This window comes from Streptomyces albidoflavus, assembly GCF_000719955.1.
Lineage (GTDB): Bacteria > Actinomycetota > Actinomycetes > Streptomycetales > Streptomycetaceae > Streptomyces > Streptomyces albidoflavus.
Window position 1 is genome coordinate 57672 of sequence record NZ_JOII01000022.1, and the last position, 57103, is coordinate 114774.

The 57103-nt window shown below is 73.1% G+C and carries 48 protein-coding genes and 1 pseudogene (1 of these 49 running past the window's edge); 12 read left to right on the forward strand and 37 right to left on the reverse strand.

What is annotated here, in order from left to right; translation table 11 throughout:
• The first annotated feature begins 29 nt into the window (after positions 1-29).
• Positions 30-803, forward strand: coding sequence for an O-methyltransferase (locus IF45_RS0121310; protein ID WP_370443958.1), 774 nt, complete (start codon positions 30-32; stop codon positions 801-803).
• A 101-nt stretch (positions 804-904) separates the two neighbouring features.
• Here the strand turns inward: IF45_RS0121310 and IF45_RS32505 are convergent, their stop codons facing one another.
• Complete coding sequence (locus IF45_RS32505; RefSeq protein WP_003966491.1) at positions 905-1072, reverse strand: DUF3117 domain-containing protein; 168 nt, start codon at positions 1070-1072, stop codon at positions 905-907.
• Between the two features lie 342 nt (positions 1073-1414).
• On the opposite strand from IF45_RS32505, the gene chcB reads away from it, so the two are divergent.
• Positions 1415-2215 carry a 2-cyclohexenylcarbonyl CoA isomerase gene (chcB, locus tag IF45_RS0121320; RefSeq protein WP_008408452.1) on the forward strand — a complete coding sequence of 267 codons (801 nt, stop codon included), beginning with the start codon at positions 1415-1417 and terminating at the stop codon, positions 2213-2215.
• A gap of 86 nt (positions 2216-2301) precedes the next feature.
• On the opposite strand, the gene aac(6') is transcribed toward chcB, so the two are convergent.
• Genes aac(6') through IF45_RS0121335 form a run of 3 tightly spaced genes read right to left on the reverse strand, consistent with a single transcriptional unit; the run spans position 2302 to position 3793 of the window.
• Entirely contained in the window at positions 2302-2775 is a 474-nt protein-coding gene (aac(6'), locus tag IF45_RS0121325) for an aminoglycoside 6'-N-acetyltransferase (RefSeq protein WP_093560236.1), read from the reverse strand.
• Positions 2776-2780: 5 nt separating this feature from the next.
• The gene (locus IF45_RS0121330) at positions 2781-3395 is read right to left on the reverse strand and encodes a DNA-3-methyladenine glycosylase I (RefSeq protein WP_008408450.1); all 615 of its coding nucleotides are present in this window, start codon (positions 3393-3395) and stop codon (positions 2781-2783) included.
• Positions 3392-3793 (reverse strand): DivIVA domain-containing protein, encoded by a 402-nt coding sequence (locus IF45_RS0121335; RefSeq protein WP_008408447.1) that lies wholly within the window; start codon positions 3791-3793, stop codon positions 3392-3394. Before IF45_RS0121335 ends, IF45_RS0121330 begins: the two co-directional genes overlap by 4 nt.
• 137 nt (positions 3794-3930) lie before the next feature.
• Here IF45_RS0121335 and folP point away from each other — a divergent pair, with 137 nt between their 5' ends.
• Together folP and IF45_RS0121345 are read left to right on the forward strand one after the other, a co-directional pair.
• On the forward strand, positions 3931-4791 hold the full coding sequence (folP, locus tag IF45_RS0121340; RefSeq protein WP_003950679.1) for a dihydropteroate synthase: 861 nt from the start codon (positions 3931-3933) through the stop codon (positions 4789-4791).
• Positions 4792-4842: 51 nt separating this feature from the next.
• Positions 4843-5721, forward strand: a complete 879-nt coding sequence (locus IF45_RS0121345; RefSeq protein WP_008408445.1) for an arylamine N-acetyltransferase family protein — start codon at positions 4843-4845, stop codon at positions 5719-5721.
• Between the two features lie 15 nt (positions 5722-5736).
• On the opposite strand, the gene IF45_RS0121350 is transcribed toward IF45_RS0121345, so the two are convergent.
• Positions 5737-6177: a DUF2000 domain-containing protein gene (locus IF45_RS0121350; RefSeq protein ID WP_003950677.1), complete on the reverse strand. Its 441-nt coding sequence runs from the start codon at positions 6175-6177 to the stop codon at positions 5737-5739.
• 50 nt (positions 6178-6227) lie between these two features.
• On the opposite strand from IF45_RS0121350, the gene IF45_RS0121355 reads away from it, so the two are divergent.
• The gene (locus tag IF45_RS0121355; RefSeq protein ID WP_008408443.1) at positions 6228-7034 is read left to right on the forward strand and encodes an AraC family transcriptional regulator; all 807 of its coding nucleotides are present in this window, start codon (positions 6228-6230) and stop codon (positions 7032-7034) included.
• A gap of 66 nt (positions 7035-7100) precedes the next feature.
• Here the strand turns inward: IF45_RS0121355 and IF45_RS0121360 are convergent, their stop codons facing one another.
• Both IF45_RS0121360 and dapE read right to left on the reverse strand, forming a co-directional pair.
• Positions 7101-7892 (reverse strand): LOG family protein, encoded by a 792-nt coding sequence (locus IF45_RS0121360; protein ID WP_008408441.1) that lies wholly within the window; start codon positions 7890-7892, stop codon positions 7101-7103.
• A 155-nt stretch (positions 7893-8047) separates the two neighbouring features.
• Positions 8048-9127 (reverse strand): succinyl-diaminopimelate desuccinylase, encoded by a 1080-nt coding sequence (gene dapE / locus IF45_RS0121365; protein ID WP_008408439.1) that lies wholly within the window; start codon positions 9125-9127, stop codon positions 8048-8050.
• Positions 9128-9189: 62 nt separating this feature from the next.
• On the opposite strand from dapE, the gene IF45_RS0121370 reads away from it, so the two are divergent.
• Together IF45_RS0121370 and IF45_RS0121380 are read left to right on the forward strand one after the other, a co-directional pair.
• Entirely contained in the window at positions 9190-10110 is a 921-nt protein-coding gene (locus IF45_RS0121370) for a VldE C-terminal domain-containing protein (protein WP_251141208.1), read from the forward strand.
• A 636-nt stretch (positions 10111-10746) separates the two neighbouring features.
• Positions 10747-11172, forward strand: a complete 426-nt coding sequence (locus IF45_RS0121380) for an ATP-binding protein (RefSeq protein ID WP_008408433.1) — start codon at positions 10747-10749, stop codon at positions 11170-11172.
• Between the two features lie 68 nt (positions 11173-11240).
• Here IF45_RS0121380 and dapC read toward each other — a convergent pair whose 3' ends face one another.
• Together dapC and fdxA are read right to left on the reverse strand one after the other, a co-directional pair.
• Positions 11241-12362: a succinyldiaminopimelate transaminase gene (gene dapC / locus IF45_RS0121385; protein WP_008408431.1), complete on the reverse strand. Its 1122-nt coding sequence runs from the start codon at positions 12360-12362 to the stop codon at positions 11241-11243.
• 118 nt (positions 12363-12480) lie between these two features.
• Positions 12481-12801 carry a ferredoxin gene (gene fdxA, locus IF45_RS0121390; protein ID WP_003950669.1) on the reverse strand — a complete coding sequence of 107 codons (321 nt, stop codon included), beginning with the start codon at positions 12799-12801 and terminating at the stop codon, positions 12481-12483.
• Between the two features lie 143 nt (positions 12802-12944).
• Between fdxA and IF45_RS0121395 the strand changes: the two genes are divergently transcribed.
• Positions 12945-13952 carry a GNAT family N-acetyltransferase gene (locus IF45_RS0121395; RefSeq protein WP_422938796.1) on the forward strand — a complete coding sequence of 336 codons (1008 nt, stop codon included), beginning with the start codon at positions 12945-12947 and terminating at the stop codon, positions 13950-13952.
• On the forward strand, positions 13952-14785 hold the full coding sequence (locus tag IF45_RS0121400; protein WP_008408427.1) for a transglutaminase family protein: 834 nt from the start codon (positions 13952-13954) through the stop codon (positions 14783-14785). Before IF45_RS0121395 ends, IF45_RS0121400 begins: the two co-directional genes overlap by 1 nt.
• 57 nt (positions 14786-14842) lie before the next feature.
• On the opposite strand, the gene IF45_RS0121405 is transcribed toward IF45_RS0121400, so the two are convergent.
• The 6 genes from IF45_RS0121405 to IF45_RS0121430 form a co-directional block, all read right to left on the reverse strand.
• Positions 14843-15946, reverse strand: a complete 1104-nt coding sequence (locus IF45_RS0121405) for an aldose epimerase family protein (protein ID WP_030308966.1) — start codon at positions 15944-15946, stop codon at positions 14843-14845.
• Entirely contained in the window at positions 15943-16974 is a 1032-nt protein-coding gene (locus IF45_RS0121410) for a LacI family DNA-binding transcriptional regulator (RefSeq protein ID WP_003950665.1), read from the reverse strand. The genes IF45_RS0121405 and IF45_RS0121410 overlap by 4 nt, the downstream gene beginning before the upstream one ends.
• Positions 16975-17043: 69 nt before the next feature.
• Complete coding sequence (locus tag IF45_RS0121415) at positions 17044-18114, reverse strand: ABC transporter permease (RefSeq protein WP_030308967.1); 1071 nt, start codon at positions 18112-18114, stop codon at positions 17044-17046.
• On the reverse strand, positions 18111-19124 hold the full coding sequence (locus IF45_RS0121420) for an ABC transporter permease (protein WP_010642555.1): 1014 nt from the start codon (positions 19122-19124) through the stop codon (positions 18111-18113). Before IF45_RS0121420 ends, IF45_RS0121415 begins: the two co-directional genes overlap by 4 nt.
• Entirely contained in the window at positions 19121-20701 is a 1581-nt protein-coding gene (locus tag IF45_RS0121425) for a sugar ABC transporter ATP-binding protein (RefSeq protein WP_030308969.1), read from the reverse strand. The genes IF45_RS0121420 and IF45_RS0121425 overlap by 4 nt, the downstream gene beginning before the upstream one ends.
• Positions 20702-20815: 114 nt before the next feature.
• A complete protein-coding gene (locus IF45_RS0121430) occupies positions 20816-21898 on the reverse strand; it encodes an ABC transporter substrate-binding protein (protein ID WP_003950661.1) in 1083 nt (360 codons plus the stop codon).
• 936 nt (positions 21899-22834) lie between these two features.
• Between IF45_RS0121430 and IF45_RS0121435 the strand changes: the two genes are divergently transcribed.
• On the forward strand, positions 22835-25213 hold the full coding sequence (locus IF45_RS0121435; RefSeq protein WP_030308970.1) for a glycoside hydrolase family 2: 2379 nt from the start codon (positions 22835-22837) through the stop codon (positions 25211-25213).
• Positions 25214-25283: 70 nt separating this feature from the next.
• On the opposite strand, the gene IF45_RS0121440 is transcribed toward IF45_RS0121435, so the two are convergent.
• The 5 genes from IF45_RS0121440 to IF45_RS0121460 form a co-directional block, all read right to left on the reverse strand.
• Positions 25284-26147 carry a TroA family protein gene (locus IF45_RS0121440; protein WP_015507145.1) on the reverse strand — a complete coding sequence of 288 codons (864 nt, stop codon included), beginning with the start codon at positions 26145-26147 and terminating at the stop codon, positions 25284-25286.
• A 195-nt stretch (positions 26148-26342) separates the two neighbouring features.
• Positions 26343-28382, reverse strand: coding sequence for a peptidoglycan binding domain-containing protein (locus IF45_RS33565; RefSeq protein ID WP_030308973.1), 2040 nt, complete (start codon positions 28380-28382; stop codon positions 26343-26345).
• A 222-nt stretch (positions 28383-28604) separates the two neighbouring features.
• Entirely contained in the window at positions 28605-29063 is a 459-nt protein-coding gene (locus IF45_RS0121450; RefSeq protein ID WP_003950658.1) for a DUF6113 family protein, read from the reverse strand.
• A complete protein-coding gene (mshB, locus tag IF45_RS0121455) occupies positions 29060-29977 on the reverse strand; it encodes an N-acetyl-1-D-myo-inositol-2-amino-2-deoxy-alpha-D-glucopyranoside deacetylase (RefSeq protein ID WP_008406177.1) in 918 nt (305 codons plus the stop codon). Before mshB ends, IF45_RS0121450 begins: the two co-directional genes overlap by 4 nt.
• A 122-nt stretch (positions 29978-30099) precedes the next feature.
• Entirely contained in the window at positions 30100-30294 is a 195-nt protein-coding gene (locus IF45_RS0121460) for a hypothetical protein (RefSeq protein ID WP_003950656.1), read from the reverse strand.
• Positions 30295-30508: 214 nt separating this feature from the next.
• On the opposite strand from IF45_RS0121460, the gene IF45_RS0121465 reads away from it, so the two are divergent.
• The gene (locus tag IF45_RS0121465; protein WP_030308975.1) at positions 30509-32650 is read left to right on the forward strand and encodes a S9 family peptidase; all 2142 of its coding nucleotides are present in this window, start codon (positions 30509-30511) and stop codon (positions 32648-32650) included.
• On the opposite strand, the gene IF45_RS0121470 is transcribed toward IF45_RS0121465, so the two are convergent.
• The 15 genes and pseudogenes from IF45_RS0121470 to IF45_RS0121540 all read right to left on the reverse strand — a co-directional run bounded on the left by IF45_RS0121470 (position 32647) and on the right by IF45_RS0121540 (position 52369).
• Complete coding sequence (locus IF45_RS0121470) at positions 32647-33645, reverse strand: hypothetical protein (RefSeq protein WP_030308976.1); 999 nt, start codon at positions 33643-33645, stop codon at positions 32647-32649. The two genes, IF45_RS0121465 and IF45_RS0121470, sit on opposite strands and share 4 nt — an antisense overlap.
• Before the next feature lie 97 nt (positions 33646-33742).
• A complete protein-coding gene (locus IF45_RS0121475) occupies positions 33743-34615 on the reverse strand; it encodes an aminoglycoside phosphotransferase family protein (RefSeq protein WP_037638336.1) in 873 nt (290 codons plus the stop codon).
• Between the two features lie 200 nt (positions 34616-34815).
• Positions 34816-36042, reverse strand: coding sequence for an ABC transporter ATP-binding protein (locus IF45_RS0121480; protein WP_003950653.1), 1227 nt, complete (start codon positions 36040-36042; stop codon positions 34816-34818).
• A pseudogene (locus IF45_RS31520) lies at positions 36029-36911 on the reverse strand (ABC transporter ATP-binding protein). The gene IF45_RS0121480 and the pseudogene IF45_RS31520 overlap by 14 nt, the downstream one beginning before the upstream one ends.
• 13 nt (positions 36912-36924) lie before the next feature.
• A complete protein-coding gene (locus IF45_RS0121490; protein ID WP_003950651.1) occupies positions 36925-37911 on the reverse strand; it encodes an ABC transporter permease in 987 nt (328 codons plus the stop codon).
• Positions 37904-38827, reverse strand: a complete 924-nt coding sequence (locus IF45_RS0121495) for an ABC transporter permease (RefSeq protein ID WP_003950650.1) — start codon at positions 38825-38827, stop codon at positions 37904-37906. The genes IF45_RS0121490 and IF45_RS0121495 overlap by 8 nt, the downstream gene beginning before the upstream one ends.
• Positions 38828-38917: 90 nt before the next feature.
• Entirely contained in the window at positions 38918-40549 is a 1632-nt protein-coding gene (locus IF45_RS0121500; RefSeq protein ID WP_003950649.1) for a peptide ABC transporter substrate-binding protein, read from the reverse strand.
• Positions 40550-40756: 207 nt separating this feature from the next.
• Positions 40757-41905: an ABC transporter ATP-binding protein gene (locus IF45_RS0121505; RefSeq protein WP_018469336.1), complete on the reverse strand. Its 1149-nt coding sequence runs from the start codon at positions 41903-41905 to the stop codon at positions 40757-40759.
• Positions 41898-42821 (reverse strand): ABC transporter ATP-binding protein, encoded by a 924-nt coding sequence (locus IF45_RS0121510; RefSeq protein ID WP_030308979.1) that lies wholly within the window; start codon positions 42819-42821, stop codon positions 41898-41900. The genes IF45_RS0121505 and IF45_RS0121510 overlap by 8 nt, the downstream gene beginning before the upstream one ends.
• An 11-nt stretch (positions 42822-42832) precedes the next feature.
• Positions 42833-43801 (reverse strand): ABC transporter permease, encoded by a 969-nt coding sequence (locus tag IF45_RS0121515; RefSeq protein ID WP_030308981.1) that lies wholly within the window; start codon positions 43799-43801, stop codon positions 42833-42835.
• A complete protein-coding gene (locus IF45_RS0121520) occupies positions 43794-44723 on the reverse strand; it encodes an ABC transporter permease (protein ID WP_030308986.1) in 930 nt (309 codons plus the stop codon). The genes IF45_RS0121515 and IF45_RS0121520 overlap by 8 nt, the downstream gene beginning before the upstream one ends.
• 138 nt (positions 44724-44861) lie before the next feature.
• On the reverse strand, positions 44862-46484 hold the full coding sequence (locus IF45_RS0121525) for a peptide ABC transporter substrate-binding protein (protein WP_018893640.1): 1623 nt from the start codon (positions 46482-46484) through the stop codon (positions 44862-44864).
• 520 nt (positions 46485-47004) lie between these two features.
• Complete coding sequence (gene typA / locus IF45_RS0121530; RefSeq protein WP_003950643.1) at positions 47005-48912, reverse strand: translational GTPase TypA; 1908 nt, start codon at positions 48910-48912, stop codon at positions 47005-47007.
• A 183-nt stretch (positions 48913-49095) separates the two neighbouring features.
• Positions 49096-49821, reverse strand: coding sequence for a hypothetical protein (locus IF45_RS0121535; protein WP_030308988.1), 726 nt, complete (start codon positions 49819-49821; stop codon positions 49096-49098).
• A gap of 268 nt (positions 49822-50089) precedes the next feature.
• Positions 50090-52369 carry an ABC transporter family substrate-binding protein gene (locus IF45_RS0121540; RefSeq protein WP_030308990.1) on the reverse strand — a complete coding sequence of 760 codons (2280 nt, stop codon included), beginning with the start codon at positions 52367-52369 and terminating at the stop codon, positions 50090-50092.
• Positions 52370-53313: 944 nt separating this feature from the next.
• Here IF45_RS0121540 and IF45_RS0121545 point away from each other — a divergent pair.
• Positions 53314-53733 (forward strand): hypothetical protein, encoded by a 420-nt coding sequence (locus IF45_RS0121545; protein ID WP_030308993.1) that lies wholly within the window; start codon positions 53314-53316, stop codon positions 53731-53733.
• Here IF45_RS0121545 and IF45_RS0121550 read toward each other — a convergent pair.
• Positions 53720-56413: a SpoIIE family protein phosphatase gene (locus tag IF45_RS0121550; RefSeq protein WP_030308995.1), complete on the reverse strand. Its 2694-nt coding sequence runs from the start codon at positions 56411-56413 to the stop codon at positions 53720-53722. The genes IF45_RS0121545 and IF45_RS0121550 overlap by 14 nt on opposite strands.
• A gap of 340 nt (positions 56414-56753) precedes the next feature.
• A protein-coding gene (locus tag IF45_RS0121555; protein ID WP_030308997.1) for an ATP-binding protein crosses the window boundary here: on the reverse strand, positions 56754-57103 show its 3' portion. It continues 58 nt past the right edge of the window; only the last 350 of its 408 coding nucleotides appear in the window; the start codon falls outside the window, past its right edge; its stop codon occupies positions 56754-56756.

The window sequence follows — 57103 nt, forward strand, 5'->3', positions numbered from 1 at the left end:
CCGTCGTCACCGCCTCCGCAACCACCGTCATGGGCCGCTCCTCGTCGCCGTCCGCCGGGGCGCCTGGCGCGCCCCGCTCTCTGCCCTCCCCAACGCCCGGTCCCATCTGCGGGTTCCCGGCCCCAACGGATACAGTCACCGCCAGGCAACTTTGGGGACAGGAGAGGGCCATTACCGGCAACCGGCAGACGGGCTGGACGTTCGCCGACGCCTTCGTAGCCGAGGACGAGCCGCTCCTGTGGGCCCGGGACCAGGCACACGCGGCGGGGCTGCGGCCGGTGTCCCCCGCCACCGGCGCCGTGCTGCGGATGCTCTCCGCGACGGTCGACGCCAAAGCGGTGGCGGAGATCGGCACCGGCACCGGGGTCTCCGGCATCCACCTGCTCAGCGGGATGCGCCCGGACGGGGTCCTCACCACCGTCGACACCGAGCCGGAGTGCCAGCAGTTCGCCCGGGAGGCGTTCCGCGCGGCCGGCTTCGCCGCCAACCGGGCCCGTTTCATCCCCGGCCGCGCCCTGGACGTCCTGCCCCGCCTCGCCGACGGCGGGTACGACCTGGTGTTCTGCGACGGGGACCGGACGGAGGGGCTGGAGTACCTCGCTGAATCGTTGCGCCTGCTGCGCCCCGGGGGCCTCGTCTGCTTCGAGGGGGTGCTGGCCGACGGCCGGACGGTGGAGTCGGGGCCGCAGCCGGTCGAGGTGGTGCGGCTGCGCGAGCTGGTCCGTGAGGTGCGGGAGAGCCCGGCGCTGATCCCCTCGCTGGTGCCGGTCGGGGACGGCCTGCTCTGCGGCGTCAAGCGCTGAGGAGACCCCGTCAAGGCGGCGGACCGGACCCCGGGCACGACGCCGCCCCCGGTACCGCGTACGGTGCCGGGGGCGGCGTCACAGGTTCATCGCTATGTGTGTCAGCCGACGACCTTCTTGAGGGCATCGCCCAATGCGTCCGCCTCGTCCGGGGTCAGCTCGACCACGAGTCGCCCGCCACCTTCGAGCGGAACCCGCATGACGATGCCCCGCCCCTCCTTGGTCACCTCGAGCGGGCCGTCACCCGTCCGCGGCTTCATGGCCGCCATGCTCGTTCCCCTTCCTGAAACCAGCTCGTCGCAGCCGGCGGCCCCATGACAGGCGCTGTGTCACCGGCATCGAACACATTGCTTCCCGGCCATTATCCCGCATCCCCGGACCCGATGACCAACATCGGTCGGCATCGCTTGCGCAACGCGCTTGAGCAAAACCACCCAATTCGGCGATGCGGCTGCGATACTGCGCCGCCGCATACACCCTGGCGGCACGTTTTTCTTTGACGCAGGTCACACACCCCCGCGCCGCACCGGCCCGGCCGCCCTGGGGGATGCTTGGCCGGGGCCCCGGTGCCGCGCCGGGCCACGGACGCACAACTTGTGAGGAGCAGGCTCATGGCCGACGCCGTGCTGTACGAGGTCAGTGACGGACTCGCGACGATCACGCTGAACCGACCCGAGGCCATGAACGCGCTCAACACCGAGGCCAAGGTCGCCCTGCGCGAGGCGCTGCTGGCCGCCGAGGCCGACGACGCGGTGCGCGCCGTGCTGCTGACCGCCAACGGGCGGGCGTTCTGCGTGGGCCAGGACCTCAAGGAGCACGTCGGCAACCTCATGTCGGACAAGGAGTCCGGCACCGAGCTGACCATGACCACGGTCCGGGAGCACTACAACCCGATCACGCTGGCGATCACCCGGATGCGCAAGCCGGTCGTGGCCGCCGTCAACGGTGCCGCCGCCGGGGCCGGTTTCGGCTTCGCGCTCGCCGCCGACTACCGGATCGCCGCGGACACCGCCAAGTTCAACACCTCGTTCGCCGGGGTGGCGCTCTCCTCCGACTCGGGCCTGTCCTGGACGCTGCCCCGGGTGGTCGGCACCACCCGCGCCACGGAGCTGCTCTTCTTCCCGCAGAACATCACCGCCGAGCGCGCCCTGGAGCTGGGCATCCTGCACCGCGTGGTCCCCGCCGACGAGCTGGCCGCCACCGCGCTGGAGCTGGCCCGGCGCCTGGCGGCCGGGCCGACGGTGGCGCTCTCCGCGATCAAGGAGGCGGTGGCCTTCGGCGCCGGGCACACCCTGGAGGAGTCCCTGGCGAAGGAGGACGAGCTGCAGACCCGCGCCGGGACCTCCGAGGACCACGTCATCGCGGTCCGCGCCTTCCTCGCCAAGGAGGAGCCGCAGTACCTGGGCCGCTGACCCGGGCCGCTCCGGCACGACGGACACCTACGGCCGCCCTTCCCGGAAGCGGAGGGGCGGCCGTCCATGTCACCCGGGCCCGTCCCTCAGGTCAGTTCGGCCGCCAGCAGGTCCATGAGCAGGCCGTCCTCCCACTCCCCAGTGCGGTGGTTGCGCCAGTAGGCGCGCATGATCCCGACCGGGGCGAAGCCGACCTTGCGGTAGCTGCGCACGGCGTACGTGTTGGCGGCGGCCGGGTCGATGACCAGGCGGTGGTGGCCGCGCTCGGCGATCAGCCAGCGGGCCAAGGTGCGGACGGCGTCGGGGCCCAGGCCCTGCCCGTGCCACCGGGCCGACAGGAAGAGGTCGATGCCGGCGTGGCGGAACTCCGGGTCGGTCTCCTCGCTGAACTGGATCGCGCCGATCACCTCGCCGTCCACGACGACGGCGAGCATCCGTTCGTACCCCTCGGGCGGCGGCCACCACAGCGCGACCTCCGGCTCGCGGACGATCCGGTCGAGCGCGGCGGTGTCGGCGGGGGTGGTGGAGCGGAGCAGGACCCGCTCGCCGCGCAGCTCCAGGTCGCTCACCGGGCGCCTCCCCCGCGCGCCACGCAGTCGGCCAGGTGGTCGTCGACCAGGCCGCACGCCTGCATGAGGGCGTAGGCGGTGGTGGGGCCGACGAAGCGGACGCCGCGCTTCTTCAGCTCCTTGGCCAGCGCCGTCGAGGCGTCGGTGACGGCGGGCACGTCGGCGACGGTGCGCGGCGCCGGGCGGCCCGCGGACTCGGGGGCGTACGACCAGATCAGCGCGTCGAGTTCGCCCTCGGGCCAGTCGGCGAGCAGGCGGGCGTTGGCGAGGGTGGCGTCGACCTTGGCGCGGTTGCGGATGATGCCGGGGTCGGCGAGCAGCCGGGTGCGGTCGGCCTCGGTGAACTCGGCGACGGCGGCGATCTCGAAGCCCGCGAACGCGGCCCGGAAGGTCTCCCGGCGGCGCAGGATGGTGAGCCAGGAGAGGCCGGACTGGAAGGCTTCCAGGCAGAGCCGTTCGAAGAGGGCGTCGTCGCCGTGGACGGGGCGGCCCCACTCGGTGTCGTGGTAGGCCAGGTAGTCCTCGGTGGACAGGCCCCAGGGGCAGCGCGGGGCGCCGTCGGGGCCGGGCAGGACGCCCTTGGCGGGGGCGGTGGTGGTCGTCTCGCTCATCGCTGCTCCCCCTCGCCCCGCGTGTCCGCCGGGCCTTCCTCGGTGGCGCCCGGTTCGGGGGGCGGGGCGAGGAGCCCGGGGCCGCCCACGGCGTGCGCCTGGTCGCCCGCGCGGGCGCTCTCCAGCTCGGCGATGCGGGCGTCCCGTTCGGCGAGTTCGGCGCCGAGGCGGCTGAGCGCGTCGTCGACCTCGGTCATCCGGTAGCCGCGCAGCACCACGGGGAAGCGCAGCGCGTCGACGTCGGCGCGGGCCAGCGGCCGGTCCTCGGGGAAGGCGTCGGCGACGGTCTCCGGCCCGGCCTCGGGCAGCACGGCCCGCGAGCCGCCGCCCACCACGGCCAGCGTCACCGCCGCCACCACCACGACCAGCGCGATGACCAGGAACACGAACATGACCATCTCGGGGACTCCACCGCTCGTACGTCGTGAGATCACACGCGCGGGTCCGTGGCCCGCCACGCGTCGGACCCCGATCGTGCCATGCGCGGCCGACAGTTAAGGTCGCAGGCGACCACCAGCGAGAAGGAGTACGACGGATGCTGCGTCTGGGACGCCGTGAGTTCGGGCCGCACGAGCCGGTGATCATGGCGATCGTCAACCGGACCCCCGACTCCTTCTACGACCAGGGGGCGACCTTCGACGACCTGCCCGCACTGGAGCGGGTCGACCGGGCGGTCGCCGAGGGCGCGGCCATCGTGGACATCGGCGGGGTCAAGGCCGGCCCCGGCGACGAGGTGGACGCCGCCGAGGAGGCGCGCCGCACCGTCGGCTTCGTCGCCCGGGTCCGCGAGCGCCACCCCGACGTGGTGATCAGCGTCGACACCTGGCGCCACGAGGTCGGCGAGGCGGTCTGCGAGGCCGGGGCCGACGTGCTCAACGACGCCTGGGGCGGGGTCGACCCTAAGCTGGCGGAGGTCGCCGCCCGCCACGACGCCGGGCTGGTCTGCACCCACGCGGGCGGGGCGCGCCCGCGCACCCGGCCGCACCGGGTCGCGTACGAGGACGTGGTGGCCGACATCCTCGACGTGACGGTGGGCCTGGCCGAGCGGGCGGTGGCGCTCGGGGTGCGCCGGGACCGGATCATGATCGACCCGGGCCACGACTTCGGGAAGAACACCCGGCACAGCCTGGAGGCCACCCGCCGCCTCGGCGAACTGGCCGCCACCGGCTGGCCGGTGCTGGTCTCCCTCTCCAACAAGGACTTCGTCGGCGAAACCCTGGACCGCCCGGTCAAGGAGCGGCTGCTCGGCACCCTGGCGACCACGGCCGTCTCGGCGTGGCTCGGCGCCCAGGTGTACCGCGTCCACGAGGTGGCCGAGACCCGCCAGGTCCTCGACATGGTCGCCTCGATCGCAGGACACCGGGAACCGGCGGTGGCGCGGCGGGGGCTGGCGTAGCCGGAGGAACCAGCTTGACCTCCACCGTGGTCGAGGTTGGAGGCTGGGGCCATGACCATCCCGACAGCCGCCTTCCCGACCGACCACCGGCCCGACCGCTGGTCCGGTGAACTGCTCGACCTCGACGCCTACCTGGCGCGGGTCGGGTACGACGGGCCGCGTGAGCCCACGCTCGCGGTCCTGCGTGACCTCCAGCGCGCCCACACCACGGGCATCCCCTTCGAGAACGTCCACGCCGTCCTCGGGCGGGAGCTGCCGCTCGACCTGCCGTCCGTGCAGGCCCGGCTCGTCCACGGGCGGCGCGGCGGCTACTGCTTCGAGCACGTGGGGCTCTTCGCCGCCGTGCTGGAACGGTTCGGGTTCCACGTCACCGGCCTGGCGGGACGGGTCAGCCTCGGCGCCGACAAGGTGCTGCCCGCCACCCACGGCCTGCTCGCGGTGACCGCCCGCGACGACGAGCGCCGGTGGCTCTGCGACGTCGGCTTCGGCGCCGGTCCGCTCGGGCCCGTCGAGCTGGCCGACGGAGCCGAGGCGGCGTACGACGGCTGGCGGTACCGGCTGGAGCGGCACCCCGGCGCCCACGGGATCGACCAGTGGTGGCTGTACCAGTCGGCGCCCGGCACCGGGGACTCCCCGGGCTCGTGGATCGACCGGCACACCTTCACGCTCACCGCGCAGTACCCGATCGACTACGTCGTGGCCAGCCACTTCGTGGGCACCCACCCGCGCTCCCCCTTCGTGCGGCGGCTCTTCGCCCAGCGCATGACCGCCGACGCCCACCACAGCCTGGACGGGCTCACCCACGTCACCACGCTCCCCGACGGGAAGACCACCACCGAGGAGATCGCGCCCGAGGCTCTGGACGCGACCCTGCGCGAGGTCTTCGGGCTCGCCCTCACCGAGGAGGAGCTGGGCGCGCTGGCGGGCTGAGCGCGCTCCCGCTGGTCAGGGGTGCATACGGGCGCCCTTGAGCACCTTGTCGACCGCGTTGCGCGGGCCGTACACGGCGAGGCCCACCAGGTCCAGGGAGTCCCTGCCGACGGCCCGCACGGCGGCGCGGTTGTCGCGGTCGTTGCCGGTGGCGAAGAGGTCGGAGGTGAAGACGGCCCGGGGCAGCGCCCGGGCCAGCGCCTTGCCGTGGGCGGCGGTCAGCGTCTCCTTGCTCCCCTCGAAGACCAGCACGGGCTGGCGGAGCATCGGCAGGTAGGCGGTGGAGTCGGCGTCCTCGTAGGGTTCGCCGATCACCTCGGGGTGCCGCGTCCCGAGCCCGCTGACCAGGAACGCGGTCACGTTGAGCCGCTGCCAGCCGGCCAGGTCGTCCCGGAGCAGCACGGCGATCTTGGTGTCGAAGCGGACGGGTGCGGTGTCGTTGGCGTTGGTCGTCATGGCCCCGAGCCTGCCGACCGGCCCGCCGCCCGGTCTTGTACGTTTTTCGCGTGACGGCCGGCCAGCAGATCCACGCGTGGCGCCCCCGGGTCCCGGGGGTGGCGGAGGTCTTCCACGCCCGCTTCACCGAGCACGCCTACCCGATGCACGTCCACGACGTGTGGACGCTGCTCCTCGTCGACGACGGCGCCGTCCGCTACGACCTGGACCGGCACCCGCACGGCACCCCCGCCGACACGGTCACCCTGCTGCCGCCGCACGTCCCGCACAACGGCTCCCCGGCCACCGCGCACGGCTTCCGCAAACGCGTCCTGTACCTGGACCTGACCCAGCTCGGCCCCGAACTCGTCGGCCCGGCCGTGGACCGGCCCGAACTGGCCGACGCCCTGCTGTGCCGCCGGGTCGGCCGGCTGCACACGGCACTGGCGGCGCCCGGGGACGAGCTGGAGGCGGAGAGCAGGCTCGCGCTGATCCGCGAACGGCTCCACGCCCACCTGCGGCCCCGCCTCGCCGCGACGGGCCCGGTGCCGGACCCGGGCCTCGCCCACCGGCTGCGGGACCTCCTGGACGCCCGGCTGCGCCAGGGGCTCACCCTCGACGAGGCGGCCGCGCTGCTGCACGCCCACCCCGCCCACCTGGTCCGCGCCTTCAGCGGCGCCTTCGGCATCGCGCCGCACCGGTACCTGACGACGCTCCGGGTGGGCCGCGCCCGGCGGCTGCTGCTCGACGGGCTGCCGCCCGGTGAGGTGGCGGCGGCCGCCGGGTTCTACGACCAGTCGCACCTGAACCGGCACTTCAAGAAGGTGGTGGGCACCACTCCGGGCAGGTACGCCCGTACCGGCGCCCCGGGCCGCTGACCGGCGCTGTGCCCCCGTCGGCCCCCCGCCGGCCCCGGCCGGTGCCGGGGCGGCGGGCCGGGGCGGTCAGGAGCCGATGGCGACGGCCGGGCCGGAGCCGGGGTGGCGGCGCGGCTCGGTCTCCTTGGTGACCAGGGCGACGGCCTCCTCCACGTCGTCGGTGACGTGGAAGAGCAGGAGGTCCTTGGCGGCGCACTTGCCCTGCGCCACCACCGTGTCCCGCAGCCAGTCGACCAGCCCGCTCCAGTACTCCCGGCCGAACAGCACGATCGGGAACCGGGTGACCTTGCGGGTCTGCACCAGCGTCAGCGCCTCGAACAGCTCGTCCAGCGTGCCGAGGCCCCCGGGGAGGACCACGAACCCTTGCGCGTACTTCACGAACATTGTCTTTCTGACAAAGAAGTAGCGGAAGTTCACGCCGATGTCGACGTGCCGGTTGAGCCCCTGCTCGAACGGCAGCTCGATGCCGAGGCCGACGGAGACGCCGCCGGCCTCGCGGGCGCCCTTGTTGGCCGCCTCCATGGCGCCGGGCCCGCCGCCGGTGATGACCGCGAACCCGGCCTCCACCAGCGCCTTGCCCAGCTCGACGCCGGTCTGGTACTCGAAGGACTCCGGGCCGGTGCGGGCCGAGCCGAAGACACTGATGGCGCTCCCGAGTTCGGCGAGCGCCCCGAACCCTTCGACGAACTCCGACTGGATGCGCATGACCCGCCACGGGTCGGTGTGCACCCAGCTGGAGTCGCTCTTGGTGTCCAGCAGCCGCTGGTCGGTGGTGCCGGGCTGGATCTGCTCGCGCCGCCGCACGACGGGGCCGAGCCGCTGCTCCTCGGGCACATCCGCTGCTTGTGGAGTGGCCATGTACTCCCCTTCCCTTCCGGTACTGCGGCACCGTCCGCCGGGGGTCCCGGTGGACGTCTTGCCATGTCAGCCTAGGCGGAGCGCTGTTACGGCGGGCGGAAGCGGACATGGCCGCCCGGAAGCGGTGAACGGGCGGCCGGGAGTGAGGGCCCGGCTCAGGCGGTCAGCCAGGCCGCCAGGCGCTTCTCGGCGTCCAGGATCTTGGCGGTGTCGACCCGCTCGTCGCGCCGGTGGGCGAGGTGCGGATTGCCCGGGCCGTAGTTGACGGCGGGGACGCCGAGCGCGCTGAAGCGGGCCACGTCGGTCCAGCCGTACTTGGGCATCGGGGTGCCGCCCACGGCCTCGGCGAAGGCGGCGGCGGCCGGGTGGGAGAGGCCGGGCAGGGCGCCGCCGCTGTGGTCGTCGACCACGAACTCGGTCACGCCGCAGCCGTCGAAGACCTCCTTGACGTGGGCGAGGGCCTCCTCGGGGGTGCGGTCGGGGGCGTAGCGGAAGTTGACGGTGACGGTGCAGGCGTCGGGGATGACGTTGCCCGCGACGCCGCCCTCGATGCCGACCGCGTTGAGCCCCTCGCGGTACTCCAGGCTGTCGATGAGCGGGTAGCGCGGCTGGTAGGCGGCGAGCCGGTCCAGGATGGGGGCGGCGGCGTGGATGGCGTTCGCGCCCATCCAGGAGCGGGCCGAGTGGGCGCGCTCGCCGGTGGTGCGCAGCAGCACGCGCAGGGTGCCCTGGCAGCCGCCCTCGACCTGCCCGTCGGAGGGCTCCAGGAGGACGGCGAAGTCCCCTTCGAGCCAGTCGGGGTGGGCGTCGGCGACGTGGCCGAGGCCGTTGAGGTCGGCGGCGACCTCCTCGTTGTCGTAGAAGACGAAGGTGAGGTCGCGGTTGGGCTCGGGGACGGTGGCGGCGATGCGCAGCTGGACGGCGACCCCGGACTTCATGTCGCAGGTGCCGCAGCCCCACAGGACGCCGTCCTCGTCGAGCCGGGAGGGGACGTTCTCCGCGATCGGCACGGTGTCGATGTGCCCGGCGAGCAGGACGCGCTCGGCGTGGCCGAGGCGGGTGCGGGCGACGACGTTGTTGCCGTACCGGTCGACCGTCAGGTGCGGCAGCGGGCGCAGGGCCGCCTCGATCGCGTCGGCGAGGGCGCGCTCGTCACCGCTCTCGGAGGGGAGGTCGACGAGGGCGGCGGTGAGGGCGGCGGCGTCGAGCGTGAGGTCAAGGGAGGTCGGAGCCATGACCGCGACCCTAACGCGGCCCCGCCGGGCGGCCCGGCACGCCCTGGGCCCCCTCCAGTACCTTGGGCAGCGTGTCTGAGCCCTCCTTCTTCCGGCGCGGCCGTGTGCTGCGCGTCGGCGCGGCCCTGGTCGTGCTGCTGGCGCTCGCCGGGTACTTCGCGGCGCAGCAGCGCGGCGGTGCCCCGGCCGGCTCCCGGTGCGTGGTCCGCTCCGCCGACGACCCCGCCGAGAGGTACGAGCTGAGCGCGGTGATGGCGGTCAACGCGGCGACCATCTCCGCGGTCGGCACCGGCAAGGGGATGCCCGAACGGGCGGTGACGATCGCCCTGGCCACCGCGATCCAGGAGTCCTCGCTGCGCAACATCGACTACGGCGACCGCGACTCGCTCGGCCTCTTCCAGCAGCGGCCCTCGCAGGGCTGGGGCGAGCCGGAGCAGATCATGGACCCGGTCTACTCCTCGGAGAAGTTCTACGAGCACCTCGCCGAGGTCCCCGGCTACTCCCGGCTGCCGCTGACGGTCGCGGCCCAGCGCGTCCAGAAGAGCGGCTTCCCGCAGGCGTACGCCAAGCACGAGCGGGACGCCTCGCTGCTGGCCGCGGCCCTCACCGGCCGCGCCGCCACCACGCTGACCTGCGGCGGAGCCACCGAGGAGCCCGGCGACGAGAAGGAACTCCGGGCGGCGCTGGCCCGCGACTTCGGCAAGGACGTCCTCCCGGCCACGGGCGCGGCCGGCTCCGGCGCGGACACGGACGGCAAGGCGGACGGCCCGCGCACCGTCGAGCTCCCCGTCCCCTCGGCGGAGGGCAAGCGCCGGGGCTGGGAGCTGGCCCACTGGGCGGTGGCCAACGCCACCCGGCTCGGCGTCGCGGAGGTCACCTACGCGGGCCGCACCTGGCGCACCGGGGGCGACTGGGAGACCTCGGCGGAGGAGACCCGGGGCGGCGGCACGGGCGCGGTGCGGATCGTGGTCTCCGAGGGCTGAGCCGGAGGGCCCCTCTCCCGCATGCTCTCGGTCACCTGCCGGGGCGCCGCCGAGGTGGTCCCGCTGGACCGAGCGCGGGCGGTGCGGAAACTGACCCGCTACCTCGGGCCGGAGGAAGGGTGGCCGGTGCGGTTCTCGGCCTCGCCGGCCGATCCGGCGGCCCGGCTGGTGCGATGCGTTCCCGAACGCCCGCCGGTGGTGCGTGACTTGTCGTGGTGAGGGTGGGGCATGGCTGAGCGTGCGGTGGGTTTCGGGGCGGCGGCTGGAAGCCCGTCACCTCCGCCGGAGACGGCGTCGGGCCGCCCCCGTGGCCGCTGCACGCCCGTGCGAGGGGTCACCCGGACGGTGGCGTGTGCGGGCCGGGGCGCCTGGGGTGCGCGGGGTCCCGGAGGCCGGGGTGGCGGGTGGAGGAACGCCTAGTTCAGAGGCTGCGGAAAGCATTCGGCTGATGAGCCGCTGGGCCGCTTGTCGGGGAGGCCGACAATGTGACGCGTTATCGATTCGTGATCCGGCGGTGCCGCAACCTTCGCCGCTCTGGCGCGGTAGTCACGGCGTCGCAGGGCCGGGCTCACCGGCCCGGACGGCGCGTCGGCCGCCTCACCGGCCCGCGCCCCACGTCCCCCCAGAAGGAGCAACATGTCCCTCCCCCTGAGCCGCCGGATCGCCCGTGCCGCCCTGCTGGTCGCCGCCGCGGCCGCCCCCGTGGCCGGTGCGGCCGGCGCGGCCAACGCCGCCGAGCTGCCCGTCGGGTCGACCCTGCCCGGGCTGACCGCCCTGGACGGCGAGGGCCTCGGCAACACCCTCGACGGTGCCGCGCGGGGTGCCACCGGTGCGGCCGGGAAGACCGGCTCCGAGGCCGTCGGCACCGCGGTGCCCGCCGCGGGCAAGACGGTCGGCCAGATGGGCAAGACCGTCGCCCCGGCCGCCCAGGACGCCGTCGGCACCCTCGCGGGCTCCGCGGGCAAGGCGGTCGGCGACACGGCCGGCTCCGCCGCCCAGAGCGGCCTGCCCGGCAAGGGCCTGCCCACCGGCGGCCTGACCGGCGGCCTGCCGCTCGGCTGACCCACCGGCACACAGGGCCCCGGGGAGCGCGGACTCCCCGGGGCCCTGTGGCGTGTCCGGACCGGCCGTCAGGCGGTGGCGGTGAGGCGGGCGACGGCCGCCGCGACGCGCTCGTCCGTGGCGGTGAAGGCGATCCGGACGAAGCGGTCCCCGGCGGGGCCGTAGAAGTCGCCCGGGGCGACGGCGATGCCGAGCGAGGCGAGGTGGGCGACCGTGTCCCAGCAGGGCTCGTCCCGGGTGGCCCACAGGTAGAGGCTGGCCTCGCTGTGCTCCACGCGGAAGCCGTGGGCCAGCAGGGCCTCGCGCAGGGCGGTGCGGCGGGCCGCGTACCGCTCGCGCTGCTCGGCCACGTGGGCGTCGTCGCCGAGGGCGGCGACGGTGGCGGCCTGGACGGGGGCGGGCGTCATCATCCCGCCGTGCTTGCGGATCTGGAGCAGCTCGCCGAGGACGGCCGCGTCGCCGAGGATGAACGCCGAGCGGTAACCGGCCAGGTTGGAACGCTTGGAGAGCGAGTGCACGGCGACCAGCCCCTCGTGGCTCCCGCCGCACACCTCGGGGTGGAGCACCGAGACCGGGTCGGCCTCCCAGCCCAGTTCGAGGTAGCACTCGTCGCTGACGACCAGCACGTCGTGCTCCCGGGCCCAGGCCACGATCCGGGCCAGTTCGTCCTTGCCGAGGACGCGGCCGGTCGGGTTGGAGGGCGAGTTGAGCCAGAGCAGCTTGAGCGGGCCCGGGTCGAGGTCGGTGACCGGGTCGTCGTAGACAACCGGTTCGGCGCGGGCCAGGCGGGCGCCGACCTCGTACGTCGGGTAGGCCAGGCGGGGGAAGGCCACGGTGTCGCCGGGGCCCAGGCCCAGCTGGGTGGGGAGCCAGGCGACGAGTTCCTTGGAGCCGACCACCGGCAGGACGTTCTCCTCGGTCAGCCCTTCGGCGCCCAGGCGGCGGCCGGCCCAGCCGAGGATGGCGGCGCGCAGCGCGGCGGTGCCCCACACGGTCGGGTAGCCGGGCGAGTCGGCGGCGGCCGTCAGCGCCTCGCGCACCAGCGGCGGGACCGGGTCGACGGGGGTGCCGACGGAGAGGTCGACGAGGCCGTCCGGGTGGGCGGCGGCGGTCTCCTTGTACGGCTGGAGCCTGTCCCACGGGAAGGCGGGGAGGAGCGCGGAGACGGGTGAGGGCGCGGCTGCGGACACGGCTGCTCTTTTCGGGTCCTGGTGGGGTGGGTTCGGGTCTCGAAAACGACGAGGTCCCGCCGGCGCGGAACCGGCGGGACCTCGTACGAACTGTCTCGGCAGAGCCGGGGCCTGGGCCCTACTGGTTCTGCGGCGGCAGTTCGGCGATGAAGGGGTGGTCACGCTCGATGAGACCGAGCTTGCTGGCCCCGCCGGGCGAACCCAGCTCGTCGAAGAACTCGACGTTCGCCTTGTAGTAGTCCTTCCACTCCTCAGGAGTGTCGTCCTCGTAGAAGATCGCCTCGACCGGGCAGACCGGCTCACAGGCTCCACAGTCGACGCATTCGTCCGGGTGGATGTACAAGGACCGCTGGCCCTCGTAGATGCAGTCGACCGGGCACTCCTCGATGCACGCCTTGTCCTTCACGTCGACACAAGGCTGCGCGATGACGTAGGTCACGCTGTCGTTCCTCCTCGATAGGGCGCTGGCGGGCCGTCTTTACAGGCTCCGCCGCCTGGCGCGCGGGAGCGCGGCGTCGTCGATGCCCGCCCCTAGTATCTCCGTTCCGGGAGATGATCCGAACAGGAGGGGCGGCCGAAGCTGTGGAATTCACTGCCGGCGGACAGCTGGAAGTCCGCATCACCCCCGATGACGTGGGAAAACGCGTCTCGGTGCGTGCATTCACGGATACCGGAACGGGGGACGCGCGGTTCACCGACACGGTGGGTGTTCTCACATCATGGACCGGTGGAGTGCTGAGCATCACACGTCGCTCCGGCGAGTCGGTGCGCGTCGCCGAGGCGGCGCTGGCCGCCGCCAAGACGGTCCCGGCGGCCCCCGCCCGCCGCCGCGGCCCCGCCGCCTCCTACGCCGAACTGGCCCGGGTGGCGGCGCGCGGCTGGCCGCCCGTGGAGAGCGAGCGGCTCGGCGAGTGGGAGCTGCGCGCGGCCGCCGGGTTCACCCGGCGCGCCAACTCCGTGCTGCCGCTGGGCGACCCGGGTACCGACCTGCCCGAGGCACTGGCGGCGGTCGTCCGCTGGTACGCCGCCCGCGGCCTCCCCGCCTACGTCCAGACCGCCACCGGCGGCGAGGGGACGCAGGAGCGGCTGGCGGCCCGTCTGGAGGAGCTGGGCTGGGCCCGCGAGGTCTCGGCCGAGCTGCGTACCGGCGCGCTGGCGCCGCTGGCCGACCGGGCGCCCGGCGCCGGAGTCCGGCTGGTCCGCGAGCCGGACGCGGCGTGGCTGAGCCGCTATCAGCGGGTGGGCGAGGTACGGCCCGAGGTCACGGCGGTGCTTACCGGCGGGCCCTCGGTCTGGTTCGCGGTGGTCGACGGCGAGCCGGGCTCCCCGGCGCGGGCGATCGGGCGGTGCGTGGTGGACGGGCGGTGGGCCGGGTTCGCCGCGGTCGAGGTCGACCCGGAGCACCGGCGCCGCGGGCTCGCCTCCGACGTGATGGCGGCGCTGGCGGCCCGCGCGCTGGACGAGGGCGCCTCGGCGGCCTGGCTCCAGGTCGAGCGGGAGAACACGGCGGCCCGCGCCATGTACGAGCGGTCCGGGTTCACCGTGCACCACCACTACCACCACCACCGCGCCCCGGGGGACGGAGCCTGATGGAGCTGCCCGACCCGCTGCGGCTGCGGACCGAGTTCGCCGAGGAGGCCCGCTCCGAGCGGCCGGGGCTCGCCCGGCTCTGCCTGCTCGTCGGGGCGGTCGCCGACCCCGCCCGGGGCGAGCCGGGCATCGACGCCGCCGAGGTGGAGCTGGACCGGCTGGCCGGGGAACTCCCCCACCGGCCCGCCACCCCGCGCGACTGGGCGCTGGCCCTCGCCGAGCTGCTCGGCACCCGGTACGGCTTCCACGGCACCGAGTCCGACTACCGGCGGCTGGAGTCCTCGCTCCTCCAGGAGGTGCTGCGGCGCCGCAGGGGCCTGCCGATCCTGCTGTCGGTGGTGTGGCTGGAGGTGGCGCGCCGGGCGGGCGCCCCGGTCCACGGGGTGGCGCTGCCCGGCCATTTCACGGTCGGCTTCGGCCCGCCGGACGACCTGGTGCTGGCCGACCCCTTCGACGGCGGCACGCTGCTCTCCCCGGCCGACGCCTCCCTCCTGGTGACCGGGGTGACGGGCGCCCCGCTCGACCCGTCCCTGCTGCGCCCGGCCGATCCGCTGGAGGTGATCCGCCGGGTCCTCAACAACATCCGTGCGTGGGCGGCGGCCCGCCCCGAACGCACCGACGTGGCACTGTGGGCGGTCGAGCTGTCGCTGCTGCTGCCCTCCCACCCGGCGGACCTGCGGTACGAGCACGCGCAACTCCTGGTGAAGTGCGGCGACTTCGTACGCGGCGCCCGCGAACTGGAGTCGTACGCCGAGGTGGTGGCCGCCGTCGACCCGGAGGCGGCCGAGCTGGTGCGCGGCCAGGCTCGGGCGGCGCGGGCGCGGCTGAACTGAGGCACGCGGCTGCCCGGGCGGGACCGCCCCCTGTGCGGTCCCGGCCGGGCAGCCGGGTCAGCCGGCGCCCAGGTGCGGGAACCGGTAGGCGGTGCGGCTGCGGAACTCCTGGCCGGGGCGGAGGACGGTGGTGGGGTACTCCGGGTGGTTGGGCGAGTCGGGCAGGTGCTGGGTCTCCAGGCAGACGGCGCGGTGGCGGGTGAGCGGGCGGCCGTCGCTGCCGGTGAGGGAGGCGTCGAGCTGGTTGCCGGTGTAGACCTGCACGGCGGGTTCGGTGGTCCACACCTCCATGGCGCGGCTGCCGTCCAGGGCGGTGAGGGCGGCGGCGGGGCGCAGGCCGTCGGGCCCCGGGCCGGTGTCCAGGAGCCAGGTGTGGTCGTAGCCGCCGGCCGCGGCCAACTGGGGCTCGGCGGCGACCGCTTCGGGGGCCAGGCGCGGGCCGAGCGGGGTGGGCTCGCGCAGGTCGAAGGGGGTGGCTTCGACGGGGGCGGGCGGGCCGACCGGGATGGCGCCCGCGTCGACGGGGAGGTAGTGGGCCCCGACGACGCGCAGGGTGTGGCCGGCCAGGCCGTGCCTGCCGGCCGTCAGGTCGAAGTAGGCGTGGTGGGTGAGGTTGACGACGGTGGGGCGGTCGGTGCGGGCCTCGTAGTCGAGGGTCAGGGTGTGGTCGGCGGCGAGGCGATAGGTGACGGCCACGTCGAGGGTGCCGGGGAAGCCCATGTCGCCGTCGGGGCTGAGCAGGGTCAGGCGGACGGCGGCGGCGTCGGGGTCGGGGACCGGGGTGGCCCGCCAGACGCGCCGGTCGAAGCCGTCGGGGCCGCCGTGCAGGGCGTGGCCCCGGTCGTTGGCGGGGACGGTGTGGTCGGCGCCGTCGAGCGGGAAGCGGCCGTGGGCGAGGCGGTTGGCGTACCGGCCGACCAGCGCGCCGAGGTAGGGGCCGCGGGCGGCGGCGTACGCCTCGGCGGTGGGCAGGCCCAGCACGACGGAGGCGCGGGTGCCGTCGGTGGCGGGGACGGTGAGGTGCTGGAGGATGCCGCCGTAGGTGAGGACGGCGGCGGTGGTGCCGGTGCCGGAGTCGAGGTGCCAGCGCTGGACGGGGGTGCCGTCGGGGGCGTAGCCGTGCGGTTCGTAGCGGACGGCGGGGGCCGTCGGGGCGTTCACCGGTCGCCGCCGGGGCGGGCGGCGGGGGCGGACTCGCGGACGGCGAGGTGGTGGCCGGGGCGGGGGCGGCGCGGCGCGGAGGGCGGGGCGCCGTCCTTGAGCTGGGCGACGAGGCTGTCCACGGCGAGGCGGGCGATGGCCTCCTTGTCGGGGGAGACGGTGGTGAGGGAGACGGTGCCGTAGCGGGCCTCCTCGATGTCGTCGAAGCCGACCACCGCCACGTCGCCGGGGACCGAGAGGCCGCGTTCGGCGAGGGTGCGCATGGCGCCGATGGCGATGAGGTCGTTGTAGGCGAAGACGGCGTCGGGGGCGGCGCCCCGGTCCAGCAGTGCGGCCATGGCGTGGGCGCCGTCGGCCCGTCCGTACCCGTCGGTGACGACCACCAGTGAGTCGTCGGCGGGCAGGCCGTGCGCCTCCAGTTCCTGGCGCCAGCCGCGCAGCCGCAGGTGGGCGGGCTGGCGTTCGCGGCCGGTGCGGGAGCCGAGGAAGGCGATCCGGCGTCGGCCGAGGGCGACGAGGTGGCCCACGGCCTCGCGGGCGGCGGCGACGTTGTCGATGGCGATGTGGTCGTAGGGCGCCTCGTACTCGCGCTCGCCCAGCAGGACCAGGGGCCCGGCGCCGGTGCGGCCGGTGAGGTCCTCGGTCTCCAGGTGGATGGGGCTGAGGATCAGGCCGTCGATGACGTGCGCGCGGAAGCCCTGGCTGACCAGGAGTTCGTTCTCCCGCAGCCCCGCGGTGTGGTCGACCAGGACGGTGTAGTCGTGGCGGGCGGCGGCGTCGATGACGGCCCCGGCCAGTTCGGCGAAGTACGGGTTGCCGAACTCGGGGACGGCCAGCGCGATGATGCCGGTACGGCCCTTGCGCAGGTGGCGGGCGGTGAGGTTCGGGCGGTAGCCGAGTTCGTCGATGGCCTGCTGGACCCTGGCCCGCATGCCGGGTGTGACGTGCTGGTAGTTGTTGACGACGTTCGACACGGTCTTGACGGACACGCCCGCCCGCTGCGCAACGTCCTTGAGACTGACGCCCACGGCACTCCTAGCTTCGTAACGCTTCTCGGCTGCTTCTGGAACTCCCCGGTGCGGGCGGAGGTGCCCCGCCTAGGTCGATCTGCGGCCCCGGGCGAGGTAGCGCTGGGCGACCACGACCACGACGAGGAAGCCGCCGCTGACCACCGACTGGTACGAGGAGTTGAGCGAGCCGATCTGGTTGATGAGGTTCTGGATGACGGCGAGCAGCAGGACGCCCCACAGGGTGCCGCTGACCGACCCGGCGCCGCCGATCAGCAGGGTGCCGCCGATGACGACGGCCGAGATGGCGTCGAGTTCCATGCCCACTCCGAGGATGGTGACACCGGAGGTGAGGCGGGCCGCGTTGAGGGCCCCCGCCAGTCCGGCGAGCAGCCCGCTGAGCGTGTAGACGAGCACCTTGGTGCGGGCGACGGGCAGCCCCATCAGGGTGGCGGCGTCGCTGGAGCCGCCGACCGCGAAGAGGCCCTGCCCGAAGGAGGTCCGCTGGAGCAGCAGCCCGCCGAGGCCGAAGAGGGTCAGCGCGATCAGCAGCGGGATGCCGAACCCCCAGACGGTGCCCCCGCCGAGCCAGGCGAAGGCGGAGCCCTTCGGGACGAGGTACGTGGTGGCGCCCTCGTCGGTGAAGGCGAGGAGCAGGCCGCGGGCGCCGAGCAGGGTGGCGAGGGTGACGATGAACGGGGCGAGGCCGGCCCGGCCGATGAGCAGGCCGTTGACCAGGCCGATGGCGCCGCAGACCAGCAGCGGGACGAGCAGCGCGGGGAGCAGGCCCCACTGGGAGGCCCAGGCGGCGAGGACCCCGCCGAGGGCGAAGACCGAGCCGACCGAGAGGTCGATGCCGCCGGTGATGATGACCAGCGTCATGCCGAGGGCGACGATCGCCAGGAAGCTGGCCTGCACGGTGACGCCACGCGCGTTGTCGAGGCTGGCGAAGGAGGGGTAGAGCAGCGAGGCGACCAGGATCACCGCGAGCAGCACGGCGAGGACGCCCTGGCGCTGGACGAGGCCGAGGAGGCGTTCGCGGCCGCTGGGCTCCTCGGTCTCGGCACGGACCGAGGGGGTCGCGGAGAGCGGCGCGGGGGCCGCCTTCGGGTCGGCGGTGGCGGAGGCGGCGGTGGGGTCCGCCGGGCGGGGTGCGTTCATCGGGACCGGCGCTCCCGGGCGACGTAGACGGCGGCGACGATGATGGCCGCCTGGGCGATCTGGGCGGTGGAGTCGGGCAGGTCGTGTTTGACGAGGGTGGCCCGCAGCAGCTGCATCAGCACGGCTCCGGCGACGGTGCCCAGCACCCGGACCGAGCCGCCGCTGAGCGGGGTGCCGCCGACGACGACGGCGGTGATGGCGGAGAGCTCCATCAGGGTGCCGAGCGAGGACGGGTCGCTGGCGGTGAGCCGGGCGGTGGCGAGGATGCCGGCCAGCGCCGCGAAGGTGCCGCAGAGGACGTAGACGCCGGTCAGGACGCGTTTGACGGGGAGCCCGGCGAGGACGGCGGCCTTGCGGTTGCCGCCGATGGCGACGATCTGGCGGCCGAAGGTGGTGCGGGCGACCAGGAAGGCGACGGCCAGGGCGAGTCCGGCGGCGATCAGCACCACCACGGGCACGCCGAGCAGGCTCGCGGTGCCGAGTGAGAGCAGGTCGGGGTTGATGATCTGCTTGAGCTGGCCGTCGGCGAGGACCAGGGCCAGGCCCCGGCCGCCGACGAAGAGGGCGAGGGTGGCGACGATCGGCTGGAGCCCGACCACCGACACCAGTACGCCGTTGACCAGCCCGGTGACGGCTCCGGCGAGCAGGGCCAGGACGAGGGCGGGGACCAGCCCGTAGCCGAGGTAGAGCGGGAGCAGGGCGGCGGCCAGGGCCATCGCGGAGCCCACCGACAGGTCGACGCCCTCGGTGCCGATGACCAGGGCCATGCCGAGCGCCACGATGACGATCGGGGCGACCTGGACCAGCTGGGTGGTGAGGTTGTCGGTGGTCAGGAAGCGGTCGGTGAACAGGGCGTTGAAGAGCAGCAGCGCGCCGACGGCGACGTAGACCCCGTACGCCTGGTACCAGGCGGGGTCGCGGTACCAGGGCCGGGCGGAGCGCGCGGCGGGGGCGGGCGGTGCGGGTGCGGGCGCGGCGGCGCCGGGCGCGGTGGCGGGGGCCTGGGTCATCGGGGCGCGGCCTCCTCGGCGGGGCGGGGGGTGGGGGCGCTGTCGGCGAGGACCTCCAGCAGGGCGGGTTCGGTCACGGCGTCGCCGGCCAGTTCCCCGGCCGGGGCGCCGGAGCGCAGGACGACGATGCGGTCGGCGCCCTCGATCAGCTCCTCGATGTCGGAGGAGATGAGCAGCACGGCGAGCCCCTCCCCCGCCAGTTCGTCGATGAGCCCCTGGACCTCGGCCTTGGCGCCGACGTCGATGCCGCGGGTCGGCTCGTCGAGCAGCAGCACGCGCGGCTCCAGACAGAGCCAGCGGGCGAGGAGCACCTTCTGCTGGTTGCCACCCGAGAGTTCGCCGACCTTCTGCTCGGGGCTGGACGCCTTGATCCGCAGCCGCTTCATGAAGATCTCGACCACCCGGTCCTGCCGGGCGCGGGAGACGATTCCGGCGCGGGAGAGCCGGGGCAGGGCGGCCAGCACGATGTTCTCGCGGACCGAGAGGCCGGGCACGATCCCCTCGGCCTTGCGGTCCTCGGGGAGCATGCTGATCCCGGCGTCGATGGCGGCGGCCGGGGTGATCCGGCGCAGCACCTTGCCGGCCACGGTGACCTCGCCGGAGTCGAGGGCGAGGCCCCCGGCCAGTGCCTTGGCGGTCTCGCTGCGGCCGGAGCCGAGCAGTCCGCCGAGCCCCAGCACCTCCCCGGCGTGCAGGGCGAGCGAGACCCCGTCGAGCTGGTGGCGGCGGGTGAGGCCGTCGGCGGTGAGGACCGGGGTGCGGGCGGCGTCGTGGCCGTCGGCGGCGAAGCCGGTGACGCCGTCCCGGCGGACCTCGGCCATGTCCCGGCCGAGCATCATCGAGACCAGCCGCATCCGCTCCAGTCCTTCGAGCGGCCCGGTGTGGATGTGGCGGCCGTCGCGCAGCACGGTGACCCGGTCGCAGATCCGGTACAGCTCGTCCATCCGGTGGCTGACGTAGACCACGGCCACGTCGCGGGCGCGCAGTTCCTCGATGACCCGGAAGAGGGTCTCGACCTCGCGGGGCTCCAGCGAGGAGGTCGGCTCGTCCATGACGACGACCCGGGCCTGGACGGAGACGGCCCGGGCCAGTGCCACCATCTGCTGGGTGCCGAGCCCGAGCGTGTGCAGCGGGCGGCGCGGGTCGACGCGGACGCCGAAGCCGTCGAGAAGGGCGGCGGCCTCGCGGTTCATCCGGGGGAAGTCGATGAGCCTGAGGCGGTTGCGGGGTTCGCGGCCCAGGAAGATGTTACGGGCCACGCTCATCAGCGGGACGAGGTTGACCTCCTGGTAGATCGTGGAGATCCCGGCCTGCTGGGCCTCGAAGGGCCGCTGGAAGCGCACCGGCTCCCCGGCCAGCCGCAGTTCGCCCGCGTCCGGCCGGTGGACACCGGTCAGCACCTTGATCAGGGTGGACTTGCCCGCCCCGTTCTCGCCGACCAGCGCGTGCACCTCAGCGGCCCGCAGGCCGAAGGAGACGTCGTCGAGCGCGACGACCCCGGGGAACCGCTTGCCGACCCCGAGGGCCTGAAGGACCGGCGGCCCGGCGCCGGGCGTCGCTGCTTCGGGTGGTGCCATGGGCTGCTGAACCTTCCGGTGTACGTGGGGGGACGCGGGTCGGGGTGCGGGTTGCGGGGTACGGGAGTTGGGGTCGGCGGGCGCGCGCCGGGTCGGTTCCCGGCGCGCACCCCCCTAGTAGGCGCCGCCGAGGGACTTCTCGGCGTTGTCCTGGTCGTACTCGCGGTCGGTGATCAGCACGTTCTCGGGGATCGACTCGCCGGCGTAGAACTTCTTCGCCGTGGCGAAGGCGAGCGGGCCGAAGCGCGGGTTGGACTCGATGACGGCGTTCATCTCGCCCTTGGCGAGGGCCTGGACGGCGTTGCGGGTGCCGTCGACGGAGACGATCTTGACGTCGTCGCCGGGCTTCTTGCCGTTGGCCTTGAGGGCGGTGATGGCGCCGAGGCCCATCTCGTCGTTCTCGGCGTAGACGCCGGTGATGCCGGGCTTGGACTGGATGAGCTGCTCCATGACCTGCTGGCCCTTGTCGCGGGCGAACTCGCCGGTCTGCTGGGCGACGATCTTCAGGTCGGGGGCCTTCTCCTTGACCCGGTCGACGAAGCCCTTGGTGCGGTCGGTGGTGACGTTGTTGCCGGAGGCGCCGAGGAGGATCGCGACCTGGCCCTTGCCGCCGGTCGCCTCGATCATCGCGTCGGCGGCGCGCTTGCCCTGCTCCACGAAGTCCGAGCCGAGGAAGGAGAGGTAGTCCTTGCACGCCTCGGCGTTGACCTTGCGGTCGACGGTGAGGACCGGGACCTTCTTGGCGGCGGCGGCCTTGAACGCGGGCTCCAGGCCGTCGGAGTTGAGCGGCGCCACGATGAGGAAGTCGGCGCCCTGCGCCAGCATGTCCTGGATGTCGCTGATCTGCTTGGGCAGCTGCGACTGGGCGTTGGTGGTGAGCAGCTTCTTGACGCCGGCCTTGGCCGCCTCGTCCTTGATCGACTGGGTCTCGGCGATCCGGAACGGGTTGGCCTCCTTCTCCGACTGGGAGAAGCCGACCACGGCGTTCTTCAGGTCGAGCTTCGGCGCACCGTACGTCTCCAGGGTGCAGCCCTTGCCCGAGGTGTCGGCGGGCTGGGTGGCCTGGGCGCCCGCGGCCGCGTCGCCCTTCGAGGTGTCGGCGGTCTCCGACTTCGAGCAGCCGGAGGCGGCCAGCGTGGCCGTGGCGGCGAGCAGGCAGGCCACGGCGAGGGTGCGGGTGCGGCGCTGGGTGGTCATGCGCGAACGCTCCTTGGCGGACGATCGGCCGGCACGGTCGTCGGGCGGGCCGAGAGGGCGGGGCGGGACAGGCGTACGGGGCGCGGGCCCGGACAGGACCTGGGCGGACGCGGCTAGGGGTACGGGGTGGTGCGGCGGTACGGGCGGTGCGCGTGCCGGGCGCCGCGGGGCGGCGGACGGCAGCTGGTGCGGGCGGTGCGGTCGTACGCGGTGCGGCGTGGAGTTCCGGCCGGGGACGGGTACGTCCGGACACCGGGCAGCCACGCACCACCTGAGGCGTGTCCGCGAAGTCCTGTGCGGTGTCCGCGGTGTCCGGTGCGTGCTCTCGGCACGCCGGGCGGAAGCTCTCGTACTGGACGTACTCGGGCTTTCGCCCGGTGGGGCGAGAGTGCGTGCCGGGCGCCGTGGACGCCGTGCGGGACTTTGCGGACATGCCCTAGGCCCTTGTCGCCGAAATCCTCGGTCCCATCGGCGAGTTCGGGCCGTCCGGCGGCTCGATTTACAACGTTATACAGGCGGCCGGTCAGGGCGGCAAGACCGTTGCCGGGAGATTTCCCGGAGGGCGCCCCGGCCCCTTCGGGGCCCCTGCCCTGCGGGGTGACGGTGGCTCGCACCGGCCTCTGCCGGATCTCTGGACAGCCGTCGCACGCCGTGCTGTCATACCGCCGAGCGCCGGATTTCCAACGTTGCACAACCGTCCGGCCCCGCCGCCGCACCGGCACGGGGCACGGCCGGCCCTGCCCGGCGCCGTGAGCCGCACCACCCAGAGCCGCACCACCGTGCCCTGCCCACCCCCACCCGTCCGGGCCGCCCCGCGCCCCGGACCGGCCCGACCCGTGTCCGGCGCACGGGCCGCCGCCCTCCCGTACCTCCTCAACCGGACCGCCACGGCCCCCGGCCGGGGCGACCCCCACCGCCCGAGAAGGAGACCGACCGGTGACCGACACCCGCACCCCCGCACCCGGCCGGGGCGCCCGCCCGCGCTCACGGCCCTGGCGGCGGCTGACCACCGCGCTCGCCGCCTGCGCCCTGGCCGCGACCGGCCTGGCCGCCTCCCCCGCCGGCGCCGCAGGCCAGGCCGCCTGGGAGCCGAAGCCCGCCCCGATGACCACCCCGTGGACCGACCAGGTCTCCGTGGACAACCCGCTGCCGGAGTACCCGCGCCCGCAGCTGACCCGCCCCGACTGGGCCAACCTCAACGGCATCTGGGACTTCGCGGTCACCGACGCCGACGCGGGCGTCCCCGACTCCTTCGACGAGCAGATCCGCGTCCCGTTCGTCGCCGAGTCGGCGCTCTCCGGCATCCAGCGGAAGATCACCCCGGGCGACAAGCTCTGGTACCAGCGCGAGTTCACCGTCCCCGAGGACTGGGACGGCCGGGAGGTGAAGCTCAACTTCGGCGCCTCGGACTGGGAGACCACGGTCTGGGTCAACGGCGAGAAGGCCGGTGAGCACCAGGGCGGCTTCGACGCCTTCGACTTCACCATCACCGACCATCTGAAGGCGGGCGCCAACACCGTCACCGTCTCGGTCTGGGACCCGACCCAGCACGGCGGCGGCGCCGTCGGCAAGCAGCGCCAGGACGACGAGCACGACATCGAGCCGCATCCGGGCGGCGGCATCTGGTACACCGCCGCCTCCGGCATCTGGCAGACGGTGTGGCTGGAGCCGGTCGCCCCCGCCCACATCACCCGCCTCGACCTCACCCCCGAGCTGGGCGACGACACCCTGCGCGCCACCGTGCACGCCGAGGGCGCCGCCGGACGCGAGGTCAAGGTCACCGTCCTGGACGACGGCGAGGAGGTCGGCACCGCCACCGGCGCGGCCGGCGAGGAGCTGTCGGTCTCCGTGCCCGACCCGCACCTGTGGTCCCCGGACGACCCGTTCCTGTACGACGTGAAGGCCGAGCTGCTCCCGGCGGACGGGGCCGCCGGCGACGAGGTCGACAGTTACGCGGGGATGCGCTCGATCGGCCTGAAGAAGATCGACGGCGTCCAGCGCCCGGTCCTCAACGGCGAGTTCGTCTTCCAGACCGGCACCCTGGACCAGGGCTACTGGCCGGACGGCCTCTACACCGCGCCGACCGACGAGGCCCTCAAGTACGACCTCCAGGCCCACAAGGACCTCGGCTTCAACATGGTCCGCAAGCACATCAAGGTCGAGCCGCAGCGCTGGTTCCACTGGGCCGACAAGCTGGGCCTGCTGGTCTGGCAGGACATGCCGTCGATGGACACCGGCAAGGTCCCGGACGCGCCCGCCCGCGAGCAGTGGGAGAAGGAGTACCACCGGATCATCGACCAGCACCGCTCCTCGCCGTCGGTGGTCATGTGGGTCAACCAGAACGAGGGCTGGGGCCAGTACGACCAGGCCCGCATCGCCGACGAGGTCAAGGAGGCCGACCCCTCCCGCCTGGTCAACAACATGAGCGGGGTCAACTGCTGCGGCTCGGTCGACGGCGGCAACGGCGACGTGGTCGACAACCACGTCTACGTCGGCCCCGGCAACACCGCCCCCGAGCCGGACCGGGCCGCCGTCCTCGGCGAGTTCGGCGGCCTGGGCCTGCGCACCGAGGGCCACGAGTGGTACCCGGGCGGCGGCTTCAGCTACGAGGACCAGGCCGACACGGCCGCCCTGAACGACCGGTTCGTCGGGCTCCTGGACGGCATCCGCGAGGGCCAGATGCCGGCCGGTCTCTCCGCCTCCGTCTACACCGAGATCACCGACGTGGAGAACGAGGTCAACGGCCTGCTCACCTACGACCGCCAGGTCGTCAAGGTCGACCAGGACCGGGTCGCCACCGCCAACCAGGCGCTGATCGACGCCTCCCGCTCCCTGCCCGGCGCGGTCACCCTGCCCACCGGCGAGAACCGCTCCCTGCGGGTCACCACCGAGGGCCACACCGAGAAGTTCCTCCGCCACCAGGACGGCCTCGCCTGGACCGCCCCGGTCTCCCAGGAGAGCGACGCCACCCTCAAGGCCGACGCCACCTACAAGGTGGTCCCCGGCCTCGGTGACGAGAACTGCTACTCGCTCGAATCCCGGAACTACCCGGGCGAGTACCTGCGCCACCGCGAGTCCCGGGTCCGCCGCGACGCCGACGACGGCACCCAGCTCTTCAAGGACGACGCCACCTGGTGCGCCGTCCCCGGCGAGAACGGCGTCCGCCTCTCCAGCCTCAACATGTCCGGCAGCTACCTGCGCCACTACGACTCCGAGGTCTGGCTCTCCACCCCCGGCGGCAAGCAGCCCTACGACACCCTGAGCCACTTCACCGCCGACACCACCTGGGCCCTGGAAGCCCCCTGGGCCCCCTGACCGGCCCCGCACCACGAACCGCCCCGCCCCCGGTACCGGTCCTGGTACCGGGGGCGGGGCACCTGCGCGCTCAGGCCGTCCCGGCCAGCCCCTCCAGCGCCCCGGCCACCTGCTCCAGGAAGGCCGCCGTCGCCCGGCGGCTGCAGGGCAGTTCGGGGTTCCACGGCAGCACCGGCGCCGCGGCGGTCAGGGCGCGCCAGGCGGGCAGCTCCGCGAGGGCGGCCGGCTGGTCGGCGTTGCCCCGGGCGTCGCTGAGGACCAGGTCGGGGGTGAGCCCGACGGCCCTGTCCCAGCCCGCCGTACGCCAGTTGACGCCGCCCTCCTCGCCGGGGTCGGTGAGCCCCACCCCGAGGTCGACCAGGCGCCGCAGCTCCGGCCAGGCCAGCGGGCGGGCCAGGTGGACCTTCTCCGGCCCGGCCGGGGAGAGCGCCAGCACCCGGACGCCGGGGGCGCGCAGCGCGGCCGTCCGCAGCCGCGCCTCGGCCGCCGCCAGCCGCTCCGCGCCCTCCCCGTCCCGCCCGCCGAGGGCCACCGCCAGCTCCGCGAACCGCTCCAGCAGCCGCGCCTGCGGGACCTCGCCCGCCACCGACAGGGCGAGGACCGGCAGGCGCGCCCGCTCGGCCGCCCCGTCGTCCACGGCGTAGGCGTGCTTCCCGTCGTAGGTCACGTCCACGATCAGGTCGGGCCGCTCGCTCAGCAGCCGCTCCTCGTCGAGCGCGCCGGACGCCCCGAGGTAGGGGATTCCGGCGGGTGCCTCGGGTCCCCACTTGGCCGGATCAGGACGGTCCCCGTCGTGCCCGGAACCGAACACGGCGACGGGCAGCACCCCGAGGTCCGCCAGTCCCGCACCCGCCCTGAGATAGGCCGCCACCCGCTCCGGCCTGCGTTCCGACCGCACCGTGACACCCCGGTCGTCGGTGAACTCCCACGCCATACGGCACCCGCCCCTTCGCGCACTCGCCCGGTTGTTACCGGTCTCCACCATCCGCCCGCCGATGGCTCCGCACAACCCCGGCCCGGCGCCCAACCCCCTTGTCCGGCCATCCAGTTGGCACATGCCCCGGGGGCAGGAAAACGCGACGGCCGCCCGCCCCGGTGAGGGGCGGGCGGCCGTCTTGGACGTGGCGGGTCAGCTCGCGTCGGTCTCGATGACCCCGACGCGCTCGGCGGGCGTCGTGCCGAGCAGCGCCTGGCGCATCGCGCCGATGACGTCCTCCGGGGTGACCGGCGTCTTGTCGCCGGTGCCACGGGTGATCAGGACGCCGTCGAAGGTGTTGCCGTACAGCTTCTTCAGCGCGGCCTGGTCGTACTTCTCGACCAGCTTGCCGTCGACCGCCTGCACGCTGAGGATCTGCGGCAGCGAACGCTCCGGGCCGAAGGGGATGGAGGCGTTCCCGGCCTTGACCGTGACGATGCCGGACATCGCCGGGACGGCGAACTCCTTCATCATGCGGTCCACCTCGGCCTTGGAGACCGTGGGCTCCCGGGTCGCCATCGGCACCGCCACCGGCCCGGCCTTCCCGGTCGCCACCTGCGTCCGGTACGCCTGCTCGACGGCGTTGACCGAGCCCTTGACGTCGAGGGTCTTGCCGGCCTTGCCGTAGACCGGGACGGGCTTGCCGGAGTCGAAGGAGATCGAGCCCTCCACCGCCGACCCGGCGGTGCCCGCGAGCCGGTCGAGGGCGTCGGCCAGCTTCTCCTGGTCGACCGGCATCGACGGTTCGACCTCGCGCTGCTGACCGAAGAGCGAGCCGATGACGGTGACCGGGTTGTAGTCGCTGGCGGCGGCGGTCCGGGCGGTCTCCTCGCTGTCCAGCGAGAGACCGGCCTGAGCGGGCTTCAGCTCGGCCTGCTTGCCGTCCACGTCGAGGGCGAGGGGCAGGGCGGTGCGCTCGCCGAAGGCGGCGTCGAGCTTCTTGACCGCCTCGTCGTGGGTGGAGCCGCCGATGTCCACCCCGAGGACGGTGGTGCCCTTCGGCACGTCGGCGTGGCCCATGAGCAGCCCCGCGCCGTACAGCCCGGCGCCGGCCACGACCACGGCCACCCCGAGCAGCACCAGCTTGCTACGGCCCTTCTTCTTCGCCGGGGTGGACGAGGCCGGCTCGGGCTCGCCGAGCGGTTCGGGCAGCCGGGGCGGGGTGTGTGGCAGCGGCCCGTCCCGGTGGGCGCCGGGCCCGCCGGGACCACCGGGGCCGAACGGTCCGCCGGGGCCGCCCGTGGCGGGCGGGACGACGGGCAGGCCGCTGGTGAGCGTGTCACCGGAAACGTGCTCGCGCTCGCCGGGCCGCTCGGGTGCGGGCTTCTGCGGGGTGAGCACGGCGGTGTCGTCGCTCATCGGTCCGGCGGGCGGGCGAGGTCCGCCCGGGCGCGGGGTGTTCCCGGTGTCGCCGGGCGGGCGGCCGCCGTCGGAGAGGACGGGGCGGACCGTCGAGTCGCCGCTGACCGGGCCGCCGGTGGGGCCGTCGGGCCGTCCGGGGCCGGGGCCCAGCGGTCCCTGGGCGACGGCCCGGGAGACATCGAAGGAGCCGGTGGTGCCGTTGCGGCCCGGGGTGCCGGTCGGGCCGGTGTCGCCGGTGGCGCCCGAGCCGTAGGGCGCCTGCCCGGAGCCGCCCGGGCGCGGACCGGGGCCGCCGGTGGCGGGGCCGGTCGGGGTGCCGGAGGCGGGCGTACCGCCGCTCGGGCCGGTTCCGCCGCGCGGGGCGGAGCCCGCGCCCGCGGCGCCGCCCGCGGCCGGACGGGCGCCGCCCTTGCGTGGCGCGAACCAGTCGCTGGTGGGCTTGTCGGCCGGGCGCGGGGCCTCCTCGGCGGGGGCCTCGGCACCGGCGTGGCCGCCGGGACGCTCCTGGCCGCCCGGGGCGGGCGGTCCGGGCCGCTCGGCGGCGGGCTCGGGCGCCGCCGTCTCCCCTGTCTCGGCGTCGCCGTCCTTGTCGGCGACGGGGGTACGCATGACGACCGGCGGGATGGGCCGCGATCCGGGGATGTTGATCCGGATACGCGTCGTCAGCGTGGTCTCGGTCTTCCGCTCGGCGTCGCCTCGGCCGTCCGCGGCCGGGCCGCGCTCGTCGGCGCCGCCCGCGGCGGACGCCCCGTACGGCGGTGTCCCCGAGGGGTAGGCGGTGTTGTCGCGGCCCTGGGGTCCGGACGACGAACTGTCAGTTTCACGACTCAAGGCAGGTTCTCCCGATCGGCTCCACCGCCCCTGTCGGCCTTGCTCGGGGTTCTTCAGACACCCCCTGGGGCGGTTCGGCGGCGCGCACCACCATACTGTCCGCCACCGGTCCGTATCGTGCGCCCGGTGTTCAAACCATCCGTGGGGCTCATGGTGCCCGTGTGCCGGAAGTGGTAAGTCCGGTCCCAACTGGGACGCCTCGGGCGCCCGGAGGCCGTACGGTCACCCCTCGCCCGGACCCGGACGCCAGAGGGTGGCGCAGATCACAGCCAACGCCATCCCTCCGAGGAGGAAGAGGTACGATCCGCCGCCCGCCGCGAAGACGAAGTCGCCCTCGGGCCGCGTGGTGGTGAGCAGGATGACGGCGGCCATCCACCCGGCGACCGCGGCGACGGCCCCGCCGCGCGCCCGGGCCACCCACCCCGACCCCAGGAAGACCCCCACGGCGGCGACGAGCGCGAGCAGCAGCCCGCCGGGGAACCAGGCGGCCTGGAGCAGGCTGCCCGCCACCCCGGTCACCGCGCCGAGCAGGAACAGCGGGACGTAGAGCGCCAGTCGGCGCGGGGAGAAGCCGCCGCCGGAGAAGCCGAGGAGCTGCGCCGTGGAGGGCGGCCGCTCCCCCGCCCGGGCGCGGGCACGGGTGGCTCCGGAGGGACGCGGGGCGTCCTGGGCGGGGCTCATCGCGCGCTCCCGGCGTCCGCCACGGCGTCGAGTCCGGCGAAGAGGCCGGTCTCCCGCTCGCCCTCCGGCGCCCCCGGCGGACCGGCCACCCGTTCGTAGTACTCGACGGTGAAGAGCGGCTGGGCCTGTTCGTTGGAGAGGACGAAGAGGGGTTCGGCGACGGTGATCTGGGTGGCGTGGGCGCGCATCGCGGCGGCCTTCGCCCCGGCGTACGCGGTGCCGTCCACCACGGTGGTGACCTGCTCGTCCGCGACCACGCCCGGCAGGTCGGCGACGTCGGCGACCTGGGTGAACGGGGTGCCGGCCAGCGCCTCGGGGAGCGCGGCGAACGCCTCCTCGGCGACCGAGCGGGGCAGGCGGTTCCAGTAGATCCGGGTGATGCGGTGGGCCGGGCCGAGGTCGGGGCGGAGCGCCGGGTCGGCGGCGAGTTCGGCGGCGCGGTGGGCGACCCGGTGGGCCTGGATGTGGTCGGGGTGGCCGTAGCCGCCGTCGGGGTCGTAGGTGACCAGGACCTGCGGGCGGACCTCGCGGATCACCTCGACGAGGTGGAGCGCGGCCTCGTCCACGTCGGCGCTCCAGAAGGCGCGACCGGCGGTGTTCTGGGGCAGGCCCATCATGCCGGAGTCGCGGTAGCGTCCGGCGCCGCCGAGGAAGCGGTGGTCCTGGACGCCCAGTTCGCGCATGGCGGCGGACAGCTCGCCGACCCGGTGCGGGCCGAGCGCGTCGTCCCGGTCGGCGGCGAGCCGCGCCAGTTCGGGCGGGATGATCTCGCCCTCCTCGCCGAGGGTGCAGGTCACCAGGGTGACGTGGACGCCCTCGGCGGCGTAGCGGGCCATGGTGGCGCCGTTGTTGATGGACTCGTCGTCCGGGTGCGCGTGGACGAGCAGGAGTCGGCGGGCGGGCAGATCCGTCATGCGCCCACCCTACGAGGCGGCCGGGCGCACGACGGAGCAGGCCACGGCGGACGGCACCGCCGGCGGCCCAGGCCCTGTCCGCCGGACAGGGCCTCACCCGGGCCGGCCTGGCCCGGGCGGGGTCAGAACTTGATACCGCCGATCATGCCCGCCACGTTCGAGGTGAAGTCCCCGATCATGGGGCCCACGGACGAGCTGGCCAGATAGAAGCCCAGCAGGACGCAGACCAGGGCGTGCGCGCTCTTGAGACCCGATTTACGGATCAGCAGGACGACGACGATCAGCAGCAGCACCACCGCCGAAATCGAGAGTGCCACGGCGGATCACCTCCGGTTTCCTCGGTGGACCGATCTCTTGGATCTGTGGCGCCGTCCCGGGCGGGGCGACGCGGTCAACTCGTGTGCGGGCAGGGCGGAACAGCCCGGTCGGGAGAGGGATACCCACCAGGCGCTACGGATCATAACTATCCGTACACGCGCATGGATCGGCGCACGGCAGCACAAGGGGGCGCTTGAGCCATAGTCTCCTGGCATGCCTACCGAACACCTCAGCTTCCCGCGGCAGCACGCGCGGACCCAGCGGTTCACCCTCGGGGCGCCCCGGGCGTTCACCGTCGCCCCGGACGGCTCCCGGGTCGTCTTCCTCCGCTCGGCCTCCGGCACCGAACGGGCCCAGGCCCTCTGGGTGCTGGACCTGGAGGGCGAGCCGCACGAGCGTCCCGTCGCCGATCCGGCGGCCCTGCTGGCCGGCGCCGGCGAGCAGCTGTCGGCCGCCGAGCGGGCCCGCCGCGAGCGCAGCCGGGAGGGCGGCGCGGGCATCGTCGGGTACGCCGTGGACGAGGCGGTGGAGACGGCCGCGTTCACCCTCTCGGGGCGGCTCTACGTGGCGGACCTGCGCCCCGGCGGGACCTCCCCGGCGCCGGTGCGCCAACTGGACGTGCCGGGGCCGGTGATCGACCCGCGCCCCTCGCCCGACGGCCGGTACGTCGCGTACACGGTGCGGGGCGCGCTCCGGGTGGTGGCGGCCGACGGCGGCGGCGACCGGGCGGTGGCCGAGCCGGAGGCGGAGTCGGTGACGTACGGCCTCGCGGAGTTCGCGGCGGCCGAGGAGATGGACCGCTCGCGCGGCTTCTGGTGGGCGCCGGACAGCTCGGCGCTGCTGGTGGAGCGGGCCGACGACGCGCCCGTGGCCCGTTGGTGGATCGCCGACCCGGCCCGCCCGGCGGCCGAACCGGCCCGGGTGGCCTACCCCTCGGCGGGCACCCCCAACGCCGAGGTGCGGCTCTTCGCCTACCCGCTGGACGGGGCCGGGCGCACCGAGATCGGCTGGGACCGGAAGCGTTACCCGTACCTGGCGCGGGTGGGCTGGGACGCGCACGGCCCGCTGCTGCTGGTCCAGTCCCGCGACCAGCGCGGCCAGCTCTACCTGGCCGCCGACCCTGCCACCGGCGAGACCCGGATGGTCCACGCCGACGAGGACCCGCGCTGGCTCGACCTGCACGCGGGCGCCCCCGCGCGGACCCCCGACGGGCGGCTGGTGCGGATCGCCGACGAGGGCGGCGCGCGGGTGCTGGCCGTCGGCGACCGGCCGCTGACCTCGGACGCCTTCCACGTGCGCGGCCTGCTGGACGTGGGCGCCGACGACCTGCTGGTCCAGGTCTCGGCGGGGCCCGGCGCCGAGGAGCCGGAGACCGGCGAGATCCACGTGCTGCGCGTCAACGAACTGGGCACGGAGCGGCTGAGCACCGGAGCCGGTGTGCACGGCGCGGTGCGCGGCGGACCGGTCACCGTCCTCGTCTCCTCGACCCTGGAGCGGCCGGGGCAGCGGGCCCGCGTCCTGCGCGAGGGCGAGGAGATCGCCGTCGTCGCCTCGCACGCAGAAAGTCCGGTAATCGCCCCTCGGCCGACGCTCACCCGGGCCGGGAAGAGCAAGATCCCCGCCGCCGTGCTGCTCCCCTCCGGCTACCGCGAAGGGGACGGTCCGCTCCCGGTCCTCCTCGACCCGTACGGCGGCCCGCACGGCCAGCGGGTGCTCGCCGCCCACAACGCCCACCTGACCTCGCAGTGGTTCGCCGACCAGGGGTTCGCGGTGATCGTCGCGGACGGCCGGGGCAGCCCGGGTCACTCCCCCGCCTGGGAGAAGGCGATCCGCCACGAGTTCACCGCCACCCTGGACGACCAGGTGGAGGCGGTCCACGCGCTCGCCGAGGAGTTCCCGCTCGACCTCTCCCGGGTCTCCATCCGCGGCTGGTCGTACGGCGGCTACCTCTCGGCCCTCGCCGTGCTGCGCCGCCCCGACGTCTTCCACGCGGGCATCGCCGGGGCCCCGGTGACCGACTGGCGGCTCTACGACACGCACTACACCGAGCGGTACCTCGGCGACCCGGCCGAGGCCGACGGCGAGGTCTACGCCCGCAACTCGCTCGTCACCGACGAGGGCCTCTCGGCCGCCGCCGCGCAGCACCGGCCGCTGATGATCGTGCACGGCCTCGCCGACGACAACGTGGTGGCCGCCCACACCCTGCGCCTCTCCAGCGCCCTGCTGGCCGCGGGCCGCCCGCACGAGGTGCTGCCGCTCTCCGGCGTCACCCACATGACCCCGCAGGAACAGGTCGCGGAGAACCTGCTCCTCCTCCAGGTCGACTTCCTGAAGCGGTCCCTGGGCATGGCCTAACGGCCGCTGTAGGGGCCGGGGTTGTTGTACGGGCCCGGCGCGGTCGCCTGCCAGGGCGCCGGGCCGGGCCCGTACGGTCCGGGCTGCCCGGGGGCGGGGCGCGGCACCAGCAGGGCGAGCACGACGAGGCCGAGCAGGCAGAGCACCGGCGGCGTCACCAGGGCGAGCTGGGAGGAGGTGTCGAGGAGCGGGAGCTGCTCGTACACCGAGCCCTGGAGGTAGGCGCTGAGGATCAGGGCCTGGGCGCCGGCGAGCAGGAGGGCGGCGGGCACGCCGAGGGCCCGCGCGCCGGGGCCCCGTCGCAGGCAGACCACTCCGGCGGCGAGCGTGAGGCAGGCCAGGGCGGCGGTCTGCCAGCCGGGCGCGCCGAGCAGTACCGAGCTCTGGGGGTGGCCGGTGCCGAAGAAGATCGCCGCGTACCGCTCCCAGCCGAGGTTCCCGCCCGCGTACACCTGCCAGGCCACCACCACGGCCCCGCCGAGCAGCAGCAGCGCCCCGGCCCAGCCGGCGACCGCGCGCCCCGGCGGGACGGCCGCCTCCCGCGGTCCGGCGGGACGGCGTCCGGCGGCGGCGAGGACGATCAGGACGAGGCCGCCGAGGACGGAACCGGCCGTGGTCGCGAGGGCCCCCGGGTGCGGACCGCCGAACAGGTCGCCCCCGTCAGCCGCCTGGACGAGGCCGACCGTCGCGGGCAGCCGCAGGGCCACGGTGAGCGCGCCGGTGGCGGCCAGCAGCACGGCCGCCGACGCCGACCGCATCACCTTGACCGCCACCACGGCGTACAGGACGAGCAGCAGCACGTCCTCACCGGTGGTGTAGGCGCTCCGCCGCAGGCCGTACCCCGCCGCCTGGCCCGCCCAGTGCCACCAGAGGCCCTCCGGCCCGCCGACCGTCAGGTCGCGGATCACCCACCCCAGCACCACGGCGGCCAGCAAGGAACTGACGACGGAACCGGCGACACGCCCGCCCCGCCCGAGTATCTGTGTCTCCCCCATGCCCGCGATCCTTCCGGCAACGCCAGCCACCCACAAGGGGGCGCGCCTCGGCGGGAGTTACGGCCCACCGGGTCGGCGCGGGCCGGCCCCCGGGGGCTCAGCGGGTCAGCGCGAGCAGTTCCTCGACCGCCGGGCCCTCGTCGCCCGCGCCGAGGCGGGCGACGGCCGCGAAGGCGGCGTCCACCCGGCTCCAGGCGTGCAGGCGGTCCGGGTCGAGCCCGTAGGCGGCGGCGACCCCGGCGCACCGGGCCTCGACGCCCTCCCGCCCCGCGCCCGCCACGACGAAGTCCACGGCGTCGAAGCAGGGGTCACCGGCGCAGGCTTTCGGGTCGATGGCCACCAGGCCGCGCCCGGCGCCGCCGTCGAGCACGTTGCCGGGGTGCAGGTCGCCGTGGAGCAGCACGGTGGTCGTCTCCGTGTCCAGCAGCCGTTCGCACCGCCCGAGGGCCCGGTCCCACGCGGCGGCGTCCAGCCGCGCCCCGACGGCGGGCTCGGCCAGCCGCCGCCCGACCCGGGCGAAGGCTTCCTCCATCCGCCCGCGCAGGAGCCGTGGGGTCGTCGCGGCCGGGGCGGCGCCGTGCAGGGCCGCCATCAGCTCCGCCCACGGCCCGGGGCCCGGCGGGGGCAGCTCCGCCACCGGCGTGCCGGGCACGACCTCCTCCAGCACCATGGCCCCCTCCGCCGCGTCGAGGGCGAGCACGGCCGGCACCCGGCCCGAGGGGGCGAACCACCCCAGCATCACGGCCTGTTCGGCCAGCAGTTCCCGTTCCGGGCCGATCTTCAGCACGGCGGGCGTCCCGTCCGGCCACCGGCACCGCAGCGTGACCGAGGAGGCGCCGTCCGGGAGGGGGCCGCCGAGCACCAGTCCCCACCGGGAGGCCAGCCGGGCGAGGAGTTCCGGCACGGCGGCGCACCACTGCGCGACTTGCGGCCCGAAGCGCCCCACCAGCCTCGCGGTCAGGCTCTCCACATCCACCGGCGGTCGCTCCATGCGGGCCAGTGTGGCAGCACGGGCCGCACAGGCGACCGGCCGGAGCGCAGAAGCGCTCCGGCCGGTCTACGGCACCCGCACGGCCGTACGCTGTCGACTCTGACGCGTCCGTATATCGGAACCGCGTCTGCCAAGTTGCCGTCGTGTTAACGCAGTTGATCCCGGTTTGTCGTCTTGAATCAGGATTCGGCCGAACCGGTGCCCCGCCCGTCCCCGGTGTCGTCCCCCGGCCGCTCCTCCTCGGCCTGGACCACGATCTGCTTCTCCTCGGCGAAGTGGCAGGCGGAGGGGTGCGCCTCGGGCCCGTCGAGCCCCCGGAAGACCGCGGGGACGGCGAGCAGCGGTTCCTCCAGGGCGCACCGGTCCTGCGCCTTCCAGCAGCGGGTGCGGAAGTGGCAGCCCGAGGGCGGGTTGGCCGGCGAGGGCACATCCCCGGTGAGGATGATCCGCTCCCGGCGTTCGCGGGCGCCGGGGTCGGGGACGGGGACGGCGGAGAGCAGGGCCTGGGTGTAGGGGTGGGTGGGGTGCTGGTAGATCTCCTCGTCGGTGCCGGTCTCGACGATCTTGCCGAGGTACATGACGGCGACCCGGTCGGAGATGTGCCGCACGATGGAGAGGTCGTGCGCGATGAAGACGTAGGAGAGGTCGAACTGGTCCTGGAGGTGTTCCAGGAGGTTGACGACCTGGGCCTGGACGGAGACGTCGAGGGCGGAGACCGGCTCGTCGGCGACGATGATCTCGGGGCGCAGGGCGAGGCCCCGGGCGATGCCGATGCGCTGGCGCTGACCGCCGGAGAACTGGTGCGGGTACCGGTTGATGTACTCCGGGTTGAGCCCCACCACGTCGAGGAGTTCCTGCACCCGCTTGCGGCGCGAGCCCTTGGGCGCGACCTCGGGGTGGATCTCGTACGGCTCGCCGATGATGTCGCCGACCGTCATGCGCGGGTTGAGCGAGGTGTACGGGTCCTGGAAGACCATCTGGATGTTGCGGCGGACCGCCTTCAGGGCGCGGCCCGAGAGGCGGGAGACGTCCTCGCCCTTGTAGCGGATCTCCCCGCCGGTGGGGCGCTCCAGGTGGACGAGCATCCGGGCCACCGTCGACTTGCCGCAGCCGGACTCGCCGACGATGCCGAGGGTCTCGCCCTGGTGCAGGTCGAAGGAGACCCCGTCGACCGCCTTGACCGCGCCGACCTGGCGGCGGAAGACGATGCCCTGGGTCAGGGGGAAGTGCTTGACCAGGTGGTGGACCTCCAGGATGGGTTCGCCCGCCGCGCGGGTGGACTCCAGGCGGGAGCGGGTCAGCAGGTCCTCGGTGGACGGCGGCTGGTTGCCGGGGGTCTGGTCGTCGCGGGTGGCGCCGGTGTTCCCCTCGCCCTCACCGGGGCCGGGCCGCTCATCGGGCTCCATCGAGCGTCTCCTTCCAGAAGTGGCAGGCGCTCCGGCGGCGCGGGTCGACCTCGTAGAGCGGCGGCTCGTCGGTGGTGCAGACCGGCTGGGCCAGCGGGCAGCGCGGGTGGAAGGCGCAGCCGGGCGGGATGGCCAGCAGGTTGGGCGGCAGCCCCTTGATCGCGTACAGCTCCTGGCCCTTCTGGTCCAGGCGCGGGATGGAGTCGAGCAGTCCGCGGGTGTACGGGTGGGCGGGGGCCCGGTAGATGTCGTGGACGGGGGCGGTCTCGACGATCCGGCCCGCGTACATCACCGCGATCTTGTCGGCGACGTCGGCGACGACACCGAGGTCGTGGGTGATGAGGATGAGCCCCATGCTCCAGCGCCATCGCCATGGCGATCATGATGCGCTGGCGCATGCCGCCGGAGAACTGGTGCGGGTACTGGTCGACGCGTGCGGTGGCGGCCGGGATGCGGACCCGGTCCATCAGCTCGACCGCCCGCGCCTTGGCGTCCTTGCGGGACATGCCGCGGTGGACGGTGAACATCTCGCCGAGCTGCTCGCCGACGGTGAGCACCGGGTTGAGCGAGGAGAGCGCGTCCTGGAAGATCATCGCCATCTCCGCGCCGCGCACCTTGCGCCGCCGGTCCTCCTTGAGGGTCAGCAGGTCGCGCCCCTCGAAGATGATCTCCCCGCCCGTGATGTGCCCGGGCGGGGTGTCGAGGATGCCCATGATCGCCTGGGCGGTGACGGACTTGCCGGAGCCGGATTCGCCGAGCACCGCCAGGGTCTCCCCCGCGTCGACGGAGTAGGAGACGCCGTTGACGGCCTTGGCGACGCCTTCCCTGGTGTGGAACTCCACCTGGAGGTCGCGCACGTCGAGCAACATCGGCAGCAGCTCCTCAGCGCAGCTTGGGGTCGAGGGCGTCGCGGACGGCGTCGCCGAGCATGATGAAGGCCAGCACGGTGATGGCGAGCGCCCCGGCCGGCCAGAGCAGCATGTGCGGGGCGTTGCGGACGTTGGCGGAGGCGTCCGAGATGTCGATGCCCCAGGAGACCGTGGGCGGCCTGAGCCCGACGCCGAGGAAGGAGAGCGTCGCCTCCAGCGCGATGTACGTCCCCAGCGCGATGGTGGCGACGACGATGACCGGGGCGACGGCGTTCGGGGTGATGTGGCGCAGCAGCATCCGGGTGTTGGAGGCGCCCAGGGCCCGTGCCGCCTGCACGTAGTCGTTCTGCTTGGCGGTGATGACCGAGCCGCGGGCGATGCGGGAGATCTGCGGCCAGCCCAGCAGCACCATGAAGCCGATGACCGGCCAGATGGTGGTGGAGGTGACCACGGAGAGCAGGACGAGCCCGCCGAGGACCACCGGGATGGCGAAGAACATGTCGGTGACCCGGGAGAGGATCGCGTCCCAGACCCCGCCGAAGAACCCGGCCAGCCCGCCGAGGACGCTGCCGAGGACGGCGACACCGAGGGTGGCGAGGACACCGACCGCCACCGAGGTGCGGGCGCCGTAGACGGTACGGGTGTACACGTCGCAGCCCTGCTGGTTGAAGCCGAAGGGGTGGCCCGGCTGGGAGCCCTGCTGGGACTTGGCCAGGTCGCAGGAGAGCGGGTTGCCGGAGGCGATCAGCGAGGGCCAGATCGAGATGACCACCAGGAAGAGGATGATCAGCGAGGAGATCAGGAAGACCGGGTTGCGGCGCAGGTCGCGCCAGGCGTCCGACCACAGGGAGCGGGGCTTGGTGTCGGGCCCGCCGCCCTGCGGGTCCTGTCCCTCCAGGCTGATGCCCTCGCTCATCGCCATGTCGGTGGCGGCGCCCGCCCCGGCCGCCGAGATGGCCGACTTGTCGTCCGGGAGGCCCGGCTGCTGCGGGTCAGGCATAGCGAATCCTCGGGTCGAGTACGGCGTAGAGGAGGTCGACGATGAGGTTGGCGACGAGGAAGACCAGGACCAGCACGGTGACGAAGCCGACCACCGTCTGCGTGTTCTGCCGCAGGATGCCCTGGTAGAGCTGGAAGCCGACGCCGTGGATGTTGAAGATCCGCTCGGTCACGATGGCGCCGCCCATCAGCGCCCCGATGTCGGTCCCGATGAAGGTGACGACGGGGATCAGCGAGTTGCGCAGCAGGTGCCGGGTGATGACACGGCGCCGGGGCAGCCCCTTGGCGATCGCGGTACGGACGTAGTCGGCGCGCCGGTTCTCGGCGATGGAGGTCCGGGTGAGCCGGGTGACGTACGCCAGCGAGACCGAGGCGAGGACGAGGCCGGGGACGAAGAGTTCGCCGAAGGTGGCCTCGGAGGAGACGGCCGGCTTGATCCAGCCCCACTTGACGCCGAGGAGCAGCTGCACGAGCAGGCCGGTGACGAAGGTGGGGACGGAGATCACCACGAGGGTGAGGATGAGGACACCGGTGTCGACGGGCCGGCCGCGGCGCAGCCCGGTGACGACGCCGAGGGTGATCCCGATGACGATCTCCAGGACGATCGCCACGATGGTCAGCCGGATCGTCACGGGGAAGGCCGAGCCCATGAGTTCGGTGACCTTCTGGCCGTTGAACGCCGTCCCGAAGTCCCCGGTGAAGACGTTCCCCATGTACGTCAGGTACTGCTGCCACACGGGCTTGTCGAGGCCGAGGTCGGTGCGGAGCCGCTGGGCGGTGGCGGGGTCGCACTGCCGGTCGCCGCAGAGTCCGGCGACCGGGTCGCCCATCACGTTGACCATCAGGAAGATCAGCAGCGTGGCGCCGATGAAGACGGGGATCATCTGCAGCAGGCGCCGGATCACATAACGTCCCATGGACGGCTCCGGGTTCGGATCGGGCGGCGGGCGGATACGGGGCGCCCGGCCCGGTGCCGCGCGGGGCGGCGGCCGGGCCGGGCGGGGGGCTCAGCCGACCTTGATCTCGTTGTAGACGGGGACGCTGAAGGGGTTCAGCTCGACGTTGGAGATGCGGTCGGAGTAGCCCGCGCTGCCGTTCTGGTACCAGAGCGGGATGGCGCCCATCTCGTCCCGCAGCACCTCCTCGGCCTGCTGGAACTTCTCCACCGCCTTGGCCGTGTCCGACTCGGCGTTGGCGTCGTCGACCAGCTTGTCGAACTTCTCGTTGGACCACTCGCCGTCGTTGGAGGAGGCGTCGGTGTAGTAGAGCGGCTGGAGGAAGTTCTGGATCAGCGGGTAGTCCATCTGCCAGCCGGCGCGGAACGGGCCGGGCATCTTCCGCTCGCCGATCTTGTTGCGGAAGTCGGCGAAGGTGCCGGTGGGGTCGCCGACGCAGGCGCGGTCCTGGCCCAGCGCGTTGTTGATGCTGTTGCAGACCGCGTCGACCCACTCCTTGTGGCTCCCGGTGTCGGCGTTGTAGCCGAGCCGCATGGTGCCGCCGGGGATGCCGCCGCCCTCCTCGACCAGCCGCTTGGCCTCCGCCGGGTCGTACTCGCAGGCGTCGCCGCAGAGCCCCGCCTTGTATCCGCCGTCCTCGCCGAGGACCGGGGAGGTCCAGTCGGTGGCCGGGGTGCGGGTGTTCTGGAAGATGGTCTTGGTGATCTGCTCGCGGTTGATCGCCCGGGAGATGCCGGTCCGCAGCTTGGCGCCGTCGGGGGTGTTCCACTCCTTGTCGTAGAAGGGGAACGACAGGGTCTGGATGATGCCGGCGGGGGTGTTGAGGTACCGGTCGCCGAGGTCGCTCTGGGCGTTCTTGATCTGGTTGGCCGGGATGTCGTCGACCAGGTCGAGGTTGCCCGCGGTCAGGTCGGTGTAGGCGGTGTTGTTGTCGGTGTAGACCTTGAGGTCGACGCCGCCGTTCTGCGCCTTGTCGTCGCCCGGGTAGTCGTTCCAGGTCCGCAGGGACATCTGGGAGCCCTTGGCGTAGTTGTCCACCTGGTAGGGGCCGTTGCCGACCGGCTTGGCGAGCCAGCTGTCGTGGTCCTCGAAGAAGGCGGTGGGCAGCGGGGCGAAGGCGGCGTAGCCGAGCGTCTCGGGCCAGGTGGAGAACTTCTGGTTGAGCTTGACGGTGAAGGTGCGCTCGCCGGTGACCTTCAGCCCGGAGAGGGTGCGCGCGGTGGCGTCGCCCTCCTCGGGGTGCACCTCGTCGTAGCCGTCGATGTAGCCGAAGAAGTAGGCGTTCTTCTGGTTGTTGTCCAGGTGGGCGCCGTAGTTCCAGGCGTCGACGAAGGACTTGGCGGTCACCTTCTCGCCGTTGGAGAAGGTCCAGCCATCCTTGACGGTGATCCGGTAGTTGACCGAGTCGTCGGTCTCGATCTTCTCGGCGAGGGCGTCCTCGGCGGCACCGGTCTTGGGGTTGTACCGCTTGAGGCCCCGGAAGATCATGTCGAGGACCTTGCCGCCCTGGACCTCGTTGGTGTTGGCCGGCTCCAGCGGGTTCTGCGGGTCCCCCCAGGAGGAACTCACGATCCCGGAACCGTCTCCTCCACCGCCCCCGTTCCCGCCCCCGCCGCACCCCGTCGCGGCGAGCGTGACGGCGACGGCGACAGCGGTCCACCTGGCGTGTGTGGCTCCGCGCATGAGGTGCCTCCCTGTGGGTTCCCGTGCCTGATGCACTCCGGCCCCCATACCACCGCGAACCCGCCCGTACCGCACGCGCACCGCGACCGTCCGGGGGAGGCCGGGCGGTCCGGGCTCCCCCGGACGGCGCACGACGAGGGGCGCCCCCGGCCGCGTAATACGGCCGGGGGCGCCCCTCGGTTCTGCCAGGAGACCTGGTCCGCCGCCTCAGGCGGCGTGGACCACGTCCTTCTCCTCGGCGAAGTGGCACGCCGACTCGTGCGCGGCCGGGGTGTCCTTGCCGGTGAAGCGCTGCGGCACGGCCAGCAGCGGCTCCTCGGTGGCGCACCGCTCCTCGGCCTTCCAGCAGCGGGTGCGGAAGCGGCAGCCCGACGGCGGGTTGGCCGGCGAGGGCACGTCCCCGGTGAGGATGATCCGCTCGCGCCCCTCGCGGGAGGCGGGGTCCGGCACCGGCACCGCGGAGAGCAGCGCCTGCGTGTACGGGTGGGTGGGGTGGTCGTAGATCTGCTCGTCGGAGCCGATCTCGGCCATCTTGCCCAGGTACATCACGCCGACCCGGTCGGAGATGTGCCGCACGATGGAGAGGTCGTGCGCGATGAAGAGGTAGGAGAGGTTGAACTCGTCCTGGAGCTTCTCCATCAGGTTGACGACCTGCGCCTGCACCGACACGTCGAGCGCGGAGACCGGCTCGTCGCAAACGATGATCTCCGGGTTGAGCGCGAGGCCGCGGGCGATGCCGATGCGCTGGCGCTGACCGCCGGAGAACTGGTGCGGGTACCGGTTGATGTACTCCGGGTTGAGCCCGACCACGTCGAGCAGTTCCTGCACCCGGCGCCGGCGGTCGCCCTTCGGTGCCACCTCGGGGTGGATCTCGAAGGGCTCGCCGATGATGTCGCCGACCGTCATGCGCGGGTTGAGCGAGGTGTAGGGGTCCTGGAACACCATCTGGATGTTCCGGCGGACCGCCTTCAGCGCCCGGCCCGACAGCTTGGTGATGTCGGTGCCCTTGTAGAAGACCTCACCGGAGGTGGCGGTCTCCAGGGTCATCAGCAGCTTGGCGACGGTGGACTTGCCACAGCCGGACTCGCCGACGATGCCGAGGGTCTCGCCCTGGTACAGGTCGAAGGAGATCCCGTCGACGGCCTTGACCGCGCCGATCTGCTTCTTGAAGAGGATGCCCTGGGTCAGCGGGAAGTGCTTGACCAGGTTCCGCACCTGGAGGATGGGCTCGCCGCGCTCCACCGGGGCGGTGATGGCCGCGATGGCCTCGTCCTTGGTGGGGTCGGCGACCACGTCCACGTCGGAGACGTTCGGGGTGGCCTCGGCGGCCGGCTCGTTCTTGGCCAGGTCAGCCATGGATCGTCTCCTTCCAGAAGTGGCAGGCGCTGCCGCGGCCGGGCAGGTCCGTACCGTCCTGCTCGGTGACGGGGGCCAGGGTGGGCACCTCGGTGCGGCAGATGTCCTGCGCCATCGGGCAGCGCGGGTTGAAGGCGCAGCCGGAGGGGATACGCGTCAGGTTGGGCGGCAGGCCCTTGATCGCGTACAGCTCCTGGCCCTTCTGGTCCAGGCGCGGGATGGAGTCGAGCAGACCCCGGGTGTAGGGGTGCGCCGGGCGGGCGTACAGCTCGTGGACCGGGGCGGTCTCGACGATCCGGCCCGCGTACATCACCGCGATCTTGTCGGCGACGTCGGCGACGACACCGAGGTCGTGGGTGATGAGGATGAGCCCCATGCGCATACCGCCGGAGAACTGGTGCGGGTAGTCGTTGACCCGCTCCTTGGCGGCGGGGATCTTCACCCGCTCCATCAGCTCGATGGCCTTGGCCTTGGCCTCCTTCTTGGAGAGGCCCTGGTGGACGCGGAACATCTCGCCGAGCTGGTAGCCGACGGAGAGCACCGGGTTGAGCGAGGAGAGCGCGTCCTGGAAGATCATGGCGATCTTCTGGCCGCGGATCTTCCGCCGCTCCTCCTTGCCCATGGTGAGCATGTCCTGGCCGCGGAAGAGCACCTCGCCCTGCGGGATGCGGCCGGGCGGCATGTCGAGGATGCCCATGATGGCCTGGGCGGTCACGGACTTGCCGGAGCCGGACTCGCCGAGGACGGCGAGGGTCTCGCCGGCGTCGACGGTGTAGTTGACCCCGTTGACGGCCTTGGCGACGCCGTCCCGGGTGTGGAACTCCACGTGCAGGTCACGGACTTCGAGCAGGTGGCCGTCGTAGTCGGCGGCCGCTCGCGGTCCGGGGACCGTCGCGGTCTTGGCGGTGGTGGTCACGTACGCCTCCCTCAGCGCATCTTGGGATCGAGGGCGTTGCGGACCGCATCGCCGAACATGAGGAACGACAGCACCGTGATCGCGACCATGACGGACGGGATCATCAGGACGAACGGCGCGTTACGCAGCTGGTCCTTGCCGGAGGCGACGTCGATACCCCACGAGACCGTCGGCTCGGCGAGGCCGATACCGAGGTACGAGAGGGTGGCCTCGGCACCGATGTAGCCACCGAGCGCGATGGTGGCGACCACGATGATCGGGGCCATGGCGTTGGGCAGGATGTGCTTGAACATGATCCGGCTGGTGGAGGCACCCAGAGCCCGGGCCGCCACCACGTAGTCGGACTGCTTGATCGTGATCACCGCGCCACGGGCGACACGGGCGATCTGCGTCCAGCCGAGGAAGGCCAGGGCCAGGATGACCACCCAGACCGCGCGCTCCTCGAAGGTGGTCAGGATGACCATGGCGCCGACGATGAACGGCACACCGAAGAAGACGTCGGTGAGGCGGGAGAGCAGGCTGTCCACCCAGCCGCCGAAGTAGCCGGCGACCATGCCGACGATGGTGCCGATGATCGTCACCGCGAGGGTGACGACGACGCCGACGGCGATCGAGGCGCGGGCCCCGTGGACCACCCGGGCGTAGATGGAGCGGCCCTGGAGGTCGTAGCCGAACCAGTCGGCCTGGAAGAAGTGCGTCCAGTTCGGATGCTGGAGGAAGTGGTTCTTCAAGTCCGAGTCGCGAGGCGAGGCGCCGGTGAACAGCCCCGGCCAGATCGCCATGACGATCAGGAAGAGGATCATCAGGGCGGAGACCACGAAGAGCGGGCTGCGCCGCAGGTCGTGCCAGGCGTCCGACCAGAGCGAACGCGGCTTGCCGGGCGCGGGACCGGCGTCCAGCGTCAGCGGGACCTCGGTGGAGGAAGGCATCACGGCCTTCTCCTCGGTCTTCTTTTCCATGTCTGCGGTCTTGTCAGGCATACCGGATCCTCGGGTCCAGGACCGCGTAAAGCAGGTCGACGATCAGGCTGGCGAGGAGGTAGACGATCACGATGATGGTGACGACACCGACGACGGTCGCGCCCTCGCGGCGGCCCAGGGCTTCGTAGATGAGTCCGCCGACGCCCTTGATGTTGAAGATGCCCTCGGTGACGATCGCGCCGCCCATCAGGGAGCCGATGTCGGTGCCGAGGAAGGTGACCACCGGGATGAGCGAGTTGCGCATCAGGTGGATGCCCACGATCCGGCGCCTCGGCAGGCCCTTGGCGGTCGCCGTCCGCATGTAGTCGGCCCGCAGGTTCTCCGCGATGGAGGTCCGGGTGAGCCGCGCGACGTAGGCGAGGGAGAGCGAGGCCAGCACCATGGCGGGCATCAGCATCTCGTTCCAGGAGGGTTCGAGGCCGACGTTGGGCGGCACCAGACCCATCTTGAACGAGAAGACGAACTGCGCCGTGTAACCGGTCACGAAGGACGGGACGGCGATGAGCAGCAGGGTGAGCCCGAGCAGGCCGCGGTCGCGGATCGAGTTGGGCTTCAGGCCGGCAATGACGCCGAGCAGGATGCCGGCGACCACGATGAAGGTGAACGCGAAGAGCGCCAGCTGGATCGTGACCGGGTAGGCGTCGAGGATGACCTCGGAGATGGGGCGCTGGCTCGCGATCTGCGTGCCGAAGTCGCCCTGGAAGACGTTCCCGATGTAGGAGACGTACTGCACCAGGATCGGCCTGTCGAGGCCGAGTTCGGCCTTGAGCGCGGCGATCTGTGCCTGGTCGACGGCCTGCTCTCCGGCCAGCGCTCTCACGGGGTCGCCGGGCAGCGCGAACATCATCAGGAAGATCAGCAAGGTTGACCCGATGAAGACCGGGATCATCTGGAGCAGTCGTCGTGCGACATAACGCCCCATGGGGTGCCTCCGTGTGGATAACTGCGGGCCGGGGGCCGTCCCCGCCTGTGCGGGAACGGCCCCCGGTCCCCCCGGCGCCGGGTCAGCGGCCCGGTGCCGGGGTGATGGCCGAAGTGGGGAATTGGCCCGTGGGCGCGCTTACTTGACCGTGACCTCGGTGACCTCGAAGTCACCGTGGAAGTCGACCTTGACGTTGTCGACGTCCTTGCCGTGGCCACCGTTGATCTGGTACGTCCAGAGCGGGATGGCGGGCATCTTCTCGACCAGGACCTTCTCGGCCTCCTGGTAGAGCTTGATGGACTCCTCCAGCGTCTTGGCGTTGTCGCCCTTCTTGAACAGCTCGTCGACCTCCTTGTCGGAGAATCGTCCGTTGTTCGCCTCGGCCGTGGTGCCGTACAGCTCACGCATGAAGTTGACGTTCAGCGGGTAGTCGGCGACCCAGCCACCGCGGTAGAACGACTTGACCTCGTCGTTGTCGCGGGCCTCGAGGTCGGTGGCGAAGTCAGGCTTGGCGTCGCCGAGGCACTCGACCCCGGTGGCGTTGCGGATGGACTCGCAGACCGCGGTCACCCACTCCTTGTGCCCACCGTCGGTGTTGTACTGGATGAAGATCTTGTTGTCCGGCACACCACCGCCTTCCTTGATGAGCTTCTTCGCCTCGTCCGGGTTGTAGTCGAACACCTCGGTGTCGAGGTCCTGGTTGCCCTTGACCTGCGGCGGGGTGAAGCTCTTCGCCGGCTTGCGGGTGTTGTTCAGGACGGTCTTGGTGATCGTCTCGCGGTCGATCGCCATCGACAGGCCCTGCATGACCTTGGGGTCGACGTCCTTCCACTGCTTGGTGTAGAAGGCGGGGACGATCGACTGGACGGCCGCGTACTCCTGCTCGACGGCGCCGTCACCGAGGTCCGACTTGTACTTCGGCAGGTCCTTCGGGCCGACCTGGCGGATCATGTCCAGGTTGCCGGAGAGGACGTCCTGGTAGGCGGCCTCGACGGTGGCGTAGTTCTTGAACTGCACACCCTTGTTCTTGGCCTTGTTCGGACCGGTGTAGTCCTCGTTGGCCTTGACCTGGATGAGCTTCTTGTGGGTCCACTTCTCGAAGGAGTAGGGACCGTTGCCGATGGGCTTCTGGCCGAAGGCCTTCGGGTCGTCGAAGAAGGCCTTGGGCAGCGGGGCCCAGGTGGCGTAGCCGAGCTTGTACTCGAAGTACGGGACCGACTTGTCGAGCTCGATGGTGAAGGTGGTGTCGTCCACGGCCTTCAGGCCGGACATCTCCTTGGCCTTCGCCTTGGCGCCCTCACCCTCGGGGTGGACGTCCTCGTAGCCCTTGATGTCCTCGAACCAGAACGCGTTCTGCATCTTGTTGTCGATGTTCGCGGACCAGTTCCACGCATCGATGTAGGACTGGGAGGTGACGGGGGTGCCGTCGTGGAACTTCCAGCCCTTCTTCAGCTTCACCGTCCAGGTCTTCGAGTCCTTGGTCTCGATCGACTCGGCGTTGGTGTAGACGATGTTGCCGTCGGCGTCGAAGTCCAGGAGCTGGGTGAAGAGCGACTGGATGACGTACGAGCCGAGGCTCTCGTTGGTGTCGGCCGGGATCAGGGCCTTCTGCGGCTCGCCGACGTCGATCGAGACGTAGCCGGCGGGCTTGCCGGACGCCTTCGGCTTGTCGCCACCGTCGTCGTTGCCACCGCAGGCGGTCGCGGCCAGGGCGACGACTATCGCACCCGCGACCCACTTGGCGCTCTTGGCACCACGCATGGGTTCCTCCTCATGAGTCCACTTGTTCACTGCAAGAGAGGGCACAGGACGATCCGCCGACACCCCTGACGGCGAAGATCGAGTGCCCCAGTGTGCTCGTGAGTCGGCGCTCCCCACAGCGCGTGACCCATTGACCCGAGCTCTACGCGCTCAACTATTAGCCATGGTGTTCGGCCCGACCACACCCTTTTGGTCTCGGTTCGATCACACCTGACACTCACATCTTCCAAAATCCGGACAAACCGATCCGAGATAGATGGTTGCGAAACGGACTCGTTACACATCTATCGGGCGCGGCCGTCCGTATACCGGACACTCCGCCCCCGAAAACCGGTTGCCCGGCCTCCCCTCCCGGACCGCCGCGGAAAGGGGCTGTGAGCATCTTTCAGCCCCCGGGCGCCGAGCGCATCCGGTTCGGCCAACTTCCGTCAACTCCGCAGCGCCAAAAGGCCGGTGCCCGGCCCCGCACCACCCGTGAGGGGGGGTACGGGGCCGGGCACCGTCGGGCCGGCGGCGCGGATCAGCCGTGCTTGGCCTTGGAGGCGGCGCGGGCGCGGGTGCGCGCGTCCAGGTTGACCTTGCGGATGCGGACGGACTCCGGGGTCACCTCGACGCACTCGTCGTCGCGGCAGAACTCCAGGGACTGCTCCAGGGAGAGCTTGCGCGGCGGCACCAGCGACTCGGAGACGTCGGCGGTGGAGGAGCGCATGTTGGTGAGCTTCTTCTCCTTGGTGATGTTGACGTCCATGTCGTCGGCGCGGGAGTTCTCGCCGACGATCATGCCCTCGTACACCTCGGTGCCGGGCTCGACGAAGAGGACGCCGCGCTCCTGCAGGTTGGTCATCGCGAAGGCGGTGACCGAGCCGGCGCGGTCGGCGACCAGCGAGCCGTTGTTGCGGGTCTTCAGCTCGCCGAACCACGGCTCGTGGCCCTCGTGGATGGAGTGGGCGATGCCGGTGCCGCGGGTGTTGGTGAGGAACTCCGTGCGGAAGCCGATGAGGCCGCGGGAGGGAACGATGAACTCCATGCGGACCCAGCCGGAGCCGTGGTTCGACATGTTGTCCATGCGGCCCTTGCGGGTGCCCATGAGCTGCGTGACGGCGCCCATGTGCTCCTCGGGCACGTCGATGGTGATGCGCTCGATCGGCTCGTGGACCTTGCCGTCCACGTCCTTGGTGACCACCTGCGGCTTGCCGACGGTCAGCTCGTACCCCTCGCGGCGCATCTGCTCGACCAGGATGGCCAGCGCCAGCTCACCGCGGCCCTGCACCTCCCAGGCGTCGGGGCGCTCGGTGTCCAGGACGCGGAGCGAGACGTTGCCGATCAGCTCGCGCTCCAGGCGGTCCTTGACCTGGCGGGCGGTGACCTTGCGGTCCTTGACGGCCGCCTTGTTGTCGGCGCCCTTGCCGGTGCCGCCCCGGCCGACCAGCGGCGAGGTGTTGGTGCCGACGGTCATCGAGATCGCGGGCTCGTCGACCGTGATGAGCGGCAGCGCGACCGGGTTCTCCGGGTCGGCCAGCGTCTCGCCGATCATGATCTCCGGGATGCCGGCGACGGCGCAGATGTCACCGGGGCCCGCCTTCTCGGCCGGCTTGCGGGTGAGCGCCTCGGTCATCATCAGCTCGGAGATGCGGACGCTGGAGATGGAGCCGTCGCGCTTGATCCAGGCGACCGTCTGGCCCTTCTTCAGCTCGCCCTGCTCGACGCGGAGCAGCGCGATACGGCCGAGGAAGTTGTCGGCGTCCAGGTTGGTGACGTGCGCCTGGAGCGGGGCGGCCTCGTCGTACTGGGGGGCCGGGACCGTCTCCAGCAGGGTGGTGAAGAACGGCTCCAAGCTGTCGCTGTCGGCCGGGACGGTGCCGTCCTCCGGCTTGGTCAGCGAGGCGACGCCGTCACGGGCGCAGGCGTAGACGATCGGGAACTCGATCTGGTCCTCGTCGGCGTCCAGGTCGAGGAAGAGGTCGTACGTCTCGTTGACGACCTCGTCGATGCGGGAGTCCGGGCGGTCCGTCTTGTTGATGCAGAGGATGACCGGCATCCGGGCGGCGAGCGCCTTGCGGAGCACGAAGCGGGTCTGCGGGAGCGGGCCCTCGGAGGCGTCCACCAGGAGCACCACGGCGTCGACCATCGAGAGACCGCGCTCGACCTCGCCACCGAAGTCGGCGTGGCCGGGGGTGTCGATGATGTTGATCGTGATCGGGTCCCCGCCGGACTTGGGGTGGTACTTCACCGCCGTGTTCTTGGCGAGGATCGTGATGCCCTTCTCACGCTCCAGGTCGTTGGAGTCCATGACCCGGTCGTCGACCGAATCCAGCTGGTGGGCGGCGAAGGCGCCCGCCTGCTTGAGCATGGCGTCGACCAGGGTGGTCTTGCCGTGGTCGACGTGGGCGACGATGGCGACGTTACGGATGTCGTGACGCGTGGGCATGCTGGCTAGCGCTTCTCTCGGATCGGGGAATCAGGCGTCTCGTCCTTCGTACGCCCGCCGGGCGGACCCGCCACGGCTTTGTCCCATGGTACGGGGCGCGGACAACCCCGGCCGAACACAGGGCGTCCGGGGGCCGACGGCGCCACCGCGACCAGGTCACGGACGGCACCGCCGGCGAGGCGCTCAGGACGTCTTCCGGTCACCCTCGGAAGCCTTCGGCTTCCCTCCGGTGTTGGCGGGGTCGTCGCCCTCGCAGGCGAGCAGGGCGGCGTCGCGAGCGGTGGGCGTCGCGTCGGTCAGGGGCTCCTGGCAGTCCAGCACGCCGGCCCCGTCGACGGTCCAGCTCTCGGCCTGCCCGTAGACGGTCCGGCCGTCCCCGCACTCCAGCCGGAACTGCCCGGTGACGCTCGTGACCTGCGCCCATTCGACGGTGCCGACCCCGTCCCCGTCGACCTCGACGCCCCCGCCGTCCAGCGCGTACGGGAGCGCGGGGTCGGCGAAGGCCAGGCCCTCCTGGCCGGCCTCCCCGTCGTCCAGCCCGGCCTCCCCGATGTGCAGAGCCAGCGAGTAGAGCGTCCGGCGGGGGTCGACCCCGGCGCCGCGCGGCGCGTCCACGGCCTTCCGGGGCCGGGCCACGGCGGCGAGCGGGGTCTCCTCGCCCTTCTCCGAGGCGCGGCTCACCCCGGTGAGCAGCGGCTCCTCGCGCACCCCGAACCAGGTGTAGGTACCGCCCTGGCAGGGCGCGGCGGAGTTCCGCGCCGTGGGCTTGGCCTCGGCGGCAGCGGTTTCCGGTGCGGTGGAGCGGCCGACGGCGAAGGAGGCGGCGCCCACCACGAGGCAGGTGGCCACGGCGGCGACGAGGGCCCGGCGCAGGCCGGGCGGGGCGGTGGTGCGGCGGTCCTCGGACATGCTGTTCCCCCGTGTGACGTGTGCGAAGAGACGTCCGTGGCCCGACGCCGGTGGCGGGACACGGTCCTGCGGTGGCGCTGGTCGGTCCGCGCCCCGGGGCGCGACGCCACCGGCCCGGATCTTGGGGAATCCGGGCCGGCGGGGTGGGGTGGGGGGAATCCGTAGAGCTCGACGGGGTCGAGGGATCGACATGACCTTGCCCGCCGGGTGGTCCGGCGGGCAAGGGAGTTGAGCCAGTTCTGAGGTGCGGGTCGCGTGAGGGTCCTGGTCAGGACCCGGGCTTGCGGTCCTGCTTGCCGGGCTTGGCGCCCTTCTTCAGGAAGCCGATGTCCTGGTAGCGCGGGGTCGCGAAGCCGAAGGCACCGGCGTTGGCGACGCTCGGCCGGGCCGCGACCAGCTCGGGGCGCTGGTAGAGCGGGATGGCCCCGGCGACCGCCCAGATACGGGCGTCCGCCTCCTTGATCAGCTTCTTGCGGGCGCCGTCGTCCAGCTCGCCGACGGCCTGGTCGAAGAGCTGGTCGATCCGGTCGGTGCCGACCCGGGTGTAGTTCTGCGCGACGTTGAGCGAGCCGTCCGCCGCCGGGACCGGCTTGGCGTGGATGGGGCGCCCGTCGGTCGCCGGGTAGGCCGTGCCCGGCCAGGAGTAGAGCGCCATGTCGTACTGGCCGGAGGCGACGTGGTCGGTGAAGTAGCCCGAGCTGGGGACCTTCTTCATCGCCGTGGTCACCCCGATCTTCTCCAGCTGCTCCGCGATCTTGTCGGCGACCGCGCGCAACTGCTCGGACCCGGCCCCCGAGGGCACCACGAACCGCAGCGTCAGCGCCAGCCCGTCCTTGGCCAGCGGCCCCGCCGCCCCCTCGGCCCCCGGACTCTCCGACTCCTTCGGCGCCGCCGTGCCCTTGGGGGCGTACGCGCCGGGCGGGCCGCCCTGCTGGGCGTGCGCCCCCTGCTCGGTCTTGCCGTCGCCGTCCTGCCGGGCCACCACGTCGGCCTGGCGCCACAGGGCCGCGCCCTGTCCCGCCGCGACCGCGCCCGGCAGCATCGGGCCACCGCGCCCGCCGGACTTCCCGTCGTCCTCGCCGACGATGTACTCGCCGCCGTCGTCACCGGGCCGGTCCTCGTTCCCGGAGTTCCCGACGGCCTCCTCGCCCTCGGCCCCCTCGGCGGGCTCACCGGAGGCCCCGGCGTTCTTCGGCCGGGCCGCGCCCTGGCCCGGCTTCCAGCCCGCCTCGGCGAGCAGGGCGCGGGCCTCGGCGGTGTCCTGGCTGCCGAGCGCGTCGCTGGCGTCCTCGTAGGCGTCCTGCCCGGCCAGTGCCAGGTGGCTGCCGACCGGCTGGGCGGGCAGGCCGAGCGGCTTCAGCACCGTCTCGGCCAGCTCCTTGCGGTCCAGGGCGCGGGCCACGGCCCGGCGCACCCGCTCGTCGGCGAGCGGGCCGTCGGCGCCGTTCAGCGCCAGCTGGGTGAAGGAGGGCTCCAGGGCCTTGCGGACCTCGTAGGCGCCGAGGGACTTCTGCTCGGCGGCGTACGCGACGACCGCCTCGCGGGTCTGCTCGCGGGCCAGCTGCTCCGACTCGGCCGCCTCCTGCTCGGTGCCGTGGGCGACCGCCCAGGACATCAGCGCGTCCGCGGGGGTGCGCCCGGCGCCGGGACCGTGGGCGAGCGGGCCCTTGGCGCCCTTGTCGCGGCGGGCCAGCGAGATCCGCTCCGCCTCGCCCGGGGCGACCTGCGCCAGGTCGACCCGGCCCGCGGTGAGCGCCTTGGTGCGGTTCTTCGGGGCGACCTTGCGGAAGACCAGCTGGTCGAGTTTGGGCTGGTCACCCCACCAGCGAGGGTTGCGGACGAGGGTGATGTCGCCCGACTTCCGGTCGACCTTCTTCAGGCTGAACGGGCCCGCGGTGTTCTTCAGGGTGGTGCGCGCGCTGTCGTTGAAGGAGTCCGGGGTGCCCATGACGTCCTTCGGGTACAGCGGCGTGAAGAGGCTGCGCCACTCCGCGTACGGCTTGTCGAAGGTGACCTGCACCTCCAGGTCGTCCTTGCCCCGCTCGACCTTGGCGATCCGGTCGTACCCGGCGTTCCTGGCGGTCCAGTACGCCGGGTCCTTGCCGCGCAGGGCGCGCCACTGGGCGGCGAAGTCGGGGGCGCCGATCTCCCGGCCGTCGCTCCACACGGCCTTCTGGTTCAGCCGGTAGACGACGACCTGGCGCGGCTCGCGCTCGACCACCTCGGCGGACTCCAGGTAGTCCGGGTTGGCCTGCGGGCGGCCCTTGTCGTCCAGGGTGAACAGGGCCGGCAGGACGGCGCCGGTCACCCGGGTGGTCCCGGTGTCGGCGTCCGCCTGGTACGCGTTGAGGGTGCCCGGAACGGCGTCGATCGCCCAGGTCAGGGTGGAGCCGTTGGCGACCAGGTCGCGGGGGGTGGGTGCGAGGTCCTGGGCGGCTGCCGGAACGTTTCCTTCCTCGGACGCGCCGCACGCCGCGACGGCCGGGAGTGCGAGGACTCCGGTCGTCAGGAGCGCGACCGAACGCCGTCTTGCGCCGTCGTGGAACATGGGGCGTACCTCCGGGAGTCACCGGGATTTGATCACGTTTGGCGGTATATGGAGCTGATCACATCTATTGCCACGGAACGCCTCCGGCGCGGACCCGTCGCGCCGACACGCCGTGAAGAGGTACGGGTTCCACCCGGGCGGACGCGCCTCCCCCACCGACTGGGCCCGCCTCAGGCGCCGGCCGGGCTGCGGGGGGCTGGGCTGCGGCTTCTGCCGCGGGCCAGAGGTGGCCTCAAGCGCCGGCCGGGCTGGAATTTGGCCCGGCTCCGGCCTTCGGCCGCGGCTCAGAGATGGCCTCAAACGCCGGCCGGGCTGGAGTTTGGCTGGGCTGACTTTGGCCGGGAGTGGGCCGGGTGGGGTGGTTCGGTGGCGCGCCTGGAGAACAGAAGGGCCCCGGTGGGCTGAGCCGTCGGGGTCCTTCGGTCGTTCGGTGGGGCTGTTGTTGTGAGGCGGGATGTCGGGGGCCCCACACCCACTCCAGCCCGGCCGGCACTTGAGGCCACTCGGTAACCGGCACAGGAAGACCACCCCCGCCAAATCCCAGCCCGGCCGGCGATTGAGGCCATCTCTGACCGGCACGGTCACGACGAACCGCGCCCCCTCCAGCCCGGCCGGCGATTGAGGCCATCTCTGACCGGCACGGTCACCACGAACCGCACCCCCTCCAGCCCGGCCGGCGCTTGAGGCCATCTTTGACCGGCACGGTCACCACGAACCGCACCCCAAAACAGCCCGGCCGGCGCCTGAGGCCATCCTTGACCGGCACGGTCACCACAGACCGCACCCCAAAACAGCCCGGCCGGCGCCTGAGGCCACGCCAGGGCGGGCGGGTTGTCCACGCACACCCCCCACGTTGAGCGGAGTTTCCCGCCTCCCCGCTCGCCAGGGCGACCCCGTCGCCCTACTCTCCGAAGGAGCGGTCAAGCGCGGCGAAGGGTGACACGGTGCGGGCGGACCTGATCCTGCCGATCCTGGTGCTGGCAGCCGCACTGACCGCCGCCGTGTACACGTACCGCCGGCGCAGACGCCGGGTCAGCACCCGCACCACCCCGGCGGGGACCGAGATATGGGGAGCGGGCGGCGACACCCGCACCCCGGTGCTCTCCCCGGCGGAGGCCCTGGAGCAGGCGGAGGACGCGATCCGGATCAGGGCGGCCCAGGTGGCGGCCGCCTCCCCCGACGCCCCGCCGCAGGCCCTGATCGCCGCCGAGGCGGCCCTGACGACGGCCCGCACGGAACTGGCGGAGGCCCGCCGCCAGTGGGCCAAGGGCGAGAACCCGGCGGCCGTACGCGAGCACAGCGCGCGGGCCGACGACGCTCTCCAGGCGGAGGCCCCGGCGTTCTCCGCGCTCAGAAGAGACTGAGCAGGGCCTCGGTCGGGTCGGGCGCCTCTCCCCCGTCGGGCAGCGCCAGCTCGAACCAGACGGTCTTGCCCCGGGGCGTACGCCGCGAGCCCCAGGAGGCGCTGAGCAGCCCGACCAGCTGGAGCCCGCGCCCGCCCTCGTCGGTGTCGCGGGCGCGCCGCCGCCGGGGCTGGACCAGCCCGGCGTCCCAGACCTCGCAGACCAGGGTGCGGTCGAGGAGCAGCCTCAGCCGGATCTCCCCCTCGCCGTACCGCAGGGCGTTGGTGACGAGTTCGCTGACGAGCAGTTCCACGGTGTCGACGAGGGCGTCGAGTCCCCAGCTCTCCAGCTGGGTGCGGGCCAGTTCGCGGGCGCGGCCGACCGACTTGGGTTCGCGCGGCAGCGTCCAGTCGCCGACGTTCTCGGCGGGGAGCCCCTGGACCCGCGCCATGAGCAGCGCGATGTCGTCCTCGCCGTGGTGGGTGTCGAGGGTGGACAGGACGTGGTCGCAGGCGTCCTCCAGGGCCATCTCGGGCCCGGTGAGGGCGGCCCGGAAGGCGCTGAGCCCGGCGTCCAGGGTCTGGTCGCGGGATTCGACGAGGCCGTCGGTGTAGAGGGCGAGCAGGGCGCCTTCGGGGATCTCCACCTCGACCTCCTCGAAGGGTTCGCCGCCGACGCCGAGCGGCAGCCCGGGCGGTACGTCGAGGAGGAGGGCGGGCTCGCCGGGCTCGCCCGGTTCGACGATGACGGGCGGCAGGTGGCCGGCGTTGGCGAAGGTGACGCGCCGGGTGACGGCGTCGTAGACCGCGTAGACGCAGGTGGCGAGGTAGACCTCGGAGAGGTCGGCGTCACGGTTCTGCAAGGCGGCGCGGGTGGACTGCTGGGAGCCGGGGCCGTGCGCGGGGGCGCCGAGGCCGCGGGCGATCTCGTCCAGGTGGGAGAGGACCTCGGCCGGTTCGAGGTCGAGCAGGGCGAGGGTGCGTACGGCGGTGCGCAGTTCGCCCATGGCGACGGCGGCGCGCAGGCCGCGGCCCATCACGTCGCCGATGACCAGGGCGGTGCGGTGGCCGGGGAGTTCGATGACGTCGAACCAGTCGCCGCCGACCTCGGTGGCGGCGTTGCCGGGCAGGTAGCGGCAGGCGATGTCGAGCCCGGACGCCTCGGGGGCGCCGGGCGGCAGCAGGCTGCGCTGGAGGATGAGGGCGCGCTCGTGCTCGCGGCGGTAGAGGCGGGCGTTGTCGATGCAGACGGCGGTGCGCGCGGCCAGTTCGGCGGCGAGTGCCCGGTCGCGCTCGCTGAAGGGCTCGCTCCCCTTCGTCCGGGAGAACTTGACCAGTCCGACCACGGTGTCCCGGGCGACCAGCGGCACGGCGAGGGTGGAGTGGACCAGCCCGGTGGAGCCCTCGACGTTCTGGGCGCGGGCGGTGCGCAGCGCGGTGGCGCAGGGCGAGCCGTACTCGTAGTGGTGGACGGAGTTGACGGGGACGGGGGCGGTGCCGGGGCGGCCCGCCTCGTCGCCGATGCCGGGGCTGAAGGGGGTGTCGGCGACAGCGCTGGAGAAGGCGACGCGGCGCAGGGCGCCGCCGGCGCCGCCGCCGTCGGCGGTGGACCGGCTCCACAGGCTCTGCGGGGTCTCGTCGCCCTCCAGGAGTGCCTGGTAGAGGTCGACGGAGGCGAGGTCGCAGAAGGCGGGGACGGTGACGTCGAGGAGTTCGCGGGCGGTGGTGTCCAGGTCGAGGCTGGTCCCGATGCGCGAGGCGGCGTCGTTGAGCAGGGCGAGGTTGCGCCGGGCGTGGGCGGCCTCGCGGGCGGCGGCGTCGCGGCGGGTGACGTCGGTGCCGATGGCGGCGACGCCCAAGGGGCGTCCGGCGCCGTCGTGGACGCGGTAGAGGTTGATCGACCAGTGGCGCCGTTCGCCGGGCTCGGAGTCGGCGGCGGGCCCGGTGAGCTGGAGGTCGTTGACCGGGTCGCCGGTGTCCAGGACGCGGTGGAGGGCGGCGCTGAGCCGGTCGGCCTCGCGCGGGGAGAGGTAGTCCTCGGCGGTGCGGCCGCGGTGGGTGTCGGCGGGGCCGCCGAAGACGGAGGCGAACCGCTGGTTGGCCCGCTGGATGCGCAGGTCGGTGCCGAAGAGCAGGAAGCCGATGGGAGATTGGCCGAAAATCGCCTCCGAGGCGGCCAGTCCCGACTCGATGCTCCGCAGGGTGCGGACGTCCACCACGATGCAGACGGCGGCCCGGTCCCCCGCCTCGGTACGGGTGGGCATCACGTAGATCTCGGCCAGCCCCTCGCGCACCGCGGCCGCCGGGGGGTCGTCGGGAGCGGTGCGGGGGGTGGGCGTGGTGGCCGGTTCCGTGACGGGTGCGCCGGGTGCGGCCTCGCCGGAGCGGGGCGCGGGCAGCCGGACGGGCAGGACGCCGGTCCACTCCTTGCCGTCGAGGATCTCGGCCATCTTGCGGTGGCCGCGTTCGCGCAGGTGGCCCGGGACGAAGGCGTCGATGGGGTCGCGGCCGAGCACGTCCTGGGCGCGGATGCCGAAGAGCCGCTCGGCGCGGTCGCTCCACTGGTCGACCAGCCCGTCGGGGCCGATCGAGAAGGAGGCGACCTTGATGTAGTCGTAGATCGACCCGGGTGGGCTGCTCTGCCACACGATCCGGCCCGCCGGCTCCTGGTGAGCCGTGGCCTTCGCTGGTATCTCGCTCACGCGAACCGTCCCCTCCAGCTCACCGCCCCCGGACCCGGTACCGGGGCAGCAGTCCGCAGTATCCAGCACTACGGCGCGGCATCACATCTCGTTCACGATCACAGCACGGTCTCGACGCTTTCAGGTCGCGGACGACCCGCCGGGGTATTCGAGACCGGCGCACTGACACTCCTAACCATGGGGAACGCCCTCCTAACCTCGGACGGTCCACCGAGAACGAACGAGAGCGCACGAGCCCGCACGCGGTCGACCGGACCCGACCGGTCACCGGGCGTACGGACCGGAGCTGCCCGGATGCGACCGCCGGGCGCCGGGATCCGCCCGCTTCGGCGCGGGAACGTCACCCGGGAAGCGCCAGTTCGAACCAGACGGTCTTGCCCCGCCGGCCCCGCCGGGTGCCCCAGCGGCACGAGGTGCAGGCGACGAGCTGGAGACCGCGGCCGGTCTCCTCGTCGGGTCCGGCCCGGCGCTCGCGGGGCGCGTCGGGAACAGGGTCGGAGACCTCCACCAGCAGCGGCGAGCCGACTTCCTCGGGGTGGGTGAGGCGGACCCCGATGGGCCCGTGCGCGTACCGCAGCGAGTTGGTCACCAACTCGCTGACCAGCAGCGCGGTCACGTCCTCCAGGGCGTCGAGCCCCCAGGCGGCCAGCTGGCGCCGGACCACGGTCCGTGCGGTGCGCACGACCCCCG

Excerpts from the sequence above, each read along its gene's own strand:
- IF45_RS0121310 (WP_370443958.1), top strand. The coding sequence starts at position 30 with ATGGGCCGCTCCTCGTCGCCGTCCGCCGGGGCGCCTGGCGCGCCCCGC.
- IF45_RS32505 (WP_003966491.1), bottom strand. The coding sequence starts at position 1,072 with ATGGCGGCCATGAAGCCGCGGACGGGTGACGGCCCGCTCGAGGTGACC.
- chcB (WP_008408452.1), top strand. The coding sequence starts at position 1,415 with ATGGCCGACGCCGTGCTGTACGAGGTCAGTGACGGACTCGCGACGATC.
- IF45_RS0121330 (WP_008408450.1), bottom strand. The coding sequence starts at position 3,395 with ATGAGCGAGACGACCACCACCGCCCCCGCCAAGGGCGTCCTGCCCGGC.
- IF45_RS0121335 (WP_008408447.1), bottom strand. The coding sequence starts at position 3,793 with ATGGTCATGTTCGTGTTCCTGGTCATCGCGCTGGTCGTGGTGGTGGCG.
- folP (WP_003950679.1), top strand. The coding sequence starts at position 3,931 with ATGCTGCGTCTGGGACGCCGTGAGTTCGGGCCGCACGAGCCGGTGATC.
- IF45_RS0121345 (WP_008408445.1), top strand. The coding sequence starts at position 4,843 with ATGACCATCCCGACAGCCGCCTTCCCGACCGACCACCGGCCCGACCGC.
- IF45_RS0121350 (WP_003950677.1), bottom strand. The coding sequence starts at position 6,177 with ATGACGACCAACGCCAACGACACCGCACCCGTCCGCTTCGACACCAAG.
- IF45_RS0121360 (WP_008408441.1), bottom strand. The coding sequence starts at position 7,892 with ATGGCCACTCCACAAGCAGCGGATGTGCCCGAGGAGCAGCGGCTCGGC.
- dapE (WP_008408439.1), bottom strand. The coding sequence starts at position 9,127 with ATGGCTCCGACCTCCCTTGACCTCACGCTCGACGCCGCCGCCCTCACC.
- IF45_RS0121380 (WP_008408433.1), top strand. The coding sequence starts at position 10,747 with ATGTCCCTCCCCCTGAGCCGCCGGATCGCCCGTGCCGCCCTGCTGGTC.
- IF45_RS0121400 (WP_008408427.1), top strand. The coding sequence starts at position 13,952 with ATGGAGCTGCCCGACCCGCTGCGGCTGCGGACCGAGTTCGCCGAGGAG.
- IF45_RS0121415 (WP_030308967.1), bottom strand. The coding sequence starts at position 18,114 with ATGAACGCACCCCGCCCGGCGGACCCCACCGCCGCCTCCGCCACCGCC.
- IF45_RS0121420 (WP_010642555.1), bottom strand. The coding sequence starts at position 19,124 with ATGACCCAGGCCCCCGCCACCGCGCCCGGCGCCGCCGCGCCCGCACCC.
- IF45_RS0121425 (WP_030308969.1), bottom strand. The coding sequence starts at position 20,701 with ATGGCACCACCCGAAGCAGCGACGCCCGGCGCCGGGCCGCCGGTCCTT.
- IF45_RS0121430 (WP_003950661.1), bottom strand. The coding sequence starts at position 21,898 with ATGACCACCCAGCGCCGCACCCGCACCCTCGCCGTGGCCTGCCTGCTC.
- IF45_RS0121440 (WP_015507145.1), bottom strand. The coding sequence starts at position 26,147 with ATGGCGTGGGAGTTCACCGACGACCGGGGTGTCACGGTGCGGTCGGAA.
- IF45_RS0121450 (WP_003950658.1), bottom strand. The coding sequence starts at position 29,063 with ATGAGCCCCGCCCAGGACGCCCCGCGTCCCTCCGGAGCCACCCGTGCC.
- mshB (WP_008406177.1), bottom strand. The coding sequence starts at position 29,977 with ATGACGGATCTGCCCGCCCGCCGACTCCTGCTCGTCCACGCGCACCCG.
- IF45_RS0121465 (WP_030308975.1), top strand. The coding sequence starts at position 30,509 with ATGCCTACCGAACACCTCAGCTTCCCGCGGCAGCACGCGCGGACCCAG.
- IF45_RS0121470 (WP_030308976.1), bottom strand. The coding sequence starts at position 33,645 with ATGGGGGAGACACAGATACTCGGGCGGGGCGGGCGTGTCGCCGGTTCC.
- IF45_RS0121480 (WP_003950653.1), bottom strand. The coding sequence starts at position 36,042 with ATGGAGCCCGATGAGCGGCCCGGCCCCGGTGAGGGCGAGGGGAACACC.
- IF45_RS0121490 (WP_003950651.1), bottom strand. The coding sequence starts at position 37,911 with ATGCCTGACCCGCAGCAGCCGGGCCTCCCGGACGACAAGTCGGCCATC.
- IF45_RS0121495 (WP_003950650.1), bottom strand. The coding sequence starts at position 38,827 with ATGGGACGTTATGTGATCCGGCGCCTGCTGCAGATGATCCCCGTCTTC.
- IF45_RS0121500 (WP_003950649.1), bottom strand. The coding sequence starts at position 40,549 with ATGCGCGGAGCCACACACGCCAGGTGGACCGCTGTCGCCGTCGCCGTC.
- IF45_RS0121505 (WP_018469336.1), bottom strand. The coding sequence starts at position 41,905 with ATGGCTGACCTGGCCAAGAACGAGCCGGCCGCCGAGGCCACCCCGAAC.
- IF45_RS0121515 (WP_030308981.1), bottom strand. The coding sequence starts at position 43,801 with ATGCCTGACAAGACCGCAGACATGGAAAAGAAGACCGAGGAGAAGGCC.
- IF45_RS0121520 (WP_030308986.1), bottom strand. The coding sequence starts at position 44,723 with ATGGGGCGTTATGTCGCACGACGACTGCTCCAGATGATCCCGGTCTTC.
- IF45_RS0121525 (WP_018893640.1), bottom strand. The coding sequence starts at position 46,484 with ATGCGTGGTGCCAAGAGCGCCAAGTGGGTCGCGGGTGCGATAGTCGTC.
- typA (WP_003950643.1), bottom strand. The coding sequence starts at position 48,912 with ATGCCCACGCGTCACGACATCCGTAACGTCGCCATCGTCGCCCACGTC.
- IF45_RS0121535 (WP_030308988.1), bottom strand. The coding sequence starts at position 49,821 with ATGTCCGAGGACCGCCGCACCACCGCCCCGCCCGGCCTGCGCCGGGCC.
- IF45_RS0121540 (WP_030308990.1), bottom strand. The coding sequence starts at position 52,369 with ATGTTCCACGACGGCGCAAGACGGCGTTCGGTCGCGCTCCTGACGACC.